Raw genomic sequence first — 54,617 nt, 5'->3', positions numbered from 1 at the left:
CCACTGAAAAAGCCGGAAGGACAAGCGCAAGGGCGATGGTGCAGGTTCTCAGGAAATTCTTCATGCTCGGCTACCTCCGTAGCGCTTGATTTTATGGGATCTTCTTGCTTGCTTGGGCTAAGCGATCAAGGCGATGGGGCCGGAGTGTTTACCCCCGGCCCCATTGTTAGTAGTTACTTCATCTGCGTGACGGTCAGTTTACCCTTGACCCGGTCGGCAACGAACTCGATGTCCTGACCTTCCGCCATCTTGGCCACCATCGCCTCGTCGGCGCGGAACACCATGGTCATTGCCGGCATATCCAGGTTGACGAGAGGGCCGTGGATAATTGTGACCTTGCCGGCCTTTGCGTCGATTTTCTTGATGGTGCCGCTTGTGTATTCCACGTCAGCCTGAGCCATCTGGTCACCGACTGCGACCTCACGGTGCATTCCCGATTCGTAGTGGCCCGGGATCAGGCACGCTGCTTCGAATGTGCCAGAATTTGCGAAAGTCCAGACAACTTCGCCCGAGGCGCCCGCATCGAGACGGATACGGTTCGGATCGTCATGTTCCATGTCCATCTTGGCCATTTCGATCTTGTGCTCGGCATTACGCTCTACCGTGTCGAGGACGAATTCATGCTCCAGCTCACCCTTGTTGGTGATGTTGAAGCGGATGGTTTCGCCCTCCTTGATATCCATCGGCTCACTCTCGATCAGCATCTGGCCCTCATCGTTTTCGAGCAAAGTGACGTCGATTGTGCGGTCAACCTTGGCGGCGTCACCCGGCATGCCGACCATCATTGCGGCTGGCTTGGTCTCCCCATGTCCGCCGTCGTGTGTACCTGCAGCAAAGGCCGGTGCTGATAGCGCGATCGCGAAGCTTGTCGTCAAAAGAAGATTTCTCATTTTATTGTCCTGTAGGTTGGTTCGGTTGGAGATGACGAAGGGCCGCTCAGCCCTTCGAGGTTGGTTTCGGTGTGAGAATGGTTTTGGGGCTGTTGTTGGAGGCAAAGTCGGGTAATTCGCCAGTCCATTCGTAGGCCATCTCGCCCGGAGGGTTCTCGTACCAGCCGGGATCGGAGTAATCGTCCGCGTCGATGCCGTCCCGCACCTTCACGACCGAAAACATGCCGCCCATCTCGATGGGTCCGTACGGGCCCCAACCCGTCATCATCGGGATGGTATTGTCGGGTAGCGGCATTTCCATTTTTGCCATGTCCCCCATGCCGGACATGCCCATCGGCATGTATTCCGGCTGGAATTGACGGATCTTCTGGGTCAGCGGCTTCTTGTTCACCCCGATGAACGTCGGCACGTCATGGCCCATGGCGTTCATCGTATGGTGCGATTTGTGGCAATGGATCGCCCAATCTCCCAGATGATCGGCGACGAATTCGTAGGCGCGCATCGCACCTACGGGAATGTCGATGCTGACCTCCGGCCACTGTGCTTCAGGCGGCACCCAGCCGCCATCCGTGCAGGTGACCTTGAAGTCATAGCCGTGCATATGGATCGGGTGGTTCGTCATCGTAAGGTTCCCAACCCGTACTCGCACCCGGTCGCCCTTGTTCACGACCAGCGGATCGATGTCGGGGAAGATCCGGCTGTTCCAGGTCCAAAGGTTGAAATCCGTCATCGTCATGATGCGGGGTACATAGGTACCCGGATCGATGTCGAAAGCATTCAGCATGATCAGGAAATCACGATCCACCGGCATGAATGTGGGATCCTTGGGGTGGACCACGAACATGCCCATCATCCCCATCGCCATCTGGGTCATTTCATCGCCGTGGGGGTGGTACATGAACGTTCCGGACTTCACCAAGTCGAATTCGTAGACGAAGGTTTTGCCCGGCGGGATGCTTGGATGGCTCAATCCGGAGACCCCATCCATGCCTGAAGGAAGAATGAGCCCGTGCCAGTGCACCGTTGTGCCTTCCGGCAGCTTATTGGTGACGTAGATGCGCACCCGGTCGCCTTCGACTGCTTCGATCGTCGGGCCGGTGGATTGGCCGTTGTAGCCCCACAAATGCGCGATCATGCCGTCGGCAAGCTCGCGTTCTACCGGTTCGGCCACGAGGTGAAATTCTTTCACCCCGTTGTTCATCCGGTGCGGCAGGGTCCACCCGTTCAATGTGACCACAGGTGTGTAGTCCGGCCCGGTACTAGGACGCGCCGTGATCGCCGTTGCTGCGCTATCCATTTGGGCAGCTTCGGGCAGGCCCATGTTCAGGGTTTGACCCCAGGCTTTCGAAGAGACCAGCGTTGCACCTGCCGCGCCGGCTCCGAGTAATTGACGTCTATTTAGCATGTCAGTTCCTTTCAGTGTCCTGCGCCGCCACCGGCGGCAAGTGTCGCGCCTTCTCCACCAGCACCGCCACCGCCTTCGCCGCCGCCATAGATCGCAGCGGTCAGATCAGCCTGTGCCATGTAGAATTCGCGTTTTGCGTTTGCCGCTTCCAGTGATGCGCCCAGTTTCTCGCGCACGTCTGTCAGCAGCTCGAAAGTGTTGGTGATCATGCCGTTATAAGACAGCAGCCCCTCTTCTTCGACGGTCGTGCGTAGCGGCACCAGAACGTCGCGATAGTGGCGGGCGATCTTATACGCGGCGTGATAGGAGGCTTCAGCACCACGCGCTTCGGACCGGACGTTGACGGCTCTTTCTGCCAGCACGTTGGCTGCTTGCAGGTACGACAATTCCGCCTTGCGCATCCGTGCCTTCCCGGTGTCGTAGATCGGGATTGCGAACTCCACCTCCACCTGAGGGGTGGTCACGGTCTCCGTTTCTCCGTCCTCAATTTCCCGCTCCGCTTCGAACCCGGCAATGAATTCGAGATCGCTGATAATGCGAGTCTGATCAGTCAGACCAAACGCCTTGGCCTGTGCTTCCAGGCCAAGTTTGGCAACGCGCAGATCAACCCGATTTCGCAATGCTTTCGCTTCGATGTCAGTCACACGGCCGACGGAACGCGGCAGCGCAGGAAGAGCATCGGGCACATAATAGTCGACTTCGGTGCCCCACAGCCCCATGAGCCTGGTCAGCTGCTCTTTGGACCGGGTAGCATTCAAGCGTGCCTGGGCAAGTTGTCCGGCGAGTTCGGCATTGAATGCCTGTTCACGGGCCTGCCCGGCTGTGTTAAGCGCGCCGGTCTCGCCCAGTCTCATCGCTAATTCCGATCCGGCGTCAGACGTCGCTTTCGCACGGCGGAGATAACTCACAGCCTCGAAGGCGGCTACGGCATCGACCCATGCCTTCCGCGTCTGATTGGCCAGTGCGAGTGTGTCGTTCACGGCGCTCAGTTGAGCCTGCCGGAAGTTTGCGTCTGCAATGGCCGTACGCTGCTTGCGAGTGGTGGCATCGAGCACGTTCGACCGGATCAGTCCCTCGATCGCCCTGTAGGCACCCAGTTCGGGCGCACCGATGCCCAGTATACCAATCGACACGATTGGGTTTTCCGGCATCGATTGCTGCCAGGCCTCTGCGGCAGACAGGCCGACGTTTGCATAGGACGCCTGCAACCCTTTGTTGTTCAGAAGCGCGACCTGAACGGCGGTGTCCGCCGAAATGGTCTTGCGGTGCACCATTGCGTGCACCTGCTTCTTCAAGGCCTCGTTTTCGGCCTGGGTTTCGGCGAAGGCTGTCCGTTTGCCGAGGGCTGGTGTGACCTGGCTGGAAATATTGGCGAAGCCAGCTTTTGGTTCCGTGTAGATGCCCGGCACAGCGGTAGCACAGGCACCCAGGATTAGCGGAAAGCCGAAAACCAGCGGAAACTTCGATACCCGCATCAGTTGCCCTCCGTCTGTTCTTGATTGACGGAACGCCAGTCGCGGGGACCTGTAGGGCCGCGATAGGTGTAGCCCGCCAAGGGGTCCTGATAGCTGATCGGCGATGAAACTGCCGTGTTGACGACGGCCTGTTGGGTCGCGACGGACGGCAACGGGGTGGGCTCATAGGCGCATGCGCCAAGCCCGAGGGCCGAAGCCCCCATAAGTAGATGAATTTTCATGAAAGTAACCTGATTGGTGAACGTTGTCTCACGCAGACTCTGCGCAAGGCTCACACCCGTTTTGGGCGTCGGTTCAGATCAGGAATCGAGGGGGCCGCAGGAACCCTGCTGTTTCCACCGAATACGTTTGACCGTCGAGAATGACATATTCACTTGTACCAACCGGCTCTGCTTCGATCTTGGTGTCTTCGAGGAAGACGACAGAAATACAGATACCGTTGCAACACTCTTGGGATTGTTGCTCTTTGCCATCCTTGTCGGACGCTGCGATGTCGCTTGCGACCCTAAGCTTCTCATGCGCGTGATGCGCATCGCTTCCGGTGTCATGAGTCATGGCGGCACCAACGACAACAATAGACTTGGCTTGATGTCCGTCATGCATGCCGGACGCCGCGTGAGCGGCAGAAGGTGGTGAAAATACCAAGGCTAACGCAAACGCAATGCACGTAAACGTCTTGAACCAGCATGATATGAAAACTCGAAAGCTCATGCTCTAGATATCGGATACCGAAGCAATCCAGTCAATCCGTCCTGCGCAGGAAGGTTTGTCGCTTTTTTGTGAAAAAGGCGAGATTCGGCCGCTGCCGTCAGAAAATGTTGCATATCAGAAACATATAAAGAGCCAATATTCCCCTCCGGTCAGCGGAGCGATGCTGACGCGTCTTGTGCTACCGAACTTCAGCCAGCTTCTCAGACCTGTAGCCCGCGTCGCTGATCGCTACCGCCAATGCAGTTTCATCCAGAGTGCTGTCGACGCCGACGATAGGTGCAGTCAGATCGCACGAAACTTTTGCATCTGGGTCGGCAGCCATGATGGGCTTTTGCATGGAAGCGGCACGATGGCCGCGATCTCCGCGCAGATTGCAATAGACCCTGAAAGGAGTCCGCCCACTCGGATAGGAATATTCCGTTCTGAAAATTACCGCCAGCGTAAGACATGCAGAAAAGCTACTTTCCAATGCTATCAACATTTCCGCAACTAGGTCCGGCAGTAACCTACCATTTGTTATGTCGCTCGGCCTGCAGTCGAGACATGGAACGCGGTTCAGGAGATTTCGAAACTTAAATTTCATTCGTCCCAAAGACCTGGAGCGAATGCTTGGTTCCCAAACGCAGGTTCAACATCCTCGATCTCAAGCCGTATATGTGCCAACGTTCTAACATGCAGAGGTTTTTCTCCGTCGACATGCCCGGTGTTCAATTTGTGAGCATTGTCTTGGCATTCAGCCTCGCAGCGTTACTGGCGGTCCTCTGCCTTTATATCTTGCTTTCGCCGGGCTTTGCAGCGGCTCTTGCCGCCGGCGGGCCATCGCTGGCCCGCTTTCTGAGGCAAGTTACGACCAACGGTCTGCCCGTAGTTTTTGCCATAAACTATGTCAGTTTTTTTCTTTTCGCGGTGATACAGAAACCAAAGGTCGCCCGCCGAGATACGGCGTTTTTCGTGCTGGTGGATATCTTGCTCAGAGCCATTCTCTTTCCAAGCCTCCACGCACTGATCTACGTTTTGTCTGCCGACTGGTTCGAGTCATTCGGGGGCAGTCGTGCAACCGCGTTGTCGGTCGTTGCCCCAACCCTTGCGCGTTCGGCGTTTTTTGAGAACATCTCCGGAGTTTATCTTTATGCGACAATGATCAGCGCGCTGCCGCTATATGTTTCAGCTTTCGGGCAGTCGGAATTTCTTGGACCGACCGTTCGTCGCTTGCCAATAAAAGCGGGCTTGATGCTGCTCGCCTTGTTTGCGTTTGCCCTGTCGGTCGGATTGATCGCAATCGGTGCACAAGGCATCGCATTCCTTCAGGGCTAAATGATGGCTGGCTATTCACCGTGGGAATGCGCGGCCTGAGGTGCCAACCATCGCGACAAGTAAACGCGCTCGAAAGCGAAGACAGCGATCATTCCGACAGCCGCATACAGAACGATCATCGGGTCGCTTTGAAGCTTCATCACGGTGAAAGCTGCCAGTACAACTACATCGAGCGCCAGGGCAGTCAAAAGCACGATACCTGAGGCGCCGACGTCTGCTCGACGATAGTGGAACACGCCCCAATGTATGATCATGTCCATGACGAGGTAAAAGAAGGCACCGAGGGATGCGATCCGGCCTAAATCAAAGAGCACGGCCAACGTCGCTGCGATGACGACAGTATAGACCAGGGTGTGGCGTTGGATGGGACCTGGCATACCGAAGTGGCTGTGCGGGATCATTTCCATGTCGGTCAGCATCGCCAGCATACGCGACACCGCGAAGACGCTGGCCAGAACGCCGGACGCCGTTGCGACAGCGGCCAGGATCACCGTGAGTATGAAGCCGGTTTGTCCAAGGGCGGGCTGCGCCGCCTGTGCCAGCGAATAGTCACGCGCTGAGATGATCTCCTCGATCGTGAGACTCGAACCGACCCCGTAGGCGACCAACAGGTAGACGACGACGCAGATTCCGATCGAGAACATGATCGCTCGGCCAACATTGCGATTTGGTTCAGTGATCTCGGCCCCGCTGTTGGTGATCGTGGTGAACCCCTTGAACGCGAGGATGGCCAGCGCCGTAGAGGCGATGAACCCCGTGAGCCCGTAGGATTGAGAGGTCTCGGACGCAGCGGCGAACGCAAAACCACTAGACCACAGGGCCGCGATGCCAAACAGAGCTATGCCTCCAATCTTGATCGCTGCCATGATCAGCGAGAACAGCCCGACCGAGCGATTTCCGGCGATGTTCACCAGAAAGGCGAAAACGATCACGGCCACGGCCAGGGCGGGGACCAGTGGGCCGCCTTCGATATCGAAAGGGCGCAAGACATAGGTGGCGAAGGTTCGCGCGACGAGGCTTTCCGCGATCACCATGCTGAGCGCCATCAGCAGCGCGGCACCGCCCGCGATGGCTCCGGGGCCATAGCACTTCTGCAGGATCATGGCGATGCCACCCGAGGACGGCCATTTGTTCGACATCCTGATGTAGCTGTAGGCGCTGAAGCTTGTGACGACCGCGCCGGCGATGAATGCAAGCGGGAAAAGCGGGCCGGCGAGCTGCGCGATTTGCCCCGTCAACGCAAAGATTCCGGCGCCGATCATCACGCCTGTTCCCATCGCAATGGCTCCGCCCAGACTGATGGAATCTTCGCGGTACGTTTCTTTTTCGCTCTGCATAAATGGTCCCCTTTTAATTTTGGTTCGTCCGAATGCTGTTGCGCGCTTCTAGATACGAACGCCGCGAAGGCGCAGCGAATTGAGCACCACCGAGATTGACGACGCGCTCATGGCGAAGGCAGCAAACATCGGACTGATGAGGATGCCAAAGAAGGGAAACAGAACTCCCGCCGCGACCGGCACGCCGGAGGCGTTGTAGATCAGCGCGAAGAACAGGTTCTGGCGGATGTTGCGCATAGTGGCCCGGGCGAGCCGCCGCGCACGCACGATACCGTCGAGGTTGCCCTTGACCAGCGTGATGCCCGCGCTTTCGATGGCCACATCGGCGCCAGTGCCCATGGCGATGCCGACATCGGCTTGTGCCAAGGCCGGCGCGTCGTTGACGCCATCCCCGGCCATCGCGACCCTGTGACCCGCCTCTTGCAATTCACGGATGATCCGCGCCTTGTCCTCCGGCAGCACGTCGGCCCGGATCTCATCGATGCCGAGCCGTGCGCCGATGGCGTTGGCAGTGCGTTCGTTGTCTCCGGTCGCCATGATGACGCGGAACCCCAGTTCATGCAGGTCCTTGATGGCCGCAGGTGTGCTCTTCTTCACCGGATCGGCGACAGCGACAAGACCTGCAATGTCGCCATCCAGCACCACGAACATTACCGTCTCACCTTCGTCGCGGCGGGCATTGGCCTTGGCGGTCAACGCGCCTGCCTCGAGCCCTAGTTCGCGGATCATCGCCAGATTGCCGAGCGCCACCGCTTTGCCGCCCACAACACCCTTGACGCCCTTGCCAGTGATCGCCTCGAAGTCCCGAGCATTGTCCATTTTGACATCTCGCTCCTCCGCACCCCTGACGATCGCTTCGGCCAAGGGGTGCTCCGATCCGCGCTCAAGCGATGCGGCGAGACGCAAGACCTCGGCTTCGTCGTGGCCGGGTTGCGGGAGTACGTCGACAAGCCGCGGCTTGCCTTCGGTCAACGTGCCGGTCTTGTCGACGATCAGGGTATCGACTTTCTCGAACCGCTCCAGCGCCTCGGCGTTCTTGATTAGGACCCCTGCCTGAGCGCCCCGTCCTGTCGCCGTCATGATCGACATCGGTGTCGCCAGGCCAAGCGCACAAGGACAAGCGATGATCAGAACCGCCACTGCCGAAATCAATGCGTAGGAAAGCGCAGGCGCGGGCCCCCAGATCGCCCAGGCGATGAAGGACAGGACCGCGATACCGATGACGGCCGGAACGAAATATCCCGCCACCTTGTCGGCATATTTCTGGATCGGGGCGCGCGAGCGCTGCGCGTTCGACACCATCTCGACAATTTGAGCCAGCATCGTGTCGGACCCGACACGCGTCGCCTCCATCACCAGACTGCCAGTGCCGTTGATCGTCGCACCAGTTACCGGGTCGCCTTCGGTCTTCTCGACCGGCACAGGTTCACCGGAGATCATGCTTTCGTCGATCGAGGACCGGCCGTCCAGAACCACGCCATCGACAGGAACCTTGTCACCGGGCCGTACGCGCAGCCGGTCGCCGACCTGTACGTCCTCCAGCGGGATCTCCTCTTCGGAGCCATCGTCCCGCATGACCCGCGCGGTCTTGGCGGCCATATCGAGTAGCGCACGGATCGCCTTGCCGGTTCCTTCACGTGCGCGCAATTCCATCACCTGACCGAGCAGCACGAGCGTCACGATCACCGCCGCCGCCTCGAAGTAGACGCCGACATGGCCTTCGGAGTCTCGGAACCCATCAGGGAATATGTCCGGTGCGAGAACGGCAACGACGCTGAAGAGCCAGGCGGCAAGAACGCCCATGCCGATCAGGGAGAACATGTTGAGGTTCAATGTGCGGAACGAAATCCATCCGCGTTCCAGAAACGGCCAGCCGCACCACAAGACCACTGGCGTTGCCAGGATCAATTCGATCCATTGTGTGGTGCCTTCGCCAAAAAAAGTCCGGACTGCGGGGAAACCGACGAATGGCCCCATCGTGAGGACAAGGAGCGGGATCGTCAGGACTGTGCCGACCCAGAACCGCCGTGTGAAATCCACCAGTTCGGGATTTGGACCTTCATCGCCCGGCACACCGGATTCCAGTTCCAACCCCATGCCACAGATCGGGCACGCGCCCGGATCAGGCTGCCGCACCTGAGGGTGCATCGGGCAAGTGTAAATGGGACCATCATGCCCTTGGGGAACCAGATCATATCGTCCATCCGCCGGCGCGGCACCTGCTTGGTGGTCGTGATGATCATGTGCTGAATGGACCTCGAGCTCCGATTCCGGCACGAGATGCATCCCGCATTTCGGACAATTGCCGGGCTCAACCTGCCGCACCTCAGGGTGCATTGGGCAAACGAATACCGAAGAAGCTGCTGTGGTTTCAGAACTGTCGGGGGTGCTCATTTTGCGGTCCTTTCCGAGAATGCTTCTCTTGCCTAAGGCTTCCATCCACAGGAGGGTCAAGAGAGATCAGTATGGTGATTACATTGCGGATCTGCGGGGTGGCGCTGTCCGGCCCCGTTCCCGTCGGGCGAGCACGATCAACGCCAGCCCGACCAACACCATCGGCATGGAGAGCAACTGGCCCATCGTCAAACCCCACTCACCAAAATGGAGCGCATGGCCAATCGGGTTGTCCGCCGTCACAAACTGTTGGTCCGGTTGCCGGAACATCTCGACGAAACTTCGGGCAAGACCATAGCCGGTCAGAAACACGCCAGCCAAGGCACCGGGCATTTTCAGCCAGCCCCGGCCCCAAGCGAGATAAATGAGCAGCATTCCAAGAATGAGCCCCTCCAATAGCGCCTCGTACAGCTGGGACGGGTGTCGGGCGCAGAGGCCGCTAATCCCTGGGCAGGCCTGCGCGACTTCGCCGGGAAAGATCACCGCCCAGGGAACGTCCGTCGGCCGCCCCCACAGCTCGTTGTTGGTGAAGTTCGCCAGCCTCCCAAGAAACAAGCCTGGTGGTGTTGTCAAAGCCAGCAAGTCGCCAGTGCTGAGCAATGACGCGTTTTGTCGAAGGCAGAACAACAAGGCCGCGATGACAACGCCCGCGAAGCCCCCGTGGAAAGACATGCCGCCTTGCCAGACCATCAGAATCTCCAAGGGATTGGCGAGATAATATGCGGGCTGGTAGAACAGTACAAAGCCCAGGCGACCACCAGCAATCACGCCGATGATGATCCACGTCAGAAGATCTTCGATCTGCGTCCGGTCAAGCGGCGGTCCAACTGATGTCCAGAGCGCGGGACGGCTTATGGCACTCAAACAAATGCGCCAGCCAATCAGGATACCGAAGATATAGGCTAGCGCGTACCAGCGGAGTGCGAATGTGACCCCCCCGATGTCGAAGGAGAAGAGGTCGGTTCCAATATCCGGAAATGGCAATCCCGCTGGCAGCACTGGGTCAGTTCCTCATCAGGAATTTACGTGGGGATTAGATGGCATTAATCGAGCACCGCCAATGGCGCTGGCTCTGCGACAGGGCATCCAACGCCCATCCCGCCATCACGCGGTGTCGAGGGCGTCCCGCAGGAGATCGCGGACTTCGCCGGCGACCGCGTCCAGGTCTTGGTTCTGCACCGCCTGCATCGAAGCGACAGGATCGACCGCGCTGACCTCGGTGTCGCCGTCCACTTGCCGCAGGATAACATTGCAGGGAAGCATCGCACCGATGCGAGGCTCGATCTCGATGGCTTTGTGCGCCATGCCCGGATTACAGGCCCCCAAGATGCGGTAAGGCGGCATGTCCGCATCAAGTTTCTTTTTCATCGTCGCTTTGACGTCAATCTCAGTCAAAACGCCGAAGCCCTTGTCTGCCAAAGCATCCCGAACACGCATCTCTGCGTCATCGATTTTGGTGTCTTTCAGGACGCGATCATAGGTATAGGCCATGGGAATTTTCCTTTCAGTGTCTCTATTTGTTGGCATACCGAGGCTAAACGGTTCAGGTCGCGGTTCGGTTCAATGTCCCGACCGCGAATGGTTTTGGCGTTGTGAGGACGGGTGCCGGAAAATAAACCGGCACCCATTGGCTCAGTTGTCCTGCATCATGGAGCCGTTGCCCATGCCCTGACCGTTGCCGGGCCGCGCAGGCGCATCTGCCATATTCGACCGCATCATCTGCATCCGCTCCATCCTATCGGCAGGAGCGGCCATCTCTTCCGGCGTCACCGCGCCGTCGCCATCGGCATCGAGGTGTTGGAAACGATCCACCATCATTTCGCGGATCATTGCGCTGTGGAGAGCTTCAAACTCGGTAATCGAGAGGTTTCCATCCCCATCGCTGTCAAACTCGGAAAGCTTGGCCTGAAGCCGCGTGCGCATTTCTTCCGGCGTGGTTGTGCCGTCTCCATCAGTGTCGAACATTTGCATCATGCCGGCACCCATGCCTGGGCCCATCATACCACTGCCCATGCCTGCGCCCATCATGCCGCCGCCCATCATGTTCCCGTGCATGCGCTTCATCATGTCCATCATTCCGCCCATGTTCGCCATCATGCCCGGACCACCGTTCTGCATCATGCCTGCCCCACCTTGGGCACCAAGCTGCCCACCGTGCCCATGGTTGGCATCCGCGAAGGCCGCGCCACCAAAGGCGGTTGCAGCCAGGGTCATTGCAGCGAGTAAAGTGTTGCGTTTCATTTCGATCACCTCGTGTCAGTGTTGCGATACCCACTATATGGGATGCACCTGCAGATGCGGAATAACACGCGAGCCGGTGTTTTGTATCGCGAGGTCACAAAGGCGGGGTCTGTTACAAACTGCGACAAATCAATTCGGGGCGAACGCTCCTCTTCATCTAAGACATGCGATATCCAGAGAAAAACCTGTCGAGGAGTCGTGTACCAACTGACACCGAAACCATGTTTCGGTGGAAGTGAAATTCGGAAGAGTTGGTGTCGAGAGTGGCAGAGGCCCTGATGTTCCCGAAAATTCAGTCATTCAACCCATGGCAGGAGGCTGCAAGTTGCTCTTTTTGAACCGCATTTTCTTGGTGCTTGCCTTGGTGATTTTGGCGGGGTGCGGTGCAGGAAACGACATGCGCCCTGATGCTTCAGCCGAAGTCATCAGTAGTGCATCCTACAGTCACGACGGACCGGCCGCGTTGACGCTGTACACTATGATCAATAACAGGTCCGGGGCGGGTGCGCATACCAGCGTCATGATCAATGGGTCGCAGCGCGTTATCTTCGATCCGGCAGGAACGGTCCGGCTGAGCGCGGTACCGGAACGGGGAGATGTGCTTTATGGCATTACTCCACAAGTGGCCGATTTTTACGCACGGGCTCATGCACGGGAGACCTACCATGTCGTCATACAAGAGATCGATGTGTCCCCCGAAGTCGCGGAGCGCGCCTTGCAACTTGCATTGGCAAACGGTCCGGCTGCTTCAGGCTTTTGTAGCGTCAGTACTTCTGCGATCCTAAGGCAATTACCAGGATTTGAATCCATTGGACGCACATTTTTTCCAAAGCGCCTGATGGCGGATTTTGGCAAGTTGCCGGGCGTGCGAACCACAAAGCTGTTCGAGAACGATGAGGACGACAAATCCGTAGCGATCGCACAGTTCGAAAATTCACTTGCGACGCGGCCTTGAGTGTTCGTCCAACAATTCGTTGCAAGTTGTCCCTGCACGACGCGGTACTCGGCGTGTGAGCCAAAGATTCTCTGTCCTACGAATAGGTCAGCTTCGAGCGGTAACGCTGTCTTCGGCCGAGTAAAGGAACGCCGTCGATCCGACAGCGACATTCGGATAGAGATCATTGATATGGGCCATCACCATGCGCACGCATCCCGAACTGGCCCGGCCGCCAATGCTGCGAGGGCTCGGCGTTCCGTGAATTCGAAGGTACGTATCCCGATCTCCGACGAATAGATACAAAGCCCTGCTGCCCAAGGCATTGTTGGGGCCGGGCTCCATACCGTCGGCAAACCGCTCGTAAGCCTCCGGATCGCGTTCGATCATTGACTGTGTTGGCGTCCAGTGCGGCCATTCGACCTTTCGGCGGATCGTATAGGTGCCGGGTTCATAGAGATCGCCCTTGGCAATCGCGACCCCGTAGCGCATCGCGGTGCCATCTTCCTCGATATGGTACAGATAGCGCGCGATCGCATCGACGTGAATGTCACCCGGGCGCAAACCGTCATTCGCCAAAACGCGTTGCGGCAGCAGCCTGGGATGCAGCCCCCATGGGTTGGTTGTTGCCGGGTCATAGTTGGCGGGCGTGACCTGCGCATCCCAAGCTGCTTTTTCGGCTGTTGTCGGCCAGGTCTTAGCGAATGCTGGCGAACTCAGAGAAGCTGAAAACAGCGAGCCGGAAAGTGCAAGGAAGTGTCGTCTTGTAACCATGAAGCGAAGCCCTTTGTTTGTTTTCGATGAATGCGAGACGATTCAAGAAACGTCCGCGACCCCATGCCATCGACCCTTTTGATGTCTTGCGATCGCGACCAACCAGAGGCAAGCAAGGACACCGCTTAGGATCGCGTTCCAACTCGCCATGGACAACGTCAGAAATTCCCAGACAACCTCATTGCACAGAACAAGAGTGGACGCATTTGAACTCGCAGAGGGCAGCAATTCCGATACCGACATTTGGGAAACATCGAGGCCGGATCCCGTGCAAGAAGTCGGTCCCTCCCACCAGCCGCGCTCGACACCGGTATGAAACATTCCCAACGCGGATGTGCTGAGTGCCGACAGGGCACCGATTATCAGGATTGGCAAAATCGGCAGAGCAAAGAGCAACAGAGCGCCCATTCCAATGGCGATTGCGTGTGGGTAGCGTTGCCAGATGCACATTGCGCACGGCGCGTACCCAAGAGCCTGGAAAACGAAGGCCCCTAACAGCAAGGCGGCTGATCCTGCCGCCGCAGTCATGCCGAGAGATTTTGGTGTCAGGGTCAATGAACGCTCCCGTTGGCAATCGATGGACCTGTTTCTCGCTTGTCAGGTTACGTAGACGGCAAAAGGCCTGTTATCATTCAGAGATTTGTAACGGTATGTATCCGTCTCGACCCTCAGCCGACTCTGATCCACGTTGCCATACCGTCGGCTTGGTGGCTCAACATGTGGCAATGCAGCATCCAGGATCCCGGATTGTCCAGGACGACGAGAATATCCCGCGTCTCGCCGATATCCAGGAAGGTCGAGTCCCGGTATGGACCGGCTTCCCCCGCCGCATCGAGTTCCCAGAAATGGTGGCCATGCAGATGCATGACGTGTGGAAACCCGGTTTCGTTGCGGATTGAAATGCGCACGGTCGTCCCCCGCGCGACGGATAGGAAAGGGGTTCGAGGCAGTCCAGATACGTCATTGAGCGCCCATGTTCCAGTGCCGTTATGGGACGCGCTTCCCGCACCTCCCTGGAGCACCAGCTCCGCGGTTTGGCCGGGGTCTTGCGGGGCGGGCATTCGGTTGGCGGGCAACGCGGTGATGGGCACTTTCGCAGGGTCACGAGAGCCGGAAACAGCGATTTCGCCAAGGCTCAACGTCCACTCTCCAAAGCTGTCGTCGAATCTAATAGGCCCGGTCGCATCACCAATCACATCGCATCTTTGCCCCGGAGCTAGGAGGATGGGTTCGAGTGTCTGTGGCTGCGCCAGGGGCATACCATCCAGTGCAACGATCTTGCCTGCCAGACCGTCCAGCCCGACACGGTAAACCCTGTCGATAGAGGGATTTATCAGGCGCAAACGCAGGCGGTCGCCTTGTCTCACATTCTTGCTGGTTCCATTGGAAACAAGCGCCGTGACCGTATTGCCGATACGGCCCTCGGTCGCGAAATGAGCCGGGTTGAACCCTTCGTCGTACTGTCCGGACTGATCCAACAAGACATCGAAGAACTGAACAACAATGTCATGGTCGACAGCCGGCGCATTTTGCTCCTCGACGATGAAGGCGCCGAAAAGGCCGCGGCTGACCTGATCGTAAGACAGGTAATGCGAGTGATACCAATACGTGCCGGCATCCGGGACGCCGAATTGATAACGATACGTGTCGCCCGGAATGACCACATCCTGAGTGAGAACGTTGACACCATCCATCCGATTTGGAACCCGCAACCCATGCCAGTGAACAAGAGCGCCCTCCTCCAATCGGTTATCGAGGGTAATGCGGGCGGTTTGTCCTTGTCGCATTCTGACTTCTGGGCCCGGCAGACCACCGTTGAAGCCCAACATCGACACGTCGTACCCAGCAAGGCGCGCCTTGATCGATTGGGGCGCGAGGATCAACTCGCGTGTCGCTGCTGGCAAGCGGGTACCAGCCAGCGCAACGGTCATCCCGCCAAGGAAAGACCTCCGGCTCAAAGACAATTCCGTCACCTCATGAATGATGGACTGGCTTTCGCCAACTGCCGCACTTGTGCCATTTCCGGAAGAGGAACTTCAAGGCGACAGAACGCTCCTCACGCCGTTGTCACTTTGGGATACAGGAAGACGCGGGCGCCAATTTCTACGCGATCATACAAATCTTTTACGTGTTCATTCGTCAACCGCGCGCATCCATTCGACACGGCCGATCCAATGGTTTCCGGAGCGTTGGTTCCATGAATACGAAGATAGGTATCGCGTCCCTCATCATCATAGAGATACAGCGCGCGGGCCCCGAGCGGGTTGTTTGGCCCGCCTTTCAGCCCATCCTTGTACTTCGCGTATTTGCGTGGCTCGCGCCGGATCATGGCGTTCGTTGGCCGCCACCATGGCCATTTGGCCTTGCGCGCTACCGTGAACTCTCCGGGTTCGTACAAACCTTTGCGCCCTACCCCGACCCCGTAGCGGATCGCCATCCCGTCCTCGAGCATGAAATAAAGGAAAAAATCGTCGGGAACGACGTGGACATCGTCTTTAACCCAGTCACCACGACGGGTGTTTACCAATTGCGGTTCGAACCGTTCGGGCAATTTGACTTTGTGGGCCCAGGCAATTGTGGGCAGAAAGCAACCCATCGCTCCGGCACAAATCAATTCTCGTCTCGTGAAATTCTGCATGGCGCGATCTCCTCGGACCCATGAAAATTCAGTGCGCGTCAGGGGCAAAGAAAAGAAGCCGTGAACCGGGGCAAACGACGCGCCTTTGTTGCCTTGAAACTACGAAAATTCGCGCTTTTGGAACTCTCCAGCGCTGGAATGTTGTTGTTTTACAGAGAACTGCAAGGAGGTGACTGGAAATGCACTACTCACGGTTCTTTATGATGATCGGAACATCGACCGTGGTCATGTTCGTTCTGATGTACCTGAACACCTATCTTTGGGGCCATATCTTCTTTTCGGAGACACGCCTTTACATGGCCATCCTGATGGGGGCGACCATGGCCGTGATCATGTTGGCGTACATGTTGTCCATGTATCAGAACACCAAAGCCAACATCGCGATCTTCGGGGGCGCCATACTTGTCTTTGCGGCAAGCCTCTGGCTGGTACGCGGGCAATTTACGGTGCAGGACAGGTCCTACATGCGCGCCATGATCCCGCACCACTCGATCGCCATCATGACGTCGACTCGTGCCGAGATCACCGACCCGCGCGTCCGGGGGCTCGCAGACGACATTATCTATGCGCAGGACAAGGAAATCGCCGAAATGCGCTACCTCATTGCTGACATTGGCGCAAACGGTGAGGCATCGGCCACGCCGACCGGAACGCCGGTACAGGTCGTGGATGCGCAACAGGCGCTTCAAACGGAGGTCGTGTCAAAAATCGATCCCGAGTTTCTGACGGAAGACGAAATCGCAGCGGTGTTCCCGAATGGTGGAGACTGCCGATTTGCCTACACCTCGGACAGTCCAGCCGTGCTGGTGACCGGTGAGACCGGCGAAGGGACTGGGGCCGCGATGAAGATCAGCGGTGACCTGGTGCGCCTGGATGCGCAGGGCGAAAATGCGTTTTCTCAAGGCCCGCTATCGGCCGAGATCGTAGAGACAGACGGTGACCTGACCGATCTGATCGTCAGCGCGGAACCGACTACGAAGCCGGGTTCCGTGGTCAATTCACCTGCGCCGGATAAGGAGGAAAGCATATGCCCCGGGACACAGACAGTAAATCCGCGCAGCTTTATCGCATGGTCATGCCGGGCCATGTCTGCCCCTACGGTCTGAAATCGAAAGACCTGCTGGAGCGGCAAGGCTTCGAGGTGGAAGACCATCCGCTTGAGACCCGTGAAGACACCGATGCTTTCATGGAGAAGCACGGGGTCGAGACGACGCCGCAGACCTTCATCGGCGGAGAACGGATCGGCGGCTACGATGATCTCAGGGTGTTCTTTGACATCGACCCACCCGAGGAAGAGCAAAGCGACACGACCTACCAGCCGGTCATCGCGATCTTTTCCGTCGCCGCGCTATTGGCACTGGGCCTGTCTTGGCACCAGTACGGGTCGGTCTTTACCTTGCGCGGGTTCGAATGGTTCATTTCGCTGTCCATGACCATTCTCGCGATCCAGAAATTGCAGGATGTCGAAGGGTTTTCGACGATGTTCCTCAACTACGATCTGCTGGCGCGCAAATGGGTACGATACGGCAAGCTTTATCCGTTCGGCGAAGCGTTGGCAGGTGTCCTGATGACTGCCGGCGCGCTGCTGTGGCTCTCGGCGCCTGTCGCCCTGTTTATCGGCACGGTCGGCGCTGTCAGCGTATTCAAGGCTGTCTACATTGACAAGCGGGAGTTGAAATGCGCCTGCGTCGGCGGTGACAGTTCCGTCCCGCTGGGGTTCATTTCGCTGACGGAAAACCTGATGATGATCTTCATGGGTATCTGGATGCCGGTCCGCGCAATTTGGTTCTGAAACGTGCCGAACCGGCATCGATTATTCGGACATTCGTACAGGTGAGAGATCTGCGAGGATCGGGCAATCCGGACGATGATCCCCGGCACATTTCTCCACAAGCTCGGTAAGCGTCGTTCTCATGGATTGCAGTTTCTCTATCTTCTCCTCGATCTGGCGAAGATGGTCTTCCGCAACCGTTTTCACCTGAACGCTTTCGCGGTTTTCATCCTCGTAGAGAGCCAGAAGCGTCCTGCAATCTTCGATGGTGAACCCCAAGGCCCGTGCTCGACCGAGAAACGCCAGCTTGTGAACGTGGTTCTCGGTGAATGCGCGATAGCCGTTCTCACTTCGGTTCGGGCGGATCAGCCCGATTTCCTCGTAGTAGCGGATTGTTTTTGGGGGCACACCCGATTGTCGGGAAACGTCTCCGATGTTCATGTCGAACCTCCGTTATTCTGCTGGAGCAGGAGTGACAGCTGCCAGCTCTGCCGGGATTGCGCGCTGCTCGTCCATCGCCGGCGCGATACCTCGCAGGCGCAGGGCATTGGTTAGAACGAACACCGAGGACAACGCCATCGCGCCCGCCGCGAGAATTGGTGACAGGAGCAGCCCAAAGGCCGGATAAAGCACCCCGGCGGCGACCGGAATCAGCGCGACATTGTAGGCAAAGGCCCAGAACAGGTTCTGCCGGATGTTTCGCATGGTTCGCCGCGACACTTCGAAGGCATTCACCACGCCGCGCAAATCGCCGGACATCAGGACGACATCCGCGGACTCGATGGCCACATCAGTGCCGGTGCCAATGGCGATACCCACATCGGCATGCGCCAGCGCCGGGGCGTCATTGATCCCGTCGCCGACAAAGGCGATGCGCTTGTTCCCTTCGCGCAAACCGTCAAGCGCCGCGACCTTGCCGTCTGGCAGAACGCCGGCAACGACATGGTCGATGCCGGTTTCGCGGGCGATGGCTTCGGCGGTTTCGCGTTTGTCCCCTGTGATCATCGCAACCGCAAGACCCTTCTCGTGCAGCGCTGCGATGGCTGCGCGGCTTGCCGGTTTGACCGGATCGGCGACGCCGATCACGGCGGCGACACGTCCATCTATGGCAGCGTAAAGCGCCGTGCGACCCTTGCTTGCGATCTTCGTTTCCTCTGGAGTCAATGCCGAGACGTCAATGCCTTCGCGCGCCATGTAGCGGTCGGCCCCAACCAACACCTCCACGTCTTCGACCACGGCGCGCACGCCGTAACCTGTGACCGATTGAAAGCCTTCGGCCCCCGCAAGAGGTGCGCCCTCGGCCCGCGCGGCACGGACGATGGCGTCCGCGACAGGATGCTCGGAGAGCGACTCCACGGCGGTGATCTTCGAGAGCGTTGTTGAACGATCGAACCCTTCGGCCAGCACCAGGTCAGTCAGTGCGGGTCGCCCCTCGGTCACCGTGCCTGTTTTGTCGAGGGCGACCACATCAACGGAATCAAGTTGCTGCAAGGCGTCGCCCTTGCGGAACAGGACACCCATTTCCGCAGCACGTCCCGTCCCGACCATGATCGAGGTCGGCGTCGCAAGCCCCATCGCGCAGGGGCACGCGATGATCAGCACCGACACACCGGCGATCAGCGCCATTGTCAGGGCCGGATCAGGCCCGAAAACCAGCCAGACCAGCACGGTCGCCGCCGCGATCGCCATGACGGCAGGTACGAACCAAAGCGTGATCCGGTCGACCAATCCCTGGATCGGCAGCTTGGCGCCCTGGGCCTCTTCGACCATGCGAATAATTTGCGCCAGGGTTGTGTCGGCGCCGACCCGGGTGGCGCGGAATTGCAGACTTCCGGCACCATTGACCGTCCCGCCGGTCACCGGATCTCCGGCACTTTTTTCAGCGGGAATCGGCTCGCCTGTCAGCATGCTTTCGTCGACGCGGCTGGTCCCCTCGATGACCTCGCCATCAACCGCGATGCGTTCACCAGGGCGCACGATGACGATGTCACCCTGAACTAGCGCATCGATCTCGATCTCTATGCTTTCACCGTCCCGCATCACGCGTGCGGTCCGCGCCTGAAGCCCCAGCAGCTTCTGGATGGCCGCGCCCGTTCTCCCCTTAGCGCGCGCTTCAAGAAAACGCCCCAGCAAGATGAGGACGACGATGACCGCTGCCGCCTCGAAGTAGACAGAGCGCAGCGTGTCAGGCAAGGCCGATGGTACGAATGTCGCAACTACGGAATAGAAGTAAGCCGCCCCGGTGCCGACCGCGACGAGGCTGTTCATGTCGGGCGCGCCCCGGAATAGGGCCGGGAAACCCTTGGTGTAAAACGTCCGGCCCGGGCCGAAGAGAACGATTGTCGTGAGAACGAATTGAAGAAGCCAACTCGTCTGCTGACCAATCGTGGTCTCGATAAGCATATGAACGGCCGGAATGACGTGGCCACCCATCTCGATCAAAAAGACCGGCAAGGCGAGGATGGCTGCAAAGGTGACCCGTTTGGCAAGCGCCAGAGCCTCTTCCTCCTTGCGCGCAACCCTGTCGTCACCGGCTTGGGCCGTTGCCACGGTGGCCGGATACCCTGCCGCGCCGCTTGCATCGATCAGATCGGATGTCGTGACAAGACCTTCGACGTAAACCACCGTCGCCGTCTCGGAGGCGAGGTTGACGTTCACCTCGACCACCCCGGGCACCGCGGCAAGCGCCTTGTCGACCCGCCCGACACAAGAGGCACAGGACATGGCCGCAATCGTGAGTTCGGCCCTGACCGTCCGCGCAGGGTAGCCCAGCTCGCGGAGAGTTTCGATGACTTCCGGAACGCGCTTGAGCGCGTCCACGCTCATACGCGCGGTTTCGGATGCAAGATTCACCGACACATCCTCTACGCCGTCGATTGCATTCAATGCGCGATCGACCCTGCCGACACAGGACGCGCATGACATGCCTTCGATCGGCAGGCTGATCTGTTTGGGTTCGGGCATATGTTTCACCTGTTTTTCCATTCGAGGTGGAATGTAGGGCTTCCAGTAACTGGAGGGTCAATGGGAGGGCGCCAAATAAATTTCTTCTCTTGACCTTCCAGCGCGGGGAAGCCCCATGTCACCGGCAGAAATCAGATCAAGGAGTGGTTCCGATGAAGTTCAGCGTTCCGGACATGAGCTGTGGGCATTGCACCGCAGCAATCGAAAGCGCAGTGAAAACCGCAGATCCGAATGCAGGCGTAGAATGTGACCTTTCTGCCCGACAAGTGCGTGTCGACAGCGTGTTACCAGCCGATCAGGTCCAAGCGATCATTCGGGATGCGGGCTATGACGTGGAACCTGCGGCCGCTTGATGCAGTGCCCGGACCACCCAGGGGCGGTCCGGGCAAGAACTTTCAGTCTTCGTCTTTGCGGGCTTCTTCGACCAAGTCGGCAAGCTGCGCCTTTTCGACAAAGCCAGGCACCAGCGCGTCACCGATCACGAAAGACGGCGTGCCGTTGAAGCCCAGAGCTTGGGTCAGTTGCATGGATGTCGCAATGTGCTCTTCGACCTCGGGGGCCTCCATGTCCTTGCGCAACTGCGCGATATCCAGGCCGATCTCCTCGGCAACGCGCAGCACGGAGGCCTCTTCCGCGCGGCCTTCCAGCCCCATCATCGCCCAGTGAAACTCTTCGTATTTGTCCTGCTTGCGCGCTGCCAAGGCCGCTTTCGCGGCGAACACCGATCCGTCTCCGAGAATGGGCCATTCACGATAGACGAGGCGAATGTTTGGATCCTCTTCGATCAAAGCCCGCACCTCGGGTTTGACCCGCCGACAAAAGGGACAGTTGTAGTCGAAAAATTCCACAACGGTGACGTCCCCTTCCGGGTTGCCGAGAACCGGCGCATTCGGATCGTTCTCGATCAGATCGCGCTGGTCATTCAGAACTTGGGCCTGACTGAGCTCCTGCGCTTGCGCCTGCCTCTGTTCGAGGATCGCCACGGCCTCCATGACAATCTCCGGGTTCTCGCGGATTGCCTCGAGCACAAGTTCCTTGACCCGGGACTCTGACAGTTCGTCGGCGAGTACCGGTATCGGAAGCAAGGCAGCTATCGCGACAGTCGTGAAGGCTTGTCTGAAACGCATTTTAATTATCTCCCCGTTGTTCGTCGGCTTCTGTCCGCGCGGCCTGGACTTCGCGAACGCGGTCTGGCCAGGTGGACCGGATGAAGGCCAGGATGTTGTGAATTTGCTGGTCGGTCAGCACGTCTGCGAAACCCGGCATTCCGCTGTCGTATTCGACACCCTGACGCGCCAGAAGCGCCGCACCCCCCAGTTTTGTGTAATCGAAGAGCAGGCTGTCAGGATGATGCCAGGTGTGACCCGTCTCATCATGCGGTGGTGCTGGCAGGCGCCCATCCGCGCCGGGCGTTCGCCATTCCGGCTGGCCTTCCAGATTTGCGCCATGACAAGACGCGCAGTTGTCTGCGTAGAGCAACGCGCCTTCTTGGATGTCGGAGCTCTCCGCCTTGGACGCGCTGCCGACATCCGAGGATGCACTGGTCGAGAGCCAATAGGTGAAAGCGGCTGCGACAACAGTGATCGGAACGGACCAAACGAGATACCTCATGTGACCCGCATCCAGGTTGTCATGCCGGACGCGGCGTGGCTGAGCATGTGGCAATGGAACAGCCACTTGCCGGGATTGTCCGCCGTAAAGGCGATCTCGCGGGACTCGTTGCCAGCCAACAGGATCGTGTCGCGCATCGGTCCGAACGCGCCGTCGGGGCGCAGCTCACGGAAATGCATTCCGTGCAGGTGCATCGCATGTGGGAACACGGTCTGGTTCTCGATCTTCAAGCGCACCGGCTCGTTCAGGGATAGATCGGCCAATGGCGTGTCGGTCATTTCGGCGACATCATTCAGGGCCCAGAACTTGCCCGCCTGGGCAAGCTGACGAAACCCAAGGCGTTCCCCTCCGAGCATGGCAGACTGCATCCGCCCCATTGCTCCACCGGACATGACCAGTCGCAAATCACGCGCTTCGGCAAGGTCCGGCGCGTGTGCCGCGGGATTCGGCGGCAGCGGCAGCGGCTTGTCTCTCGGTACTGAACTGGTTGTGCCATCGACGGAAAAAGTCACCAGCGGGGTCAGTTGATCATCATCGCCGATGCGCAGCACCTCTGCGGTTCCGCCTTCGTCTGCGGTCACATCGACGATCAGGTCCACGCGCTGTGCGGGACCGAGGATCAATTCACCGTCAACCGGCTGGGGTTGGCCGATAGGCATCCCATCCAGGGCCATCGTCCAGCCACTCACCCCCGATAGCCTCAGCGGGAAAATCCGCGCGCTAGCTGCGTTGATGATGCGCAAGCGAATGCGTTCGTTACGCTTCGCGGGCAAGGTCAGGTCATAGCGCCCATTGGTCGTGATGAAGTTGCCGGTACGTCCACTATGGCTCATCATCATAGGCTGTTCGAAATTGTCGAACAGCTGCCCGCTCTCAGGGTCGAGCAACCAGTCCTCCAGAACGATGACTTCCTCGCTGTCGATGTCCGGCCCATCGGCCTCTTCGACGATCAAGGCACCGCGCAAACCACGCGCGACTTGCTCGTATGAGCGATTATGCGCGTGATACCAATAGGTGCCCGCGTCTGGTACGACGAAGTCGTAGTCAAAGGTTTCACCCGGTGCCACGGGCTCCTGGGTCAGCCCTGAAACGCCATCCATCGCGTTGTCGATCCGGATTCCGTGCCAGTGAACCGAACTGGGGTCAGGAACCTCGTTGCGGAACCTGCGGCGCACCCGATCGCCTTGAGCGACCCGAATTTCCGGAGCCGGAACGAGGCCGTCATAGCCCCAGATCTCTGTTCCCGGGTAGGTGTCCGGAAGAAGCTGTTGACGCGCAACCTTGGCAACCACGTCCTCGAACGGGGTTGCGGCATAAGCCGACCGCGGGATGGCCGCCGCGCAGGCCGCCAGTGTCGCATGGCGCAAGAAATCCCGACGTGTTTGTTTCATTTCGATCCTCGATAAAGCGAGGGCTTGTTGCCCCCGCGTGATGTTAGTTCGAAGCGGGGTTCTCCGCCTCGACCGTGTCCTTGTTCAGCAGGAAAAGCGCCATCGCTTCGCGATCGGCAGGTGTCAGAAACCGAGTTCCCTCGCGAACCACTTCCGCCATGCTGCCGCCGAAAGCATCGCCCGAAGGGGTGATGCCGGTCTGGAGCGCATAAGCGAGGTTTGAAACCGTCCAGTCGTTTTTGGCCAGGTCTTTTGGCCGTATCGCGGGTGCCTTGCTGCCACCGGGAAGCTGGGCGTTGCCTGCAAAGGAAGCACCGATATCGCGACCTCCTGCAAGATTGCGCGGCGTATGGCAGGCTCCGCAATGTGCCGCACCGCGCACCAATTCCCGTCCGCGGTTCCATGCGCCGCTTCGCCCTTCAACCGGTTCGGTATCCGGATCGTAGAAGAACGCCGCTCGCCAGAGCTTCAGCCCCCATCGTTGATCGAATGGGAAGCTGACATCGTTTTCTGGTGCAGGTTCGTCCACGGGCGGCTTTTGCGAACTGTTCTGCCGTCCATTCGCCCATGCCATGTTTGGGGTCGGTCGTCAGGTTGGGCGGATAGAACGTTCCGAACGGGGTTTCGAGCGGCGCCCCTCCGGCAAGTGGTGCGCCGCCCGCTTCAAAATTGGTATGACAGGCAATGCACCCACTGGCGCGCGCCAAATATGCGCCCCGGTCGACATTGCCCTCTGTTGCAATCGGAGTCACTGCACTGCCGACAGGCCATGCAATAACAGCGCCGAGGCCGGCCGTGCCAAGCACGGCGACCCCGCTGACGAGTGTCAAAAACCGGCGCATGGTTAGTCTTCTTCCGCCCGGAAGCGTTCATGGCATGCGGAACAGACCTGGGTCGTCATCGCGAATGCCGCGTCGGCGGGCATTTCGGAAATGGCGGCGGCATCCATCATGCCGCCTCTGCCCATCATCGCGCTCCCGCCCATCATGGTTGTATCGCTTCCCATCATGGATCCGCCGCCCATCATCGAGGCGCCATCCGTGGAGGTATTGCCACCCATGCCGCCTAACCCATTGTCGGCTGCGCGTTCCAGGCCCTCAGAGTATTCCTCCAGCTGACTTGCCAATGCTGCGAAGCGGTCCCAATCGGTCCACACCTCGTCTTTGGCTTCCGAGGGCATGCCCCCCGTGCCCTCCGGGAACAGCTTTGTCATGCTCTCGCCGGCGTGCTGCTGGAACAGGCGCGCTGCATCGCCCACTGTTTCTGCGTCATAGGCCGTTTCACCCCGCATCATCGGGGCTACGGTTTTGACTGCCTTTCCCATGGCGGCCATGGCATCCATGCGTTCCTTTACGATGCCCGTGGCACCGCTATGCGCAAATGCCGCAACCGCGGTTCCTGCAATCAACACTGCCGCTGTGATAGTTGTCTTCTTCATGTCTTGGATCCTTCTTTGGGTCTGCTTTTCGAGCGATGTGAAATCAGACCCACCGTCGTGGCGGTGGAGGATCGCTGGTGGAGCGCAACTCTGTTAGTTGGGTCGCGGCGTCTTGCATGACAGCCGTCAGCAACTGAGGCTCGTAAACCACGTTTGGCTGGAGAAACACCACAGCCGTGACAGAACAATCGAGTCCCGGATGACAGTGGCCAGAGGCCTCGTTCGTCGATGACCCTACATCTTCGTGAGCGTGAAATTCTTGCGCCAAGGACGCTTCACCATGAAACGCTGGCGCCTCAGGCACTCCGAGAACCACTTGGAAAAGGCCGAAAACGATCGACAGAATCCATCGGTTTGTCTTCGACCAACGCATCAGTCAATCCCGTTGGCCCGCTGTAGTTCGCGGACATAGGCGGCAACCATCTTGACGTCTCCTTGTGTCAGTCCTTCGATCCTTGGCATATTACCGAATTTCCAGTGATGCGCACGCACGCCATTTTGAGCGGCCAGAACAAAGGCCATGTCTGAATGGTGGCTTGGCTCGTAAATCTTGTGCACAAGAGGCGGGGCAATCCCGTTTTGTCCCGCTGCGTTTGCTCCATGGCACTCGGAACACTTAGCCTCGAATATGGTTTTCCCAATCGTGGCTTGCTCCGAGAATTCTGCCGGCAGTTGGACCTGAACGATTGGGTCGCCTGCTTCTATCTTACTCGTGTCAGGAGGCGTCATGGAATGACCCATCGCTGTATCTTCCGCAGAAATGAACTGCCAAGTTGCAACTCCCCCGCCAGCTATAACTACGGCTGCGATAAGTGCGGTCAATTTATCCATGCTTGTGTCTTCCGTCTTGCCCGTTGTGTCAGATGAGTTTGACCTGAGTGCCGACAGGCATGCGCTCATAGACCTCCTCGATTTGTTTGTTGAACAAACCGATGCAGCCGTTTGACGACCGACGGCCGATCTTGCGCGTATCCTGTGTCCCGTGAATACGGTAGTACTGCCACGACAGGTACAGTGCACGAGTGCCCAAGGGGTTGTCCGGATCACCCCCCTCGACACGAGCCGGCCATTCCGGATTGCGTTCCCGCATGGAGGGCGTTGGCGCCCAACTGGGGTTTTTGCGTTTTTCCACCACTTCGGTGTAACCGCGTTTGGTGAGTTCGTCGGTCAGCGGAACGGAAGTTGGGTAGATCCGCATCTCGCCATCTGATGTCCAATGCTGGAGCGACTTCGTCACGGTATCGGAGATGATGATCCCCTTTCCGAGTGCGTCGAAGTGGTCTTGCCAGTCATGAACTCGGAAAGAAGAAATGTTGCGGCGAATGGTTTCGGCTCGAACCACGCTTGGTGCAGCCAAAGCGACAGCCGCATACCCCAATAGGCTTCGTCGATTGATCTTTTTGTTTCGCAATGTCGTCATGACACACTCCTAGCCTCGGGTTTGTTGCATCTCTTTTACGGGAGACCCGGCATCAGGCAACCTGACAAGGCCGCGAGAAGTGTATCCATTTGTATCCTTGACCTTACCCTGCTGGAGGGTCGCAAATGGCGCGAAGAACGAGACAATGAGGGTGTCATGGACCACCAAAACCACAGAAAAAAGCCGATCACGGACAGGCTCATGCATTACGGAATGATGGCGTGTTGCGTCGTCATGCTGCTGCCCATTGCGGGATTTTTTCTTGCCGGCGGCACATTGGCGGGCATGTGGGGCAATGCAGCGGCTTTCGCCCCACTCCTGCTTTGCGTCGGTGCGCATCTCGTGATGCACAAATTTATGGGAAAGTCGTGCCATTCGAACGAAGAGAAAGGCAGTATCGAAGAAACACCCGTGTCCGTGCCTTCTGCGATTCCCGTGGTTGCACGCAACAGGCGATAATTTGCGCGGGAAAATGCGAGCAAGCGCATGGTTGCTGACGATTACAACGCTTGGCGGATGCGCCGCAAGTCTTGAAGACTGTCCCGAGCGGGAGGTCATCGTTTCCACCAAGCAGGCATCGATCATCCTCCCCGACGGGTGTCGGTTGATATCCTCGTCCTCTGTCGACGTAGCGCGTGTTGTTTGTTCTGATGGTCGACAAGGCTTTGCCGTCGGCGGTCTTTGAGACAAAGTTCCGGGTGCAGATTCAACCCGAGCCGGCTTTAAGGGAAGGAAGCGGATCCTTGGCGAAAACCCTGTCGACACTGCGCCGGGTTCTGATTTTGCCCGCACTGATCCTGGCGCTTTCCTCTGGCAGTGGCTCGGCGGAGACATCAGCCGCGTATCAAAGCTCTCCGCTGAAGGCGCATCTCATCACGGCACAGGACGGTGTTTCCAAGAACACGCAGACTCTTTCCGCCGGACTTCATCTCCAACTGAACGAAAACTGGAAGACCTATTGGCGGTCGCCAGGAGAGGTGGGAATACCGCCTTCGGTCGAATGGAGCGGTTCCGAAAACGTCGCAGATGTCGAATTCATGTGGCCTTCCCCGACACGCTTCACCGCCTTCGGCATCGAAAATTTTGGTTATGCGGGTGAAGTCGTCTTTCCGCTGCGCATAACGCTCAAAGATCCCGGCGCACCTGTGACTCTTTCCGCGCAAGTCAAACTGCTGGTGTGCTCCAATGTCTGTGTCCCGGAAGAGTTTGACCTGTCACTTCGCCTCGGACGCGGCAACGACATCGACAGCACTGCGGCTGGGCTGATTGGCACGTTTTCCGAGCGCGTCCCCGAAGGAGCCGAGGCGGGTGGCGTCAGCGAGGCAAATGCCTTCATCGACGAAGACCTCACGGAGTTGATCGTCAATCTGCGCGTCGATGAACCACTCCAGTCGCCGGATGTGTTTCCCGAACTGGGTATCGGTGTTGCGCTTGGCAAACCCGATATACGTTTGGGAGAAGAGGATCATTTGCTTTGGGCGCGCTTGCCGATCCTCTCGTCGAATACGGATGTGACGGTGGCGCCGTCGATTACCGTCACCGATGGCGAGAACCGGGCCTTCACCGTGATTGCGGATCGCGTGGCGCGACGTACGGCACCGCCCTTCGAACTGGCCGCCACGACACCGGACATGATGGAACTGCTCTGGATTGCCGTGATCGCGCTGCTGGGTGGATTGATCCTGAACGTGATGCCCTGCGTGCTGCCGGTGCTGTCCATCAAGGTGTCGTCTGTGCTCAAACACACAGATCACGACACAACCCGTGTCCGGTTCGGTTTCGTCGCAGCCGCCGCTGGCATCATGACGTTCATGTGGGGTCTGGCGCTCATCCTTTGGGCGCTCCAGACGGCAGGGCTCAGCGTCGGGTGGGGGCTGCAATTTCAAAGTCCGCTATTTCTTGCGGTGATGATCGCAGCCCTGCTCGTCTTTTCGGCAAATCTGTTCGGAGCGTTCGAGTTCGCCCTTCCACAAGGCATGCAGACAAGGCTTGCAGATACCGGAGGGCGGAGCGGATATTCCGCCGACTTTTTCACCGGCATGTTCGGTGCCGTCATGGCGACGCCTTGTTCGGCACCGTTCCTCGGCACCGCGGTGGCCTTTGCTTTGGCCGGGCGTGGCGTGGACATTCTCATCGTCTTTACGAGCCTCGGGCTCGGCCTCGCCCTGCCCTATCTCGTCATCGCCGCGTTCCCGCGTCTGGTCGCGTTCATGCCCAAACCTGGCCGGTGGATGCTGATCGTCAAGAGCTTGATGGGGATCTTGCTGCTTGCAACCGCCGTTTGGCTGTTCTGGGTGCTCGACGGTGTCGCCGGGCTGGCCTCCGTCATCGCGGTCGCGGCGTCTTCCGGTCTCGCCGTTCTGATCTTGTCCCTCCCGAATGTGCAGTCCCAATTCAGATGGTCTATTGCCACGGCCAGTCTTGTTCTGGCTCTTGCCGCGGGTCCTCTCCTGCAGCAATCAGCGCCTGCCCGTGCAGGGTCGCAATCGGCGTTGGCTTGGGTCGCATTTGACCGTTCGGACATAGCGAAACGCGTGTCCGCAGGAGAGGTCGTCTTTGTCGATGTAACAGCTGACTGGTGCCTGACTTGCAAAGCGAACAAGACACTTGTCATCGACCGGGAGCCGGTCCGCAGTACGCTGGACGCGCCAGGCGTCACGCCGATGCAGGCAGATTGGACACGCCCGGACGCGCGCATTTCCCGTTACCTTGAGAGTTTCGGCAGATATGGCATCCCTTTCAATGCCGTCTATGGACCGTCGGCACCAAACGGCATTGTGCTGTCCGAATTGCTTACGACCGAAGACGTGATGGACGCCTTGGCGCAAGCCAGCGGTCGAGATGTTTCCGCAAAGGTTGCCGGACAGGAGTGATCTGCCCGGGCGGGACACCGACCAGCAGTCAGCCGCCGAGCCGCTCGAGCGCAGCGCGGACCGCCGCACGCCGAGGATCATTGGCGGGCTGCTGCTCCAACAGCGCTTCAGCCTTACGGTAGGCCTCAATGGCGCGATCCTGCTCCTGAAGGACGGTATAGGCGTTTGCCAGCCGCATCCAACCATCCAGATCTTCCGGTTCATCCTCAAGACGCCCAGCCAGCCGCGAGACCATCGAGCGGATGAACTCCGCGCGGTCCGCGTCATTCATCTCTGACGCCGCCGCAACATCTGCCGCACTCGGGCCGGGTTGTGATGTCGGCCCGCTGGGTAGATCGACGACCGGGAGGTCGGCGGCCGCTGCAATCCGGTTGATCTGCAAAACGTATGTTTCCATCCAGGGCACGAACGTCTTTTCCTGGTTCAGCCGGGAAACGAGCAGATCGTAGGCCTTACGCGTCTCTTCTTTTTGAAGATGGTAGAGAGACTCGAAATAGGTTGCCGCAGGATTGGATGGGTCAAGTTCCAAAGCGCGATCAATGGCCAATTTCGCCCGTGGAATAACAACGCCATCATTGGCAACCGCGACAGCCTCCGCCAGCATAGAGAATGTCGCGGAGGTGGCATCCTCCCGTTTGGCGACAACTTCAAATGCTTCGACAGCATCAACTGTTCTGCCCATGCGCTGATAGGTCTGGCCCAACAGCATCCACCCTTCGCTGGGGCCGCCGGTCGGATCGGATACAAGCCTTTCGCGAAGTTGTATTGCAAGCGCCATCACTTCATCAGTCTGTGCGCGCTCCTCTGCACGGGCAGCGAAGGCCATTGAAGGCACCTCAGGCGATCCCATTGTCAGATAGTAGCCCGCGGCAATAACCGGCGCGAGGACCGCCGCGACAACGAGAGTGACTCTGCCGCCATTGCGGGATGATCCGGTTTTTTCTCCCGAATTGCGGGTCGTCGCGAGGATCCGTTTCTTGATTTCGAGTCTGGCTGCTTGAGCTTCCTGTTCAGAAATCAAACCGCGGTCCATGTCTCGTTGAATTTCCCGCATCTGATCGGCAAGGATCGCCGGTACCGCATCTCCTCTGGTGAGAGTGTTCGATTTGGACAGCAGCAGCGGGTAGAGGACAATTCCGACTGCGAGCAGCGTCAGAAGACCGAAAATACCCCAGATCATGACGCATCCCCCGCTTCGTTTCGTCTGAGAATTTCGGACACGGTGTTTTCATCCTCCGAGCCCAAATCTTCAAATGCCTCTTGCTTTCGCCGACTCATCAGTACCCCACCACCAACGAAAACCCCGATGAGGACGAAAGCGATCGGCGCAAACCAAAGCGCGTAGGTCGCAGGCTCCAGAGGCGGCTTCAGCAGCACGTAATCCCCGTACCGCGCCCGAATGTATTCGATCACCTCGGTGTCAGCGTCTCCGGTGACCAGTCGCTCGCGTACGAGCAGACGCAAGTCCCGCGCCACACCCGCGTTCGAGCTGTCGATGTCCTGGTTTTGACAGACGACGCATCGTAGATCCTTGGAAATCTCCCGCGCACGCTGTTCCAATACCGGGTCGCTCAGCATTTCGTCCGGTTCGACCGCATTGGCGGCAAAGGGAAAGAGCCCGATGCAAAACGCGAAAATCAACTGTCTCATAATGCTGCTCCATTTGGCAGTGCGCCTGCTTGCTTCAGGGCTTGCGTGAACCGTTCGACGGCGTCCGGACCGACGACCGGCCCGACATAGCGAAACAAAACGGTACCACCGCCATCGACGATGAAGGTTTCCGGCACGCCTGACAGGCCCCATTCGATCCCGGTGCGGCCCGACAGGTCGGACCCGATCCGCTCGTAGGGATTGCCGAGGTCATTGAGCCACTTCACGGCATCCTCTGGTTTGTCTTTGTAGTTGATGCCGAACAACCGCATGCCCCCGCGTTCGACAAAGCGTGTCAACACGGCATGTTCCGCGCGGCAGGGCACGCACCAGGACGCAAAGACATTGACCACGACCGGTCGTTCGTTGCCGACAAGATCGCTTCGGGCCAGGCCGGGTGTCTCCAACCCCGGCACGGGATCGAGATCGAACGCCGGGGCCGGTTGCGAGATCAGGACGGAAGGGATCTCATTGGGATCCCGGTCGGGATTGAGCCCCCAGAGAAAAAACCCCCCGAATATGACCGCCGCAATAAACGGCAGCCCGGCAGTGAGACGTTTCATCTTCTCTCCTACTCCGCAGGAACAGCATCGCTGGCTGGCTGTTTGGCGCGGCGCGGCGCCCCGACCCTCAAACGGCGATCCGACAAGGACAAACAGCCACCGATCACCAGCAAGATCGAGCCGATCCAGATCAGGTTGACGAGCGGTTCATAGAGGATCCGAAGGGTCCAGGCTCCGGCGTTGTTCACTTGATCGGAGGCCGGCGTTGCAATCGACGTATAGAGATCACCCGCCAATGTGGACCGGATGGCCGACTCCGTCGTCTGACTTTCCGCGACCGGGTAATACCGCCGTTCCGGGAACAGCTTCGTGACCAGTTCGCCATCCCGACGCACCACAAGGGTGCCGCGATCCGCGATGTAGTTCGGCCCTTGAACCTTTGCGGCCCCTTCGAAGGTGATGTCGAACCCGGCGATCGTGACTTCGGTCCCGGGGCCGGCAAAGACGATCTCCTCACTTTTCCATCCGGTCGAGCCGATCATCCCCATCATCAAAACGGCGACCCCGGCATGGGCAAGCGTCATGCCGTGTGACGCACGTGGGAGGTTGCGCGCGCGTCTCGCGCTCTCCGCAAGGGGAACCTCGAACAGGCGGATGCGTAGCGCCCATTCCCGTAGGGTTGCAAAAAGCAGCCACGCTGCACCGAGGATGGCAAGATAGGCCATGATCGGCCCACCGTTCAGAAGATACCATGCGGCCAAAGCTGCGATGACCGCCAGCACGGCCACGAACCGAATGCGATCGAGCAAACCGGCGATATCAGCCCGCTTCCACGACAGGAATGGACCAAGACCCATGAACACGACCAGCGCCAGCATCATCGGAATGAAGGCCGCGTTGAAGAAAGGTGGACCCACCGAGATCTTGTCCCCGGTGACAGCTTCGAGGATCAGCGGATAAAGCGTCCCGAACAGGACCGTTCCCGTAGCGGCGGCCAGAATGAGGTTGTTCACGAGCAGCCCGGCTTCGCGGCTGATCGGGCGAAACAGACCACCCGGCTCCATTTCGGGCGCCCGCCAGGCGTAGAGCGCCAGCGACCCACCGATGGACACGGCCAGCAGACCCAGAATGTAAAGCCCGCGCTCTGGATCGACGGCGAAGGCATGCACGGAGGTAAGCAGGCCGGATCGGACAATGAACGTGCCGAGAAGTGAAAGCGAGAAAGTCAGGATGGCAAGCAGGATGGTCCAGCTTTTGAACGCGTCGCGCTTTTCGGTGACGATGGCGGAATGCAGCAGCGCCGTGCCCAGAAGCCAGGGCATGAAGCTCACGTTCTCGACCGGGTCCCAGAACCACCAGCCGCCCCAGCCCAGTTCATAATAGGCCCACCAAGATCCAAGAGCGATACCTGCCGTAAGGCTGACCCACGCGGCCAATGTCCACGGGCGGACCCATCTGGCCCAGGCTGGATCGACGCGCCCTTCCAGAAGAGCCGCAACGGCAAAGGAAAATACGATGGAGTAGCCGACATACCCGAAATACAAAAGCGGCGGGTGCATGGCGAGACCCATGTCCTGAAGCAACGGGTTGAGGTCATTGCCGTCGAGCGGCGGCGGAAACACCCGCTCGAAGGGGTTCGACGTCAGCAGCAGGAAGGACAGGAAGCCGACGCTGATCCACGCCTGCACCGACAAGGTGCGCGCCTTGGTCTCGGCGGGGATGTTCGATCCGAACCAGGCGACGCCCGCGCCGAACACCGCGAGTATCAGGATCCAGAGCAGCAGCGAACCCTCATGGCTGCCCCAGGTCCCGGCCACCTTGTAGAGCATCGGCTTGAGCGAATGGGAATTCTCGACGACGTTCCTGACGGTGAAGTCGCTGGCGATGAAGGCCTGCATCAGCGCTGCGAAGGCTATGGCCACAAACAGCACTTGTCCTATTGCCGTCGCCTGGGCGGATTTCATCCAGACGGCGTTTCCACGCGATGCACCTGCAATCGGCAGAACGCTTTGAACAAGTGCGAGGGCCAGCGCGAGGGCCAGTGCGAAGTGACCAATTTCCGGGAACATGGCGTTCTTTCCTATCCAGTGTCGGTGGGCGTCGCGTCGGACGGCTTTGGCGTCCGCGGCGGGGTCTATTCGTCGAGCGTTGCTTTGCGGTGACGGAACTCTTCTTCGTCGATTTCCCCATTCGCAAAGCGGCGCCGGAGCGCTTCCTGCGCGTCCGAGTCCGGGGGACGGGTGCCATTGTCCCGCAGCCTGAGTACCAGAAACACGATCAATGCGATCACGGCGCCCCAGAAGGCGAGCATCATGAAGCCGCCCATAAAGCCATAGCCTCCGCCCCATATGTGACCTGTCCAGGAGCCTGGACCATCAGCTCGCGCCATGCTGGCGGGCAAGCTGGCCAGCAACGTTGGAATGAGCGTTTTCAGTTTCATCTGTTTCTCCTTCGATTAGTTCGCTTTCATCCAGTGGGATGGTGACAACAGCGCGCAAACCCGCGCTGTTATGGTTGACCAGCTGGATATCGCCGCCATGGGATTGGACGATTGTCCTCGCGATTGAGAGCCCAAGCCCATAACCGCCCGTTTCCAGAGACCTCGATTGCTCGAGGCGATAGAAGGGATCGAAGACCTTTTCCAACTGGTCGACGGGAATGCCGGGCCCATTGTCATCGATGTTGAGTACGAGGTTCGAACCGTGGGTCGCCCAGCTGACTTTTGCGGCACCACCGTAGCGAACGGCGTTCTCAAGCAAGTTCCTCAGTGCCCTTCGGAACGCGTTGGGTCGAAGCCGCACGGCAACATCATCACTCGGGGCAAAGGTGCAGTGTGCCGCCATATCGCTGCACAAGCTGTCCAGAAAATTGCGCAGATCGACCACTTCGGAGCCTTCTGATCCGGTAAGGCCCCGTGCAAAGGTGAGCGTCGCTTCGACCATACTCTGCATCTCTTCGACCGATGCGATGAGGCTGTCCCGCGTCTCTTCTTCGTCAACCAGCTCCGCGCGGACACGCATAGCAGTCAACGGCGAGCGTAAATCGTGACCAAGCGCTGCGAGCATCCGTGTCCGATCACTGACAAACCGGGTCAGCCGTCGTTGCATGCGGTTGAAGGCGACGGTCAGATCCCTGACCTCGGTCGGCCCTGCGACGGTCAATTCAGGCACATCCTCGCCCCGGCCAAGATGGTCCGAGGCCTTCGACAGGTGCCGCAAAGGACGCGTCAGGCGCGTCATGACAAACCAGAAAATCGCCACCAAAAGCAGTCCGGCGGAAATTCCAAAGGTCAGCATCGAATAGAAAGGCCATTGGATTGGTGGACGCTCGAACCGCGTTCCGACATTCAGCCAACGCGCTCCCTTAATGGCGATCGACAGGTTCATTTCAACCGCTGTCAACTCTCCGCGCATCATCGCGAGATGCATTTCCGTCATTTCGTCAGAAAGATTGGGCAAGGGCCTCAATTCGCCCTCGATCTCGTGCAGTTCAACGCGAATATCGCGGCTGTAGCTATCGTCCATTAGCGCACGGATACGCCCTTCAACAAGGTCGCCATGCGAATGACTGGTGTGTTCCACACTCGGAGCGTCTGACAGATCAAACCGGATAAGTGGTGAATTTGCCGCGCGAAGGATGGAATTCTGCAGGTCCAACGGGGCCTCTTCGATCAACCGCGCCACATTCGCTGCGCGTCCAGCAGCCTCGAACCCCAAAGCAGCACGGATGGCCAGGCTGCGCTCGTCAGCGAACAGGAACAGGCTGATCGCCTGGGCCACGACAAGTGCCGCGACCACAAGCAGGATCAACTGGCCGCTCAGAGATCTCATCGCACGGCGCATCACGGCGCATCCTCGACATCGGCAGCCAGGCAGTATCCGCCGTTCCGCACAGTCTTGATGACACTCGGTCGCAATACATCCGGCTCGATTTTGCGACGGAGGCGGCTGATCTGATTGTCGATGGTGCGATCCATCGGGCCTGCCGTCCGACCAGCGGTCAGGTCAAGCAACTGGTCACGGCTGAGCACCATCCTCGCGCGTTCCAGCAGGACCGCCAGCAATTTGAACTCGGAGGTCGTCAATGGCGTTTCGGTTGCGGCCTCGTCAATCAGCACCTGCCGGTCGGTATCCAGTATCCAGTGCGCAAAACAAATCTTCCTCCCAGCCAGGGTTCCGGCCACGGGTTCGTCGCGGTTGCTTCTCCGAAGAACCGACTTGATGCGGGCGAGCAGTTCTCGTGGATTGAATGGCTTGGCGAGATAATCGTCCGCACCGATTTCCAGCCCCACGATCCGATCCGTTTCCTCACCAAGCGCCGTTAGCATGATGATCGGAAGATCACCTTCTGGCGCAAGTCTGCGGCAAACCGACAAACCGTCCTCGCCCGGCATCATGACATCGAGCACGAGCAGGTCGAAGTGACCGGTGGCCAGCTTGGCATCCATCTCCACGGCATCCCTGGCGACGGTCGTGCGCATTCCGTTCTTCTCCAGAAAGCGCGCGACGCTTTCACGTATCTGTGCGTGGTCATCCACGATAAGGATATGAGGTGGCGGTCCCATGGTGTCTTTCCTAAATCATCGTTGCATCGTGTTTCATGGGCAGAATTGTAGCCATTTGTATCAGGTCAGTCCCTTGCTACAGATGGATACAAATCTGTGCCTGCACCGTGTCGTGCTCCCGGGTAGCGTTGCTGGCATGTTATGTGACCTTTGGGATCGCAACCGATCAAAGGATGAGGTTTTCGAATATGGCTCTTGATTTGAACCGGCGCCGTTTCATTCTGGGTGCTCATATGACGGTGCTGACCGTCACGGCGTCACCGCTGCTGGCGCAGAGCCGATCTGTCTGGTCGGCAGAGAATGCCTTTGACGCGCTTCTATCGGATACGGCGCGGATCATCGATGTCAGAACGCGCGAAGAGTGGCAAGAAACCGGCGTAGGTGCTGGTGTATGGCCGATAAGCATGCACGCGTCCGGTTTTCCGGACCGATTGTTCAGGGCGAAGGAACTGAGCGGTGATCGCACCGTTGGACTGATCTGCGCCACTGGCGGACGCTCCGCATCGCTGCTTCGAGCGTTAAGACAAGCTGGTTATTCGGGCTACGCCGATATCTCGGAAGGGATGTTGGGATCAGGCGAAGGGCCTGGCTGGATCGCATCGAACTTGCCGACCGTTCCGGTGGATGTCGCCCTGAACGGGTTGCCCCCCGCGTTGGCCTGACCTGTGAAGAATCAATCGGTCCAGTTGTGCTAAAAAGCCTGATGTATGGTCAGATTGACCTGTTTGAATAGGAAGACGGGTTTGGGGGTATGACCGAGTTGATGGCCATGTTTGTCGGAATATGCGCGGCGATCCTGATGGGAATTGTCCATCATTATGCGTTGTCGGGCATTCTGAAGTTTTCCCCGCAGCGGTCGGATGGCTCCGGCTTTCGGATCATCCTGACGTTTTCCGCGTTGCTGTTGCTGCACGTATTGGAACTTGTGACGCTCGCCGTGTTCAACACGATGGTGGTGGCAAGCGTTCTGCCGCAATCGTTCAGCAACAGCCCGCCGATGTTTCAGGATGTTCTCTATGTTACGGGCATCTCGTTCTCGACCCTTGGCTATTCGTCCATAGAGGTGGTCGGGCCCTTTCGACTGTTGCTGATGCTGCAATCGCTTTTGGGCTTCATGTTGCTGACCTGGTCAGCGACGTTTCTTTACTCAGCCTGCCAGCAAGTCTGGCAGAAGGCGAAAGATGACTGAAAATCGCCACGCGCGTCGGACATGAACCGGGCGTCAGCGTCAAATGCGTCCTGATATCGGTCCTTTGACCTCCCCGTGGAACGGTTGAGTGAGCGCCGCGTTGCGCGCGTGGATGAATAACCCTTGACCTTCCAGTTGCTGGAATCCCTAGGTACCAAGCCATGGCACAGATTTTCAAAAAGACAGGCGATCACTTATCGCACCATCGACACGGGGATATCTTGAAATTTCCCGTATGGGTTGGCGTGTTGATTGTCTTGCTCTCAATGCCGGCTCACTTGTTTTTGGATGAAAAGAGCTCGATAGCTCTTGCTTCGATCACGCTTGCTTTGATTGGCGGTGCCTATATCGGCTTTGGCGCCGCGGACGGCAGAGCGCGCGTGTTCTGGGCAGAGCTCGCCGTGGCCCTTTTGTTCGGCTCGGCAGCCTTCCTGGGGCTGATATGGCATTGGGCCTTCCTCCCCTTGGGCTTGGCCCTGCACGCCCTTTGGGACATGTCACACCACAATTCTTATCGTCTCGCCCGGATTCCGAACTGGTATATTCCATTCTGCGTGGCCTTTGACCTTTTGGCTGCGACGTTCTTCGTTCTGCTCTATGCCGTGTTTTGATCCATGATGATGCGCGTTCTTCTTATTGCGGTGTTCCTGATGGGAGTCGTCGCATTGGCCTTCCCGGACGTCCTTGGCGTTGACATTCGCCTGCCGGATCGCGCGGAAATTGACCGCTGGATCGAGGCGGCAGGTCTTGCCGGACCAATTGTCATCGTGGCGCTTATGACAATCGCTATCGTGGCAAGCCCCCTGCCCTCGGCGCCGATCGCACTCGCCGCCGGAGCGGCTTATGGACACACGTACGGGACGCTCTTCGTCGTTCTAGGTGCGGAACTCGGTGCGCTTGCCGCCTTTGGTCTGGCCCGCGGCCTGGGTCGTCCCTTCGTTGAGCGTCATCTCGGTCAGAAGATTAACGCAGGCCTGTTCGGGTCCCAGAACACTCTGACCTTCCTGGTCTTCGGCAGTCGCCTGCTGCCGTTTCTGTCCTTCGATATGATCAGTTACGCCGCAGGTCTGAGCAAGCTGCATCTTTGGAGGTTCGCGCTGGCCACGATGGCCGGGATTATTCCCGCAAGTTTTTTGCTCGCTCACATGGGCAGCCAGGCGATGAACGGAGATGCCCGCACCGCCACATGGACCGCGCTTGCGCTCGGTGGCTTTACGGGCCTGTCGGTTCTCTTTGCCGCGACGCGAAAGACCGGTACGCAACGGGAGGAGAGCTGATATGGCCAATCATTCTCACGCTGGACACATGCCGAGTTCCGGCAAGGCCCTTGTGATTTCTGCCTGGCTCACCGGCGTCTATTTCATGATTGAACTCGCCGTCGGGCTCTGGACCGGCTCGATCGCCGTCCTGTCGGATGCGTTTCACACCCTGTCGGCGGTTGGCGGTGTTCTCGTGGCCATCATCGCGAAGCGGATTGCGCGCCGTCCAGCGGATTCGGCGCGCAGTTTCGGATGGTACCGCGCCGAGATCATCGGCGCGCTGGTGAATGGCAGCTTTCTTCTCGGCATGGCGCTTCTGGTGATCTGGATGGGCGCGATTCGGCTCGGAAATCCGATCCACCTGGCCACGGGCCCAATGCTTTGGGTCGCCTTCGGTGGCCTGGTCACAGAGGTCATCTCGCTGGGGCTGATGTGGCAATCGAGCAAAGACGATCTGAATGCCCGCGGCGCGCTCTGGCACATCATCCAGACCTTTGTCGGCAGCCTCCTGATCATCGTGACCGCTCTCGTGATCGAGTTCACCGGCTTTCTCGCGATCGACCCGATCCTCGGCATGGCGTTCGGGGTGGTTCTCCTCTGGGCCTCCGTCGGCGTAATCAAAGAAGCGGTCCACATTCTCATGGAAGGCACGCCCGAGGGAACGGATCTCGACGCTGTGATGGCGGATCTGAACCACCAGGACGGGGTTGTGGATGTTCACCACGTGCATGCTTGGACGCTGACCAGCGGCAAACACGCGTTTTCCGCCCATATCCGCCATAGGGCACCCGCCGAGGCCGCGCACTTGCTGAACAGGGCCTATCGACGGCTGACGGAGCAGCATGGGTTTCACATGGTCACGCTGCAGCTCGAAACCGAGTGTCTCGACGAGCGCCACGCGCTGGATGTTGATATAGTCCAGATAGCGGCTGCAAAGGCTGCGCAAGAAAAGACTGATGTGCGAGATGCGCATCCGCACCCAAGCCCTAACACAGAAGGGCCATAGACTGTGATGGACACGATACTTGCCGCAGAGCCGGAGATTCGTCTGACGGCGTTTTTGAGTGTGCTGGCCGCCATGGCGCTTTGGGAACTCGCCGCCCCGCGTCGGCGGCGTGACATTCCGCGTGTCATCCGTTGGTCGAACAATCTGGCTCTTGTCGTGATCGATACGGCGATCCTGCGGTTGTCTTTCCCAATCCTGGCCGTTGGTCTGGCGGTCATGGGCGAGGAGCGGGGTTGGGGTTTATTCAACACTATCGGCGCGCCGTATTGGTTGGCCGTTGTCCTGTCCATGCTGCTTCTCGATCTGGCCATCTATTTGCAACACGTCATGTTCCATGCCGTCCCTACGTTGTGGCGTCTGCACCGGATGCACCACGCGGACCTCGAGTTCGACGCCACAACGGGATTGCGCTTTCACCCGATTGAGATCCTTATCTCGATGGCGATCAAGCTAAGCTTGGTCGCAGCGCTTGGTCCGCCCGCCGTCGCGGTTTTGTTGTTCGAGATCATCCTCAACGCCACGGCACTCTTCAACCATGCCAACATCAACCTGCCGAGACCAGTCGACCGGTGGCTCAGATGGATCGTCGTCACACCCGACATGCACCGCGTGCATCATTCTGTCGATCCGCGCGAAACCAACTCAAACTACGGCTTCAACCTGCCGTGGTGGGACCGCCTCATGGGTACTTACGTTGCCCAGCCCGCGAAGGGCCACGAGGGAATGACGATCGGCATCGAGCAGTTTCGCACGACGCGCGACCTCTGGGTCGACAAGATGTTGATCCAGCCCCTTCGCGGGCCGGCAAGCGGGCACGCCCTGGATGCACCCGCCCTCTCGCCGACAGAGCAGGAACAGCCTCTGGACTCTCAAACACACAGTTCTACGGTCTCGGATACTTCAAAAAGGAACACATGATGAAAAGACGCACATTTTTGCTGGCCGGAGCGGCTGCCACACTCCCCCTGCGAGCACTGGCCAACACAGAACCGGTCATTAAAGTCCTGAAAACCCCCACCTGCGGGTGCTGTACCGCCTGGGTCGATCATGTCCGGCAAGCGGGCTTCACGGTCGAGGCGCAGGATGTCGATCAGGATGCGCTTTATGCGTTCAAAGACCGGCTACAAATCGCTCCGGAACTTGCTGGATGTCACACGGCGATCATAAGTGACTATTTTATCGAGGGCCACGTGCCTGCCGCGGACATCACGCGGCTGCTGGCAGAACAACCGGTGGCGCGCGGGTTGACGGTTCCCGGCATGCCGATGAGTTCGCCCGGCATGGGCGGTCCCGGGGCTGGTGACACTTTTGATACCTTGCTTGTCGGCTCCGACGGGGTGACCTCGGTCTTCGCGAGCCACAGCTGATCGGGTCATGGGCGCAGGTGATAAATCCCGCGGGCGGGGTTTTTGACCCGCCCGTCCTGCACAAGCTTTCGCAAGGCCCTGTAGGTCGCCTCATGGCTCAGCTGTAATCGGGCGGCGAACTCGATCACGGAGCCGTCGAGCAGGCCCGCGACCAACCCCGCCAACACCCGGTCTTCTGCACGCCGGATACCCACGATCTCAAGCATCTGTCTTTGTGCCTGTATCTGCTGAGCCGCCTGGCGACCAAAAGCGCGCGCAAACTCAGGGTCGGCGAAGGCGTCCAAAACGGCATCCTTTTCGATCCGGATCAGCGTCCCTGCCTGAACGAAAACAGCATCGCAATGATAGACCTCTGAAAACACGGAAGCTTCGGCAAAGCTTGTTCCGGCTTGGGCACGGTGAATGATGAACCGCTCGCCATCTGGGCCGACCCGCTCGAGATACACGCGCCCGGTTTGCACGACATAGAGACCGTGGGTGGGACCGCCTTGGTGAAACATGATGTCGCCAACCGCGCCGGAAAAAGGGCGCAGGGCTGAACTCGGGATAAGATCATAGGGGGCTGGCAACATATGATTGCAATCATATTGCGATACGCCCGCCCCTGCTAGCGTAAACATGACAGCATCCCATTGAAGGACCCGTCCATGCGTCTCATTTCCCTCCTCCTTGCCATACTGATGGCCGCACCCGTGGCCGCTCAGCACGCCCATTCCGCGACTGGCCATGACATGGGTGGACCGCAGGAAACCGGGCAATCGGCCTTTGCCGCCCTGGCGGAGATCGTTGCGATCCTGCAGGCCGATCCCGAGACAGATTGGGAGCGGGTCGATATCGACGGATTGCGCCGCCATCTGGTCGATATGGATCTTCTGACCCAAGAGGCCGTGGTCACCCGCACCCTGCGGCCGGAAGGGGCCCGGTTCGAGATTCGGGGCACCCCCCGTGTTCTCGAAGCCATCCGCGCCATGGTGCCCGCCCATGCGCCCTTTCTTGCGGCTGAAACCGGCTGGGACGTTGTCACGGAGGAACTCGAAGATGGCGTGGCGCTCAGTGTCGATGGCGATGCCGCTCAGATTCAGGGACTTGGTTTCTTTGGCCTGATGACCATCGGGGCGCATCACCAGGAGCACCACCTCATGATGGCAAAAGGCGCAGCCCCGCACCATTGACGCGCCGACACGGCTTGTTTGTTGATCCGTAGAGAGGTGCACTGACAAAACGTTACATCTCGCGTGTTGACCTTCCCGCGCGGGAGACATGGACACATGTCCCGTGATGGAAGCGTCAGAGGATACCGCGCGCAGGGATTTCCTGTATTACGCAACGGCCGGGGCGGGGGTCGTGGCCGCAGGGGCCGCGCTCTGGCCACTGGTGAACCAGATGAACCCTTCCGCCGATGTCCGCGCCTTGGCACAGATCACTGTCGACATTTCCGATCTCGCGCCTGGAACGCAATTGACCGTCAACTGGCGCGGAAAACCTGTCTTTATCCGTCATCGCACAGAGGCAGAAATGGCTCAGGCTCGGGCAGAGGCGGTCTCTGACCAGCCTGACGGCAAGGCGCGCAACCCCAATCTGCCCGCCGATGCGCTGGCGTCGCGTAGCCCTTAATTGGGCTCTGCCTCACTTTGTGTGGCGCAACTATCCTGAAACAGGAAAATTCAGGAGGGATGGTTGTGAGCTCGAAGAAGCATTGGTCGCCCGGGGCCGAAGTTTCGGTTCAATGCGTTGAGCGAAGTGATTTCGGCGGGTGGATCGTATCGGGCAGTCTGACACCAAGCGGCATCTGCCCAGACTGTGGATTGCATTCACGCCGACGTCACGGCTGGCGGCGTCGGCGGTTGCAGGATTATCCCGCCCATGGAGAGGAGGTAACGGTTGATCTCGCGATTTGCCGTTGGCGATGTTTGGCACCCGCTTGCCCACGCCGGACTTTCGCAGACCAACTCACCTCGATTGCGCATCCGTTTGCACGTAGCACTTCGCGTGTCGGGGAGATTGTCAGTCATCTTGGGCATGCAACCGGCGGACGGCCTGCCGAACGGCTCTTGCACCGTTTGGGCCTTGGGGTCAGCGATTACACGGTGCTCAGGCAGTTGAAAAAGCGTGCTCAGGGCACCGCCAAGCCGCCGACGGTCATCGGGATTGACGACTGGAGCTGGCGGAAGTCGCAAACCTACGGCACGATCATTGTGGATCTGGAGCGTCGCGTGGTGATCGACATTCTTGAGGATCGAGATGTCGTCACCTGCACCAACTGGCTCAAGCGACACCCCGAGGTGAAAGTGATTAGCAGAGATCGGTGTGGTCTCTACGCCTAGACTGCACGGCAAGGGGCACCGCAGGCGAAGCAGGTCGCTGATCGGTTCCATATCGTGCAAAACCTGCGGCAGGCCATTGAGGAGCAAATGAACCTCCACGGCCCTGAGACCGGCAGAGCGCTGCTGGCCGACGCCGACAATATCACCGCAGCCGGCAGCCTTCTGAAGTCACGCCTTGCGCACAGGACATCTCGGGAAGAGATTTTCACCACCATCCATGCGCTCCGAAATCAGGGGCTTAACTGTAGCGAGATCGGGCGACGAACAGGGTTCCCGCGCCGCAGCATCGCGAAATGGCTGCAGTTCGAGACGCCACCGGACCGCAAACAGGCCGCTTTGAAACCGACTTCGCCGTGGTACTTTGAAGAATTCCTGAGCCAAAGCTGGAAGGACGGCATTCGAACAGGCAGCGCCCTGTACCGTATGATCCAAGAGCGTGGTTACGAGGGGAGTCAGTCGCATTAAAAGCGGCTGGGGGCGGGCGGGCGCAGAGCCGAAAAGCAAACGAAGGGCCCCGCCGTGGAGCACCAGATCCTGGAGCCGGTCCGGGGCCCGGAAACGGGGCATGCGATCTCTCCGGTCATTGCGGCCGCGCTGTGCATCAAACCCAGCGGAAAGCTCACCTCGGATCAGGCGCGGAAAGTCGACACGCTCAAAGCCGGTTCTCCCGCCTTCACAACGATGCGCAGCCTCGCCATGCGTTTCAACGGTATCATGCGTGGCCGCCAAGCGGGTCCGCTCCCTGCATGGATCGACGACGCCATCGAAACCGGCCTGACGCCCATTGTGCGCTTCGCCCGCACCTTGAACCGGGACTTCAATGTGGTCAAAAAGGCGATCGAGATGCCCTGTAACAACGGCCAGGCGGAAGGTCAGATCAACCGCCTGAAAACCCTCAAGCGCGCCATGTACGGCCGAGCCGGTCCAGAATTGTTGCGGGCGAGAATGCTACCGTTCCGCCACACAGATTGAGGCAGAGCCCAATTAAAGGCTACGCGACACAACCGTTTGATGACTGGCGCCCGATCTTGCGTGTGTCCCCGGTCCCGTGCACCCGGTAATACAGCCACGACAAATAAAGCACGTGGGTTCCAAGCGGGTTGTCAGGACCCGGCGGCCAATAGTCAGGCCATTCGGGGTTGCGCTCTTTCATTGATGGAGTGGGCCGCCAACTGGGCCTCTCCACCTTCCTTATAACCTCTGTATATCCTCGGCGGGTCAGCTCTTCCGAGGCGGGGACACTTGAAGGGTAGAGTTTGTAAACACTTTCGTCTTCCGACCAGTACTGGACTGCACGCGAGTCAATGTCGCACATAATTGCACCGTGCTGAAGGTTATCGAAGTGGTCTTGCCAGGGATCCGCACTGAAGGACAGAAATATTTCTGCGTACCGCCGAGGGCTCCTGCTCCTGAGCACGGAGAAGGGAAGGTGTTCCCAGAAGTCCGATCATAGTTGTCGAGACGAACTGGCACCGTGTTTTCTTTGAATCAGTAATATACTTTGCCTCGCCCTTTTGTTGATGAACGGATACGACCTCTAGCTGCTAGAGCTTCAACCGAAAATTGATGACGTTCTCGTGAGGCGGCGAGACTAGAGATATCTACGTGTTTCAGCGCAATAGTTGCGATACTTGGTGCCGTATTGTTCGCACAGCCATGGCTCTTCTGCGAGCGGGGCAAGGGCCAGCGCGGCAACTCCAACGATGACGACAGGCCAAACCCAAGGTGAGGCGAAGAGAAGACCCAAACCTATTAGGATGGCCATGTCGGCAAGATACTGCGGATTCCGAGAGAAACGGTAGAGACCCGAAGTGATCAGCTCGTCTCTCACCCCACTGGTGGCTTTCAGTCCAATGATGAATGCCCCCCACCAGGCGATCAGATTTCCGATTGCGATCAAGAACGGCCCGACTGCCCAACGGAGCGCGTTGGGCATAGAAGCGGATTTCCAATCCACGATGCCCAAACCGATCACCGCCCCAAACACGGCCAATGTGAGGCCCCATGCAATGATTGGTATGACTGAATGCTCTCTGTTTGGAGGCCAGATGCGCTTGGACGGGCGGACGATCGACCAAAGGAGCGCACCAATCAAAACCAGACCGGACAGCAGGCCTACGACCACTAGTATGCCTTGGGCAATCGTCATGAGCGGTGTCCGAACACCTGCGCCTCCTGATGCGCATTGTCGGTCGCTTCGAATTCAAGCGTGGAATGCTCGATTGAGAAACGTTCATGCAGCACCGATTTGACGTTTTCTTTAATTTTGTCGGCCTCACCCATCCGGTCGCGTTCGACAACAATATGGCAGTCCAATGCCGCAGCGTTCTCCTGCATTTGCCACAGGTGGACATGATGCACGTCCACAACGCCATCGACAATCTGGATCGCTCTGACCACGTCATTTCCATCAATATCTGGTGGGCTCCCAAGCATCAGGGTTCGAATTGGGGCCCCTATTTCGGTGAAGGACAGATACAGGATGTAGAGCGCGATGCCGATGGTGATGGCCGGATCCACCCAACGCATATCATAAAGTATAATGAGCGTCCCGCCGACTATGACGGCCACTGAAGCCAACGCGTCCGAAAGGTTGTGGAGAAACAGCGCGCGGATGTTCACGCTCCCCTTCTGCATCGAATAGGTCAGCATTGCGGTCAGCGTGTCGACCACAAGCGCAATTCCACCGAGAATGACGACGGTCCACCCCATGACTTCGGGTGGATCAATCATGCGCATGCCACCTTCGTAGATCAGGTAGAAGCCGATCACGATCAGGGTGGTGTAGTTGATCAGGGCAGCGACGATTTCGACCCGGCCATAGCCGAAAGTCATGCGCTCATCGGCCGGGCGGCGCGCGATCTTGCGCGCGGCGAAGGCAATGACAAGCGAGGCCATATCGGAAAAGTTGTGCAGCGCATCGGCGATAAGTGCTAGACTGCCCGACAATATGCCCCCGACGATTTGCGCAACAGTAAGTAGCCCATTCGCCCAGATCGCGATCGCAACCCGTCGATCCCCAGAATTCGGATCGATATTCGCGTGCCCGTGATCATGCGGCATTGGCAGGCTCCTCATGCGCGTGTGTCGCGCGTCGGTCAGTCTTCAGGCGGCCGCTGCGGAAACCACGTACGCGCGCATTCATCCAGTGGCGTATTATATGACGGTAAAGGGCACCACGCAGCCTTCCAAAGGATTGCTCATGGGACAAATAGAAGGCGTCGGGCGTATCGTACACGCCGAAATCTTGCACGATGCCGGTTTTCTGAATGTAGGTATCTTCTCCGTTCCAGGCGACGGGAGGCGCGCCAAGGCAATCCGTGCCCGCGCCATAACCGCAGAGACTGTCCGTGTCCGAGAACGATCTTTGCAGGACTTCGAAGAAAGCGTCATCCAGGATGAAGCCTTCAAGGTTGATCCAGGCCCCTTGAAATTCGATCTCTACCCACGAGTGGAGAATTTCCTCTGGAGCAAGCGGATACACCAACTCTGGGACAACACCGCGCTGCAAGCCTTTGTGGATCGTAAACCCATGCAACCGGCAACGAACGCCAACACCACGCAGCAGCGCCATTAAGAGCGTGCCTTTCGTATTGCACTGCCCGTAGCCGTCGGAAAGTACCTCGGATGCGGGGATGTCGTCAGCTCGATTGTATCCGAACGCAATTTCATTTCGAACGAAATCATAGGCAGCTCCGATCCGATCGTATTCGGATAAGTCGCGCCAGCTGCGGCTCTCTATTAGATGCGCAAGAGGCGCGGCATCAAAATCCAGTAGTTTGGTGGGTGCAAGTAGGGGGTTGGTTATCTGCAACGGAGTCGCTCCTCGAATCGTCTTGGAACAGACTAGTCTCTATAGTTACTGTAGCTTCAACCCCTTCTTTTAGAAACGATCTCTCGCAACTACTTGTCCGTGTGAACTGCTTTGTGGTGTTCACCGTGTGCGTCGCGTAGGATATTGACACCGCCCCAGGCCGCGATCCCGGCGATAATCACACCGACGACTAGGTCGGGCCAGTTCGTTCCCAGCCAGGCAACGAGGCCACCTGCGACTACGATTCCGAGGTTTGCCGCAAAGTCGTTCCAGCTGAAAGTATTGGCCGCGCGGATGTTGACGTCCGGATCTTTGAGCCGAGCGAGCAACCAGACACAAACTGAGTTGATGGCCGCCGCGATCAGCGCCATGACGATCATAACGGTGCCAAGGGGATCCGACCCACCGACATAGCGGCGCCAAGCATCATAAAGGATCCCGATGGCGAACACGATCAGCAGGCCGCCCGAGACATTCGCCGCGCCACGTTTCCATTTCGCAGACCGCGACAATGCAAACAGACTGATTGCGTAGACCAAGCTGTCTGAAAGGTTGTCGAGCCCGTTGGCGATCAGGGCACTGGAATCCCCGAAGGTCCCAGTTGCGAAAAAGGCCGCAGCAAGACTGATATTGAGACCGAGAACGATCCAAAGTGTGCGTCTTTCTGCTCGTTTTTCTGCCGCCATACTTCCCATTCCAATTTGTGAACTATGATCTTTCAACCTCTCTGGCAGATCAGGGTTCCGGATTGATTATTGATGGTCAGTTCCACGTACGACCGTCGGGAGCTTTCAGGCAGGCGCCCCAACCAATGCAGAGCATAGCCCTTTTTATGGGGCGATGAGATCGCGATTTGAGACGGTTTCAAGTTCAAACCATAAAGTTCAATTGGTTCGTGGCGCGGCCAGTATTATAGCTGCGCCGAGCAAGCAAACGGCTGTGCCAAGCGCATCCCACCTGTCCGGTCTGTGACCCTCTGCAAGCCACATCCACAGTACCGAAGCCGCAATGTAGACTCCGCCATAGGCGGCAAAGGCGCGGCCCGCAGCAACCGTTTCGACTTGCGCCAGAAGCCACCCGAATACCACCAAGGCTACAATACCGGGTACGAGCCAAGCCGCGGATGCGCCGAGGCGCCACCAGCTCCAGATCGCGAAACACCCGGCGATCTCGGCCAAGGCCGCAAGCGGGTATGCAAGCGCGGCAGGCATCTCAGGCGCCGATCTCGTCATGTTCGGTCAAACATTCGGAATGATCCCGCAACACCTCAAGCACCTTGCAATCGGCAGTACGTCCACCGCTGCATTCGTGAACCATGCGTTTCAGTTCGGTGCGCAGCGCCTTCAGACGGGCCATGCGCTGCTCCACCTGCTTTAGCTGGCGACGCGCAATCGCGTCGGCTTCTTCGCAGGGCCGATTGGGCTGGTCGCTGAGGTCGAGCAGCTCGCGGATCGCATCAAGCGAGAAGCCGAGTTGTCGCGAATGGCGGATGAAGGACAGTCGGTCGAGCTGTGCGTTGTCATAGCGCCTCTGTCCGCCTTCAGTCCGGCCAGGTTCGGGCATGAGCCCGATCTGCTCGTAGTACCGAATGGTCTGCACCTTTGTGCCGGTCTTCTTTGACAGAGTGCCGATCGTGAGCATCTTCGCCTCCATGAAAAAGTTACAGTCTTTGTAGGTTTTGCCGCCCCAATAGACAAGTGCCGGATTCACAGACGCGTGAGTTTAAGCCACAACGTGATTTCGCGCTTGAACCTCTAGTAGCTAGAGGATGTAAACGCGACAATAATCAAGAACCAAAATCAGGCGCGCAGGTTTGTCCCTTACATCGGCACAGAAATTTCTTTGGGTTTTGGCAGGCGTCGCGTCGCTTGCCTTCGTATGGCTTTTGCTCTGGTCGGACTATCGCGCTGACCGCGCCCGAACCGACAACGATCCAGCGTTTGTCGCTGCATTCGAATTGACGGACCACCAAGGTGTGGTTCGCACGGAAGAAGACTTTTCGGGGCGTTGGATGTTGGTATTTTTCGGCTTCAGCAACTGCCCCGATGTCTGCCCGACGACACTGTCTGAGGTCGCGGCGGTGATGGACGGTCTGGGCGACAATGCCGCGAGGGTCCAGCCGATTTTCATAACCATCGACCCCGAACGGGACACGCCCATGGCACTCGCCGAATTCGTTCCGCTGTTCGATGCGAACATCATCGGGCTGACAGGTACGCCCGAACAGATCGCCGCTACATCCGAAACGTTTCCGATCTTCTTTGAACGCATCGAAGAGGCTACAGCTCCGGATGGCTACACAATGGGCCACACGTCACATCTGTTTCTATTCGACCCCGAGGCAGGCTTTGCAGACTCATGGCCCTATGGCACGTCCGCTGAAGAGATTCTCGCCGATCTGGAAGAGAGGATCTGACCGACATGAACCGCGTACCCGCAGAAACCGCCCTCGGGCTGGCATGGATCGTTGCCCTCGTCGCCTCGCTTGCTGTACTTTTCATCGGCGAAGTGATGGGGCAGACACCCTGCGTGCTGTGCTGGTTCCAGCGCGCCTTCATGTTCCCGCTCGCGATCATTCTCGGCCTCGGCCTTTGGTGGCGAGACGGCAGCGTCGGGCGCTATGGCATCGCTCTGGCGCTTGGTGGTGGCGTGGTCGCCCTGTGGCACATGGGCCTCTACGCGGGCCTGATCCCCGAACGCATCCAGCCCTGCACGGCCACCGGCCCCTCTTGCACCGATGATAACCAATTGGTCTTCGGCATTCCGATCCCGCTGATGGCGCTGGTCGCCTTCGCACTGATCGGGTTCCTGTCGGCACTTTCATTGAAGGAAACACAAACATGAATCGACGCGGCTTAATCCTGTCCGTTCTCGCCCTCGGCGTTGCCGGTTTCGGCGGAGCCACTTGGTACGCGACTCGCCCCGGCCCCGCGGCCGAAGCAAAAACCGTTGCGCCGGAACTCGCGGACGCGATGATCCGCTCTTACTCGCCCATCCTCGGACCTGCCGACGCGCCCGTCACGATTGTCGAATTCTTTGACCCGGCCTGCGAGGCTTGCCGCGCCTTCCATCCGATCGTGAAGGACATCATGGCACAGCATGGAGATGCCGTCCGCGTCGTTATCCGCTACACCGCGTTTCATGGCGAGGCATCCGAGGAAGCGATCCGCGTGCTCGAGGCAGCACGCATGCAAGGCGTTTACGAGCCGGTGCTCGAAGCCGTTCTGCGGGATCAGCCGAGATGGGCGTCGCACGGCGCGCCTGAGCCCGGTCTGATCCTCCAGATCGCCGCCACTGCCGGACTCGATGCAGAGGCCGCGCGCACGCAAATGCTGGCACCGGATGTCGTTGCGATCCTGAATCAGGATCGTGCGGACGTCGAAACCGTGGGAGTTCGCCAGACTCCTACTTTCTTTGTAAACGGCAAGTCGCTCGATCCATTCGGGGAGGCAGAACTGCGTCGATTAGTGGCCGCGGAAGTTGCTGCCGTGCAAAGCTGAATGGAAAAGGCAGGACCAAAACGATGAAAAAGATTATTATGACGGGCACACTGGCCGCGCTCTTGACCTTTGGAGGGCTCTCAGTACCCGCACTGGCCGGACCCGTGGATGTCGTCGTCGAAAGCGCCTGGTCCCGCGCCTCCATAGGGATGAACCGCCCCGGGGCCGCCTACATGACGATCCGCAACACTGGCGACGAGCCGGTGACGCTGATTGGTCTTTCAACACCCCTCGCGATGATGCCCGAGATCCACGAGACGAAGACCAATGCCGAAGGTGTGAGTTCCATGAGCGCGGCAGGTGAGATCGCGATCGCCCCGGGCGAGAGCGTCGCGCTTGAGCCGGGCGGCCTCCACGCGATGTTGATGCGGCTACAACAACCCATGACGGAAGGGGAAACCTTTCCGCTGACCCTACTTTTTGTCGACGGGGGCGAGGTGACAGTCGAGGTGCCGATCCTTGGCATCGCCGCACGCGGACCGGAAGACTAATGCGACGAAGGACGATCGCAGGATACGGCGCGGCCGGTGCCGGTGCAATTGCCTTGACGCTCTTCGTCGGTTGGTGGCGGGTCGACGGACCCGGTGCGCCCGAACCTATCGAGCAGCGGCCTATGGCTCTGACCGAGATGGATTTCCGCCTGACTGACCATGAAGGCAACGAGGTCGGGCCGGAAACCCTGATCGGGCGACCGACGATGGCGTTCTTCGGTTTCACTTACTGCCCCGATGTCTGCCCGACCACGCTCTCGGACATTTCAGGTTGGCTCGACGATTTAGGAGACGAAGCCAAACAGTTGAACGTGGTTTTCATCACGGTCGATCCCGAGCGCGATACCGTCGAGGCGATGGCAGAATATGTCAGTTATTTCCACCCAGCGATCCGCGGCTGGACGGGACCGGAGGGGCAGATTGCGCGCATCGCGGACGGCTTCCGCGCTGCCTACGAGCGGGTGCCCACGGAAGGCGGCGACTACACGATGAACCACACGGCCAGCGTCTTCCTGTTCGGTGCCGCTGGACGGTTCGTCACCATGATTGACTATCATGAACCGAGGGAATTCGCGGTACCGAAGATCCGCCGCGCGTTGGAAGAAGAAACGGAGGGAGCGACATGAGGCTCAGAACTTTTGCGGCAGGTGTCGCGCTTGCGGGGACCGTTTCGGGGGCGGCTATCGCATTCTTCGATGTTCTGTCGAAAGAACCCGTGCCGCCAGAACTTGCCCAGGCAGGTAGCTGGATGCCCCAGCGTCCTGAAGCTCCCCGGAGCCTGGATATTCCGTTGTCGCTGCCAGCTACGGCGTGGGTGGAAGATACACCCGGCTTCGGCCCCTTGCCCCTGCTGCAGGCCGCTGTTGTTGACAGGCCGATGCAGGCCATCGAACCGCCCCTGTTGACTTGGTCTCGCGACATCTCTTCTGGTGAAACGCTCGACTCCTTGCTTTCCGAAGCCGGTCTTGCGGGAGCCGACAGGGCGGAAGTCGCCCTTGCACTTGGCGCGGAATACGATCTGCGACGGTTGCGGCCGGGGAATTCGGTCACTGTTGTTTCGACTATGGATGGCAGCCCCCGCACCGTCTCGCTCGCCGTCGAGGACGGGGTGCGGATCGAGGTGCTTTTTGGCGAGCAGGTGTCCACGCAGGTCGTGGCGCCGGATCCGGAGATCGTAACCCTTGCTGGGGAGGCCGTGATCGACACCTCGATCTTCGCGGCACTCGACAATGCCGGCATCCCCGCCCGATTTGCCGTGGACCTTGCGCAAATGCTGGGTGGAACCGTGGATTTCCGCCGTGAGATGGCTGGAGGCGAGACACTAAGGCTTCTCTGGCGCGAGACGCGCGTCGGCGATGACAAGATCGGACAGCCGGACCTCGCCTTCGCCGCACTGGAAATCGGCGATTCGCTTTACGAGATCGTTTGGCCGGACGACGGCAGCGGTCAGGCGACGATCTACGTCGATGGCGAGGTGCTTCGCGTCTTTGCACAGCCAGTCGAGGGCGCGCGCCTCAGCTCGGTGTTCGGGCGCCGCACACATCCTGTCTACGGAAACGTCCGGATGCACACCGGCGTCGATTTTGCCGCGGCAAGCGGGACGCCGGTACGGACGACGGCACCGGGCCGGGTCAGCTTCATCGGCTGGCGAGGCGGTTATGGACGCGTGGTCGAAATCTCCCATGGCTCCGAGACCATGACGCGCTACGCGCATCTCAGCGCCGTGTCGGAGGGCCTAACACAGGGCCAACGCGTGGCGGCGGGAGATGTGATCGGCCGCGTTGGCGCAACCGGCACAGCGACAGGTCCCAACCTGCACTACGAAGTCCTCGTAGATGGGCGTCCGACTGACCCTCTCTCTGACGACAGGCTCGCCGAAGCCGCAGAGAACGAGGTGGATGATACCGCCGCGCTGTTGCGTCTGACCGAGGCGCGCGCGCTTCTGACTGAAAACCTTGACAGCGAAATTGCCCAGACGACAACCGAAAGGCTCTGACCCATGAAACGCATGACCCAAGCTCTGACCATCGCGCTCGCCCTGTTCCCGGCGGCCCAGGCCCTCGCAGAGGCAACAGCGATAGACGTCCGCAAGACCAACGGATGCGGCTGCTGCCTGTCCTGGATGAACCATCTCGAGGAAAACGGATTCGCGCCGACGGGCGAGAACATGTTTGGCGGGTCGCTGGTTCGTTTCAAGCTCGACAACGGCGTGCCGCAGCGCATGGTCTCCTGCCATACCGCGCTCATAGAGGGCTACGTGATTGAAGGCCATGTCCCGGCCGCTGATATCCGCCGCCTTCTTGAGGAACGCCCGGACGCCGTCGGCCTCGCCGTTCCGGGAATGCCCTATGGCTCGCCCGGCATGGGGCCGGAAGAAAACCGTGAAGCTTATGATGTCTTCCTCATCCGCGAGGACGGGTCGACCGAAGTCTTTTCAAGCTACGCCGAAGGATAATCTGGCCCGCTTATGGAAAACCTGTCTCCGATAATGCTCGGCTTTCTCGGAAGCCTTGCCGCCGGATCGCTCACGGCAGTCGGAGCAATTCCCGTGCTGTTCGGGCGCATCCCGTCGCGGGCGACGCGCGATCTGTCGCTCGGCTTCGCTGCCGGCGTCATGCTCTCAGCCTCGTTCTTTTCTCTGATCATCCCGGCGTTGGATGCGGCGGAGCCGATGTTCGAGAACGGCGCGATGCCTGCGGCCATCGTTTGCGTCTCGATCCTTTTGGGCATGGGGGCCGTTGCATTGATGAATGAAAGGCTGCCGCACGAGCATTTCAGAACGGGACGCGAAGGGCCCGAAGCGGCGTCCTTACGGCGGGTCTGGCTGTTCATCATCGCAATCACGATCCACAACTTCCCGGAAGGCCTCGCGGTCGGAGTTGGCTTCGGTTCCGGAGGTATGGAAGGCGGTCTGCCACTCGCCATCGGCATCGGGCTTCAGAATGCGCCTGAAGGGCTGGCCGTTGCGGTATCCCTGTTGGGCGAAGGATATCCGAAGCTGCGCGCCTGGGGCATCGCCGCGCTAACGGGAATGGTCGAGCCGATTGGCGGTTTGCTCGGGGCCGGCATCATCACACTGTCGGAACCGCTGCTGCCATGGGGCTTGGCCTTTGCCGCAGGCGCCATGCTTTATGTCATCAGCCACGAAATCATCCCCGAAACCCATCGCAGCGGCCATCAGAACAAGGCAACGCTCGGCTTGGCCGTCGGGCTCGTTTTGATGCTTTTTCTCGATGTTTGGTTGGGGTGACGCAATGCCAGTGCATAAACTATCTCCGGTGATCGGCATTTTTGCGGCGCTTGCCGCTTTCGTAATCGATCAGATCACAAAAGCCATTGTTGTGGCGAATGCGGCCTCTTTAAGCACTG

At 59.0% G+C, this 54,617-nt stretch carries 64 protein-coding genes and 4 pseudogenes (2 of these 68 cut by a window edge); 29 read left to right on the top strand and 39 right to left on the bottom strand.

The window, feature by feature from the left end; all coding sequences use genetic code 11:
* The 6 genes from ETW24_RS23545 to ETW24_RS23520 all read right to left on the bottom strand — a co-directional run.
* A protein-coding gene (locus ETW24_RS23545) for a cupredoxin domain-containing protein (protein ID WP_027238595.1) crosses the window boundary here: on the bottom strand, positions 1–64 show its beginning. 470 nt of this gene lie to the left of the window's left edge; the window shows 64 of its 534 coding nt (coding positions 1–64); the start codon lies at positions 62–64; the stop codon falls past the left edge of the window.
* A gap of 109 nt (positions 65–173) precedes the next feature.
* Positions 174–890 carry a copper-binding protein gene (locus ETW24_RS23540; protein ID WP_027238594.1) on the bottom strand — a complete coding sequence of 239 codons (717 nt, stop codon included), beginning with the start codon at positions 888–890 and terminating at the stop codon, positions 174–176.
* Positions 891–936: 46 nt separating this feature from the next.
* Positions 937–2,295: a multicopper oxidase family protein gene (locus tag ETW24_RS23535; protein ID WP_027238593.1), complete on the bottom strand. Its 1,359-nt coding sequence runs from the start codon at positions 2,293–2,295 to the stop codon at positions 937–939.
* An 11-nt stretch (positions 2,296–2,306) separates the two neighbouring features.
* On the bottom strand, positions 2,307–3,770 hold the full coding sequence (locus ETW24_RS23530; protein ID WP_027238592.1) for a TolC family protein: 1,464 nt from the start codon (positions 3,768–3,770) through the stop codon (positions 2,307–2,309).
* Complete coding sequence (locus ETW24_RS23525; protein ID WP_226892491.1) at positions 3,770–3,991, bottom strand: hypothetical protein; 222 nt, start codon at positions 3,989–3,991, stop codon at positions 3,770–3,772. The genes ETW24_RS23530 and ETW24_RS23525 overlap by 1 nt, the downstream gene beginning before the upstream one ends.
* Positions 3,992–4,064: 73 nt before the next feature.
* Entirely contained in the window at positions 4,065–4,373 is a 309-nt protein-coding gene (locus tag ETW24_RS23520; RefSeq protein WP_232367722.1) for a hypothetical protein, read from the bottom strand.
* 717 nt (positions 4,374–5,090) lie between these two features.
* Between ETW24_RS23520 and ETW24_RS23510 the strand changes: the two genes are divergently transcribed.
* Positions 5,091–5,795, top strand: coding sequence for a hypothetical protein (locus tag ETW24_RS23510; RefSeq protein ID WP_237455014.1), 705 nt, complete (start codon positions 5,091–5,093; stop codon positions 5,793–5,795).
* An 11-nt stretch (positions 5,796–5,806) separates the two neighbouring features.
* Here ETW24_RS23510 and ETW24_RS23505 read toward each other — a convergent pair whose 3' ends face one another.
* The 5 genes from ETW24_RS23505 to ETW24_RS23485 all read right to left on the bottom strand — a co-directional run bounded on the left by ETW24_RS23505 (position 5,807) and on the right by ETW24_RS23485 (position 11,767).
* A complete protein-coding gene (locus ETW24_RS23505; protein ID WP_096873520.1) occupies positions 5,807–7,132 on the bottom strand; it encodes an APC family permease in 1,326 nt (441 codons plus the stop codon).
* Between the two features lie 48 nt (positions 7,133–7,180).
* Positions 7,181–9,526 (bottom strand): copper-transporting P-type ATPase, encoded by a 2,346-nt coding sequence (locus tag ETW24_RS23500; protein ID WP_170863238.1) that lies wholly within the window; start codon positions 9,524–9,526, stop codon positions 7,181–7,183.
* A gap of 78 nt (positions 9,527–9,604) precedes the next feature.
* Positions 9,605–10,525, bottom strand: coding sequence for a prolipoprotein diacylglyceryl transferase (gene lgt, locus ETW24_RS23495; protein ID WP_058123688.1), 921 nt, complete (start codon positions 10,523–10,525; stop codon positions 9,605–9,607).
* Between the two features lie 105 nt (positions 10,526–10,630).
* Complete coding sequence (locus ETW24_RS23490) at positions 10,631–11,017, bottom strand: DUF302 domain-containing protein (protein WP_046212135.1); 387 nt, start codon at positions 11,015–11,017, stop codon at positions 10,631–10,633.
* Between the two features lie 141 nt (positions 11,018–11,158).
* Entirely contained in the window at positions 11,159–11,767 is a 609-nt protein-coding gene (locus tag ETW24_RS23485; protein ID WP_237455013.1) for an EF-hand domain-containing protein, read from the bottom strand.
* 397 nt (positions 11,768–12,164) lie between these two features.
* Here ETW24_RS23485 and ETW24_RS23480 point away from each other — a divergent pair, with 397 nt between their 5' ends.
* Positions 12,165–12,722: a hypothetical protein gene (locus ETW24_RS23480; protein WP_233486466.1), complete on the top strand. Its 558-nt coding sequence runs from the start codon at positions 12,165–12,167 to the stop codon at positions 12,720–12,722.
* An 87-nt stretch (positions 12,723–12,809) separates the two neighbouring features.
* Here the strand turns inward: ETW24_RS23480 and ETW24_RS23475 are convergent, their stop codons facing one another.
* The 4 genes from ETW24_RS23475 to ETW24_RS23460 all read right to left on the bottom strand — a co-directional run bounded on the left by ETW24_RS23475 (position 12,810) and on the right by ETW24_RS23460 (position 16,113).
* Positions 12,810–13,475 carry a L,D-transpeptidase gene (locus ETW24_RS23475; protein WP_024099381.1) on the bottom strand — a complete coding sequence of 222 codons (666 nt, stop codon included), beginning with the start codon at positions 13,473–13,475 and terminating at the stop codon, positions 12,810–12,812.
* A 42-nt stretch (positions 13,476–13,517) separates the two neighbouring features.
* Positions 13,518–14,003: a disulfide bond formation protein B gene (locus ETW24_RS23470; protein WP_040104428.1), complete on the bottom strand. Its 486-nt coding sequence runs from the start codon at positions 14,001–14,003 to the stop codon at positions 13,518–13,520.
* Between the two features lie 140 nt (positions 14,004–14,143).
* Entirely contained in the window at positions 14,144–15,406 is a 1,263-nt protein-coding gene (locus ETW24_RS23465; protein ID WP_092465203.1) for a multicopper oxidase family protein, read from the bottom strand.
* Positions 15,407–15,531: 125 nt separating this feature from the next.
* Complete coding sequence (locus ETW24_RS23460) at positions 15,532–16,113, bottom strand: L,D-transpeptidase (protein ID WP_082645005.1); 582 nt, start codon at positions 16,111–16,113, stop codon at positions 15,532–15,534.
* 179 nt (positions 16,114–16,292) lie between these two features.
* Between ETW24_RS23460 and ETW24_RS23455 the strand changes: the two genes are divergently transcribed.
* Positions 16,293–17,219 carry a DUF305 domain-containing protein gene (locus tag ETW24_RS23455; protein ID WP_306434225.1) on the top strand — a complete coding sequence of 309 codons (927 nt, stop codon included), beginning with the start codon at positions 16,293–16,295 and terminating at the stop codon, positions 17,217–17,219.
* Positions 17,141–17,905, top strand: a complete 765-nt coding sequence (locus ETW24_RS23450) for a MauE/DoxX family redox-associated membrane protein (protein ID WP_170863239.1) — start codon at positions 17,141–17,143, stop codon at positions 17,903–17,905. Before ETW24_RS23455 ends, ETW24_RS23450 begins: the two co-directional genes overlap by 79 nt.
* Positions 17,906–17,926: 21 nt before the next feature.
* On the opposite strand, the gene cueR is transcribed toward ETW24_RS23450, so the two are convergent.
* Entirely contained in the window at positions 17,927–18,325 is a 399-nt protein-coding gene (cueR, locus tag ETW24_RS23445; protein WP_058123691.1) for a Cu(I)-responsive transcriptional regulator, read from the bottom strand.
* A gap of 12 nt (positions 18,326–18,337) precedes the next feature.
* Positions 18,338–20,848: a heavy metal translocating P-type ATPase gene (locus ETW24_RS23440; protein WP_058123748.1), complete on the bottom strand. Its 2,511-nt coding sequence runs from the start codon at positions 20,846–20,848 to the stop codon at positions 18,338–18,340.
* Between the two features lie 152 nt (positions 20,849–21,000).
* Here ETW24_RS23440 and ETW24_RS23435 point away from each other — a divergent pair, with 152 nt between their 5' ends.
* Positions 21,001–21,201: a heavy-metal-associated domain-containing protein gene (locus ETW24_RS23435; RefSeq protein WP_024099389.1), complete on the top strand. Its 201-nt coding sequence runs from the start codon at positions 21,001–21,003 to the stop codon at positions 21,199–21,201.
* A gap of 42 nt (positions 21,202–21,243) precedes the next feature.
* Here the strand turns inward: ETW24_RS23435 and ETW24_RS23430 are convergent, their stop codons facing one another.
* From ETW24_RS23430 to ETW24_RS23400, 7 genes and pseudogenes are all read right to left on the bottom strand, one after another.
* A complete protein-coding gene (locus tag ETW24_RS23430; protein WP_129373422.1) occupies positions 21,244–21,975 on the bottom strand; it encodes a DsbA family protein in 732 nt (243 codons plus the stop codon).
* 1 nt (position 21,976) lies between these two features.
* Positions 21,977–22,459 carry a c-type cytochrome gene (locus ETW24_RS23425; protein WP_058123693.1) on the bottom strand — a complete coding sequence of 161 codons (483 nt, stop codon included), beginning with the start codon at positions 22,457–22,459 and terminating at the stop codon, positions 21,977–21,979.
* Positions 22,456–23,850: a multicopper oxidase family protein gene (locus ETW24_RS23420; RefSeq protein ID WP_096873521.1), complete on the bottom strand. Its 1,395-nt coding sequence runs from the start codon at positions 23,848–23,850 to the stop codon at positions 22,456–22,458. The genes ETW24_RS23425 and ETW24_RS23420 overlap by 4 nt, the downstream gene beginning before the upstream one ends.
* 43 nt (positions 23,851–23,893) lie before the next feature.
* Positions 23,894–24,692: pseudogene (locus ETW24_RS23415) on the bottom strand (cytochrome C).
* Between the two features lie 2 nt (positions 24,693–24,694).
* On the bottom strand, positions 24,695–25,288 hold the full coding sequence (locus tag ETW24_RS23410; RefSeq protein WP_058123696.1) for a c-type cytochrome: 594 nt from the start codon (positions 25,286–25,288) through the stop codon (positions 24,695–24,697).
* A 372-nt stretch (positions 25,289–25,660) separates the two neighbouring features.
* Positions 25,661–26,119, bottom strand: a complete 459-nt coding sequence (locus ETW24_RS23405; protein WP_058123698.1) for a c-type cytochrome — start codon at positions 26,117–26,119, stop codon at positions 25,661–25,663.
* Positions 26,120–26,147: 28 nt separating this feature from the next.
* Positions 26,148–26,708, bottom strand: a complete 561-nt coding sequence (locus ETW24_RS23400; RefSeq protein WP_058123699.1) for a L,D-transpeptidase — start codon at positions 26,706–26,708, stop codon at positions 26,148–26,150.
* 156 nt (positions 26,709–26,864) lie between these two features.
* Here ETW24_RS23400 and ETW24_RS23395 point away from each other — a divergent pair, with 156 nt between their 5' ends.
* A complete protein-coding gene (locus ETW24_RS23395; protein ID WP_058123700.1) occupies positions 26,865–27,167 on the top strand; it encodes a DUF2933 domain-containing protein in 303 nt (100 codons plus the stop codon).
* A 284-nt stretch (positions 27,168–27,451) separates the two neighbouring features.
* Complete coding sequence (locus ETW24_RS23390) at positions 27,452–29,581, top strand: protein-disulfide reductase DsbD family protein (RefSeq protein ID WP_096873525.1); 2,130 nt, start codon at positions 27,452–27,454, stop codon at positions 29,579–29,581.
* A 28-nt stretch (positions 29,582–29,609) separates the two neighbouring features.
* Here ETW24_RS23390 and ccmI read toward each other — a convergent pair whose 3' ends face one another.
* The 7 genes from ccmI to ETW24_RS23355 form a co-directional block, all read right to left on the bottom strand.
* Entirely contained in the window at positions 29,610–30,761 is a 1,152-nt protein-coding gene (ccmI, locus tag ETW24_RS23385) for a c-type cytochrome biogenesis protein CcmI (protein ID WP_096873522.1), read from the bottom strand.
* Positions 30,758–31,231 (bottom strand): cytochrome c-type biogenesis protein, encoded by a 474-nt coding sequence (locus ETW24_RS23380; protein ID WP_024099400.1) that lies wholly within the window; start codon positions 31,229–31,231, stop codon positions 30,758–30,760. The genes ccmI and ETW24_RS23380 overlap by 4 nt, the downstream gene beginning before the upstream one ends.
* Positions 31,228–31,794, bottom strand: a complete 567-nt coding sequence (locus ETW24_RS23375; RefSeq protein ID WP_024099401.1) for a DsbE family thiol:disulfide interchange protein — start codon at positions 31,792–31,794, stop codon at positions 31,228–31,230. The genes ETW24_RS23380 and ETW24_RS23375 overlap by 4 nt, the downstream gene beginning before the upstream one ends.
* A gap of 8 nt (positions 31,795–31,802) precedes the next feature.
* A complete protein-coding gene (locus tag ETW24_RS23370; RefSeq protein WP_096873523.1) occupies positions 31,803–33,803 on the bottom strand; it encodes a heme lyase CcmF/NrfE family subunit in 2,001 nt (666 codons plus the stop codon).
* 65 nt (positions 33,804–33,868) lie between these two features.
* Positions 33,869–34,174: an SHOCT domain-containing protein gene (locus ETW24_RS25055; protein WP_233486461.1), complete on the bottom strand. Its 306-nt coding sequence runs from the start codon at positions 34,172–34,174 to the stop codon at positions 33,869–33,871.
* Positions 34,110–35,576: an ATP-binding protein gene (locus ETW24_RS23360; RefSeq protein ID WP_024099404.1), complete on the bottom strand. Its 1,467-nt coding sequence runs from the start codon at positions 35,574–35,576 to the stop codon at positions 34,110–34,112. The genes ETW24_RS25055 and ETW24_RS23360 overlap by 65 nt, the downstream gene beginning before the upstream one ends.
* Positions 35,576–36,298: a response regulator gene (locus ETW24_RS23355; protein WP_058123704.1), complete on the bottom strand. Its 723-nt coding sequence runs from the start codon at positions 36,296–36,298 to the stop codon at positions 35,576–35,578. Before ETW24_RS23355 ends, ETW24_RS23360 begins: the two co-directional genes overlap by 1 nt.
* Positions 36,299–36,486: 188 nt before the next feature.
* Here ETW24_RS23355 and ETW24_RS23350 point away from each other — a divergent pair, with 188 nt between their 5' ends.
* The 7 genes from ETW24_RS23350 (at position 36,487) to ETW24_RS23320 (ending at position 41,119) form a co-directional block, all read left to right on the top strand.
* Positions 36,487–36,960 carry a rhodanese-like domain-containing protein gene (locus ETW24_RS23350; RefSeq protein ID WP_024099405.1) on the top strand — a complete coding sequence of 158 codons (474 nt, stop codon included), beginning with the start codon at positions 36,487–36,489 and terminating at the stop codon, positions 36,958–36,960.
* Positions 36,961–37,049: 89 nt separating this feature from the next.
* On the top strand, positions 37,050–37,487 hold the full coding sequence (locus ETW24_RS23345) for an ion channel (RefSeq protein ID WP_040104431.1): 438 nt from the start codon (positions 37,050–37,052) through the stop codon (positions 37,485–37,487).
* Between the two features lie 161 nt (positions 37,488–37,648).
* Positions 37,649–38,098 carry a DUF6010 family protein gene (locus tag ETW24_RS23340; RefSeq protein ID WP_024099407.1) on the top strand — a complete coding sequence of 150 codons (450 nt, stop codon included), beginning with the start codon at positions 37,649–37,651 and terminating at the stop codon, positions 38,096–38,098.
* A gap of 3 nt (positions 38,099–38,101) precedes the next feature.
* On the top strand, positions 38,102–38,764 hold the full coding sequence (locus ETW24_RS23335) for a TVP38/TMEM64 family protein (RefSeq protein ID WP_038008367.1): 663 nt from the start codon (positions 38,102–38,104) through the stop codon (positions 38,762–38,764).
* Between the two features lies 1 nt (position 38,765).
* Entirely contained in the window at positions 38,766–39,752 is a 987-nt protein-coding gene (locus ETW24_RS23330; RefSeq protein WP_038008366.1) for a cation diffusion facilitator family transporter, read from the top strand.
* Between the two features lie 6 nt (positions 39,753–39,758).
* Positions 39,759–40,670 (top strand): sterol desaturase family protein, encoded by a 912-nt coding sequence (locus ETW24_RS23325; protein WP_009807996.1) that lies wholly within the window; start codon positions 39,759–39,761, stop codon positions 40,668–40,670.
* Positions 40,667–41,119 carry a DUF411 domain-containing protein gene (locus ETW24_RS23320; RefSeq protein ID WP_009807995.1) on the top strand — a complete coding sequence of 151 codons (453 nt, stop codon included), beginning with the start codon at positions 40,667–40,669 and terminating at the stop codon, positions 41,117–41,119. The genes ETW24_RS23325 and ETW24_RS23320 overlap by 4 nt, the downstream gene beginning before the upstream one ends.
* 5 nt (positions 41,120–41,124) lie before the next feature.
* On the opposite strand, the gene ETW24_RS23315 is transcribed toward ETW24_RS23320, so the two are convergent.
* Entirely contained in the window at positions 41,125–41,739 is a 615-nt protein-coding gene (locus ETW24_RS23315) for a Crp/Fnr family transcriptional regulator (protein ID WP_052068523.1), read from the bottom strand.
* A gap of 27 nt (positions 41,740–41,766) precedes the next feature.
* On the opposite strand from ETW24_RS23315, the gene ETW24_RS23310 reads away from it, so the two are divergent.
* From ETW24_RS23310 to ETW24_RS25440, 6 genes and pseudogenes are all read left to right on the top strand, one after another.
* Positions 41,767–42,291 (top strand): hypothetical protein, encoded by a 525-nt coding sequence (locus ETW24_RS23310; RefSeq protein WP_038008363.1) that lies wholly within the window; start codon positions 41,767–41,769, stop codon positions 42,289–42,291.
* 106 nt (positions 42,292–42,397) lie between these two features.
* Positions 42,398–42,721: pseudogene (petA, locus tag ETW24_RS23305) on the top strand (ubiquinol-cytochrome c reductase iron-sulfur subunit); the annotation flags it as partial.
* Positions 42,722–42,792: 71 nt separating this feature from the next.
* Positions 42,793–42,972: pseudogene (locus ETW24_RS25455) on the top strand (hypothetical protein); the annotation flags it as partial.
* A gap of 246 nt (positions 42,973–43,218) precedes the next feature.
* Positions 43,219–43,443, top strand: a complete 225-nt coding sequence (locus ETW24_RS25450) for a transposase (RefSeq protein ID WP_420875175.1) — start codon at positions 43,219–43,221, stop codon at positions 43,441–43,443.
* Between the two features lie 87 nt (positions 43,444–43,530).
* Entirely contained in the window at positions 43,531–43,908 is a 378-nt protein-coding gene (locus tag ETW24_RS25445; RefSeq protein ID WP_072936742.1) for an ISL3 family transposase, read from the top strand.
* 54 nt (positions 43,909–43,962) lie between these two features.
* Complete coding sequence (locus ETW24_RS25440) at positions 43,963–44,415, top strand: ISL3 family transposase (RefSeq protein ID WP_009807989.1); 453 nt, start codon at positions 43,963–43,965, stop codon at positions 44,413–44,415.
* Between the two features lie 25 nt (positions 44,416–44,440).
* Here the strand turns inward: ETW24_RS25440 and ETW24_RS23295 are convergent.
* The 7 genes and pseudogenes from ETW24_RS23295 to ETW24_RS23265 all read right to left on the bottom strand — a co-directional run.
* A pseudogene (locus ETW24_RS23295) lies at positions 44,441–44,894 on the bottom strand (L,D-transpeptidase); the annotation flags it as partial.
* A gap of 140 nt (positions 44,895–45,034) precedes the next feature.
* Positions 45,035–45,592, bottom strand: a complete 558-nt coding sequence (locus tag ETW24_RS23290; protein WP_009807988.1) for a methyltransferase family protein — start codon at positions 45,590–45,592, stop codon at positions 45,035–45,037.
* Positions 45,589–46,506 (bottom strand): cation diffusion facilitator family transporter, encoded by a 918-nt coding sequence (locus tag ETW24_RS23285; protein WP_009807987.1) that lies wholly within the window; start codon positions 46,504–46,506, stop codon positions 45,589–45,591. The genes ETW24_RS23290 and ETW24_RS23285 overlap by 4 nt, the downstream gene beginning before the upstream one ends.
* On the bottom strand, positions 46,496–47,251 hold the full coding sequence (locus ETW24_RS23280) for a transglutaminase-like domain-containing protein (protein ID WP_092465208.1): 756 nt from the start codon (positions 47,249–47,251) through the stop codon (positions 46,496–46,498). The genes ETW24_RS23285 and ETW24_RS23280 overlap by 11 nt, the downstream gene beginning before the upstream one ends.
* A 95-nt stretch (positions 47,252–47,346) precedes the next feature.
* On the bottom strand, positions 47,347–47,943 hold the full coding sequence (locus ETW24_RS23275) for a cation transporter (RefSeq protein ID WP_009807985.1): 597 nt from the start codon (positions 47,941–47,943) through the stop codon (positions 47,347–47,349).
* 198 nt (positions 47,944–48,141) lie between these two features.
* Positions 48,142–48,468, bottom strand: a complete 327-nt coding sequence (locus tag ETW24_RS23270) for a YnfA family protein (protein WP_009807984.1) — start codon at positions 48,466–48,468, stop codon at positions 48,142–48,144.
* Between the two features lies 1 nt (position 48,469).
* Positions 48,470–48,898, bottom strand: a complete 429-nt coding sequence (locus ETW24_RS23265; RefSeq protein WP_039965742.1) for a MerR family transcriptional regulator — start codon at positions 48,896–48,898, stop codon at positions 48,470–48,472.
* Positions 48,899–49,070: 172 nt separating this feature from the next.
* Here ETW24_RS23265 and ETW24_RS23260 point away from each other — a divergent pair, with 172 nt between their 5' ends.
* The 9 genes in view from ETW24_RS23260 to lspA are tightly spaced (at most 28 nt apart) and all read left to right on the top strand, a layout consistent with a single transcriptional unit that may run on beyond the window.
* Complete coding sequence (locus ETW24_RS23260) at positions 49,071–49,673, top strand: SCO family protein (RefSeq protein ID WP_232617642.1); 603 nt, start codon at positions 49,071–49,073, stop codon at positions 49,671–49,673.
* 5 nt (positions 49,674–49,678) lie between these two features.
* Entirely contained in the window at positions 49,679–50,101 is a 423-nt protein-coding gene (locus ETW24_RS23255) for a disulfide bond formation protein B (RefSeq protein ID WP_009807981.1), read from the top strand.
* Positions 50,098–50,757: a DsbA family protein gene (locus ETW24_RS23250; RefSeq protein WP_009807980.1), complete on the top strand. Its 660-nt coding sequence runs from the start codon at positions 50,098–50,100 to the stop codon at positions 50,755–50,757. Before ETW24_RS23255 ends, ETW24_RS23250 begins: the two co-directional genes overlap by 4 nt.
* A 23-nt stretch (positions 50,758–50,780) precedes the next feature.
* Positions 50,781–51,248 (top strand): copper chaperone PCu(A)C, encoded by a 468-nt coding sequence (locus tag ETW24_RS23245; RefSeq protein ID WP_009807979.1) that lies wholly within the window; start codon positions 50,781–50,783, stop codon positions 51,246–51,248.
* Positions 51,248–51,874 (top strand): SCO family protein, encoded by a 627-nt coding sequence (locus ETW24_RS23240; RefSeq protein ID WP_009807978.1) that lies wholly within the window; start codon positions 51,248–51,250, stop codon positions 51,872–51,874. Before ETW24_RS23245 ends, ETW24_RS23240 begins: the two co-directional genes overlap by 1 nt.
* Entirely contained in the window at positions 51,871–53,244 is a 1,374-nt protein-coding gene (locus ETW24_RS23235) for a M23 family metallopeptidase (RefSeq protein WP_009807977.1), read from the top strand. The genes ETW24_RS23240 and ETW24_RS23235 overlap by 4 nt, the downstream gene beginning before the upstream one ends.
* Positions 53,245–53,247: 3 nt before the next feature.
* Positions 53,248–53,703, top strand: coding sequence for a DUF411 domain-containing protein (locus ETW24_RS23230; RefSeq protein WP_009807976.1), 456 nt, complete (start codon positions 53,248–53,250; stop codon positions 53,701–53,703).
* A 12-nt stretch (positions 53,704–53,715) separates the two neighbouring features.
* The gene (locus ETW24_RS23225) at positions 53,716–54,498 is read left to right on the top strand and encodes a ZIP family metal transporter (protein ID WP_027238629.1); all 783 of its coding nucleotides are present in this window, start codon (positions 53,716–53,718) and stop codon (positions 54,496–54,498) included.
* A gap of 28 nt (positions 54,499–54,526) precedes the next feature.
* On the top strand, positions 54,527–54,617 hold the 5' portion of the coding sequence (gene lspA / locus ETW24_RS23220) for a signal peptidase II (RefSeq protein WP_092465207.1). 368 nt of this gene lie beyond the right edge of the window; the window shows 91 of its 459 coding nt (coding positions 1–91); the start codon lies at positions 54,527–54,529; its stop codon lies off the right edge, out of view.

It is taken from the genome of Leisingera sp. NJS204 (assembly GCF_004123675.1).
Lineage (GTDB): Bacteria > Pseudomonadota > Alphaproteobacteria > Rhodobacterales > Rhodobacteraceae > Leisingera.
This window is presented reverse-complemented; position numbering and strand designations above follow the sequence as displayed.

Excerpts from the sequence above, each read along its gene's own strand:
- ETW24_RS23540 (WP_027238594.1), bottom strand. The coding sequence starts at position 890 with ATGAGAAATCTTCTTTTGACGACAAGCTTCGCGATCGCGCTATCAGCA.
- ETW24_RS23535 (WP_027238593.1), bottom strand. The coding sequence starts at position 2,295 with ATGCTAAATAGACGTCAATTACTCGGAGCCGGCGCGGCAGGTGCAACG.
- ETW24_RS23530 (WP_027238592.1), bottom strand. The coding sequence starts at position 3,770 with ATGCGGGTATCGAAGTTTCCGCTGGTTTTCGGCTTTCCGCTAATCCTG.
- ETW24_RS23525 (WP_226892491.1), bottom strand. The coding sequence starts at position 3,991 with ATGAAAATTCATCTACTTATGGGGGCTTCGGCCCTCGGGCTTGGCGCA.
- ETW24_RS23520 (WP_232367722.1), bottom strand. The coding sequence starts at position 4,373 with ATGCATGACGGACATCAAGCCAAGTCTATTGTTGTCGTTGGTGCCGCC.
- ETW24_RS23505 (WP_096873520.1), bottom strand. The coding sequence starts at position 7,132 with ATGCAGAGCGAAAAAGAAACGTACCGCGAAGATTCCATCAGTCTGGGC.
- ETW24_RS23500 (WP_170863238.1), bottom strand. The coding sequence starts at position 9,526 with ATGAGCACCCCCGACAGTTCTGAAACCACAGCAGCTTCTTCGGTATTC.
- ETW24_RS23490 (WP_046212135.1), bottom strand. The coding sequence starts at position 11,017 with ATGGCCTATACCTATGATCGCGTCCTGAAAGACACCAAAATCGATGAC.
- ETW24_RS23485 (WP_237455013.1), bottom strand. The coding sequence starts at position 11,767 with ATGAAACGCAACACTTTACTCGCTGCAATGACCCTGGCTGCAACCGCC.
- ETW24_RS23480 (WP_233486466.1), top strand. The coding sequence starts at position 12,165 with ATGCGCCCTGATGCTTCAGCCGAAGTCATCAGTAGTGCATCCTACAGT.
- ETW24_RS23475 (WP_024099381.1), bottom strand. The coding sequence starts at position 13,475 with ATGGTTACAAGACGACACTTCCTTGCACTTTCCGGCTCGCTGTTTTCA.
- ETW24_RS23470 (WP_040104428.1), bottom strand. The coding sequence starts at position 14,003 with ATGACTGCGGCGGCAGGATCAGCCGCCTTGCTGTTAGGGGCCTTCGTT.
- ETW24_RS23465 (WP_092465203.1), bottom strand. The coding sequence starts at position 15,406 with ATGACCGTTGCGCTGGCTGGTACCCGCTTGCCAGCAGCGACACGCGAG.
- ETW24_RS23460 (WP_082645005.1), bottom strand. The coding sequence starts at position 16,113 with ATGCAGAATTTCACGAGACGAGAATTGATTTGTGCCGGAGCGATGGGT.
- ETW24_RS23455 (WP_306434225.1), top strand. The coding sequence starts at position 16,293 with ATGCACTACTCACGGTTCTTTATGATGATCGGAACATCGACCGTGGTC.
- ETW24_RS23450 (WP_170863239.1), top strand. The coding sequence starts at position 17,141 with ATGCCCCGGGACACAGACAGTAAATCCGCGCAGCTTTATCGCATGGTC.
- cueR (WP_058123691.1), bottom strand. The coding sequence starts at position 18,325 with ATGAACATCGGAGACGTTTCCCGACAATCGGGTGTGCCCCCAAAAACA.
- ETW24_RS23440 (WP_058123748.1), bottom strand. The coding sequence starts at position 20,848 with ATGCCCGAACCCAAACAGATCAGCCTGCCGATCGAAGGCATGTCATGC.
- ETW24_RS23435 (WP_024099389.1), top strand. The coding sequence starts at position 21,001 with ATGAAGTTCAGCGTTCCGGACATGAGCTGTGGGCATTGCACCGCAGCA.
- ETW24_RS23430 (WP_129373422.1), bottom strand. The coding sequence starts at position 21,975 with ATGCGTTTCAGACAAGCCTTCACGACTGTCGCGATAGCTGCCTTGCTT.
- ETW24_RS23425 (WP_058123693.1), bottom strand. The coding sequence starts at position 22,459 with ATGAGGTATCTCGTTTGGTCCGTTCCGATCACTGTTGTCGCAGCCGCT.
- ETW24_RS23420 (WP_096873521.1), bottom strand. The coding sequence starts at position 23,850 with ATGAAACAAACACGTCGGGATTTCTTGCGCCATGCGACACTGGCGGCC.
- ETW24_RS23410 (WP_058123696.1), bottom strand. The coding sequence starts at position 25,288 with ATGAAGAAGACAACTATCACAGCGGCAGTGTTGATTGCAGGAACCGCG.
- ETW24_RS23405 (WP_058123698.1), bottom strand. The coding sequence starts at position 26,119 with ATGGATAAATTGACCGCACTTATCGCAGCCGTAGTTATAGCTGGCGGG.
- ETW24_RS23400 (WP_058123699.1), bottom strand. The coding sequence starts at position 26,708 with ATGACGACATTGCGAAACAAAAAGATCAATCGACGAAGCCTATTGGGG.
- ETW24_RS23395 (WP_058123700.1), top strand. The coding sequence starts at position 26,865 with ATGGACCACCAAAACCACAGAAAAAAGCCGATCACGGACAGGCTCATG.
- ccmI (WP_096873522.1), bottom strand. The coding sequence starts at position 30,761 with ATGATCTGGGGTATTTTCGGTCTTCTGACGCTGCTCGCAGTCGGAATT.
- ETW24_RS23380 (WP_024099400.1), bottom strand. The coding sequence starts at position 31,231 with ATGAGACAGTTGATTTTCGCGTTTTGCATCGGGCTCTTTCCCTTTGCC.
- ETW24_RS23375 (WP_024099401.1), bottom strand. The coding sequence starts at position 31,794 with ATGAAACGTCTCACTGCCGGGCTGCCGTTTATTGCGGCGGTCATATTC.
- ETW24_RS23370 (WP_096873523.1), bottom strand. The coding sequence starts at position 33,803 with ATGTTCCCGGAAATTGGTCACTTCGCACTGGCCCTCGCGCTGGCCCTC.
- ETW24_RS25055 (WP_233486461.1), bottom strand. The coding sequence starts at position 34,174 with ATGAAACTGAAAACGCTCATTCCAACGTTGCTGGCCAGCTTGCCCGCC.
- ETW24_RS23360 (WP_024099404.1), bottom strand. The coding sequence starts at position 35,576 with ATGCGCCGTGCGATGAGATCTCTGAGCGGCCAGTTGATCCTGCTTGTG.
- ETW24_RS23355 (WP_058123704.1), bottom strand. The coding sequence starts at position 36,298 with ATGGGACCGCCACCTCATATCCTTATCGTGGATGACCACGCACAGATA.
- ETW24_RS23350 (WP_024099405.1), top strand. The coding sequence starts at position 36,487 with ATGGCTCTTGATTTGAACCGGCGCCGTTTCATTCTGGGTGCTCATATG.
- ETW24_RS23345 (WP_040104431.1), top strand. The coding sequence starts at position 37,050 with ATGACCGAGTTGATGGCCATGTTTGTCGGAATATGCGCGGCGATCCTG.
- ETW24_RS23340 (WP_024099407.1), top strand. The coding sequence starts at position 37,649 with ATGGCACAGATTTTCAAAAAGACAGGCGATCACTTATCGCACCATCGA.
- ETW24_RS23335 (WP_038008367.1), top strand. The coding sequence starts at position 38,102 with ATGATGATGCGCGTTCTTCTTATTGCGGTGTTCCTGATGGGAGTCGTC.
- ETW24_RS23330 (WP_038008366.1), top strand. The coding sequence starts at position 38,766 with ATGGCCAATCATTCTCACGCTGGACACATGCCGAGTTCCGGCAAGGCC.
- ETW24_RS23325 (WP_009807996.1), top strand. The coding sequence starts at position 39,759 with ATGGACACGATACTTGCCGCAGAGCCGGAGATTCGTCTGACGGCGTTT.
- ETW24_RS23320 (WP_009807995.1), top strand. The coding sequence starts at position 40,667 with ATGATGAAAAGACGCACATTTTTGCTGGCCGGAGCGGCTGCCACACTC.
- ETW24_RS23315 (WP_052068523.1), bottom strand. The coding sequence starts at position 41,739 with ATGTTTACGCTAGCAGGGGCGGGCGTATCGCAATATGATTGCAATCAT.
- ETW24_RS23310 (WP_038008363.1), top strand. The coding sequence starts at position 41,767 with ATGCGTCTCATTTCCCTCCTCCTTGCCATACTGATGGCCGCACCCGTG.
- ETW24_RS25445 (WP_072936742.1), top strand. The coding sequence starts at position 43,531 with ATGAACCTCCACGGCCCTGAGACCGGCAGAGCGCTGCTGGCCGACGCC.
- ETW24_RS23290 (WP_009807988.1), bottom strand. The coding sequence starts at position 45,592 with ATGACGATTGCCCAAGGCATACTAGTGGTCGTAGGCCTGCTGTCCGGT.
- ETW24_RS23285 (WP_009807987.1), bottom strand. The coding sequence starts at position 46,506 with ATGCCGCATGATCACGGGCACGCGAATATCGATCCGAATTCTGGGGAT.
- ETW24_RS23275 (WP_009807985.1), bottom strand. The coding sequence starts at position 47,943 with ATGGCGGCAGAAAAACGAGCAGAAAGACGCACACTTTGGATCGTTCTC.
- ETW24_RS23270 (WP_009807984.1), bottom strand. The coding sequence starts at position 48,468 with ATGCCTGCCGCGCTTGCATACCCGCTTGCGGCCTTGGCCGAGATCGCC.
- ETW24_RS23265 (WP_039965742.1), bottom strand. The coding sequence starts at position 48,898 with ATGCTCACGATCGGCACTCTGTCAAAGAAGACCGGCACAAAGGTGCAG.
- ETW24_RS23255 (WP_009807981.1), top strand. The coding sequence starts at position 49,679 with ATGAACCGCGTACCCGCAGAAACCGCCCTCGGGCTGGCATGGATCGTT.
- ETW24_RS23250 (WP_009807980.1), top strand. The coding sequence starts at position 50,098 with ATGAATCGACGCGGCTTAATCCTGTCCGTTCTCGCCCTCGGCGTTGCC.
- ETW24_RS23245 (WP_009807979.1), top strand. The coding sequence starts at position 50,781 with ATGAAAAAGATTATTATGACGGGCACACTGGCCGCGCTCTTGACCTTT.
- ETW24_RS23240 (WP_009807978.1), top strand. The coding sequence starts at position 51,248 with ATGCGACGAAGGACGATCGCAGGATACGGCGCGGCCGGTGCCGGTGCA.
- ETW24_RS23235 (WP_009807977.1), top strand. The coding sequence starts at position 51,871 with ATGAGGCTCAGAACTTTTGCGGCAGGTGTCGCGCTTGCGGGGACCGTT.
- ETW24_RS23230 (WP_009807976.1), top strand. The coding sequence starts at position 53,248 with ATGAAACGCATGACCCAAGCTCTGACCATCGCGCTCGCCCTGTTCCCG.
- ETW24_RS23225 (WP_027238629.1), top strand. The coding sequence starts at position 53,716 with ATGGAAAACCTGTCTCCGATAATGCTCGGCTTTCTCGGAAGCCTTGCC.